We start from the raw sequence: 56579 nt of genomic DNA, 5'->3' as shown, positions 1-56579 counted from the left end.
GCTCGACCCGTCGCACGGCGGCATCAACCTCGGTTTCCCTCAGAACTGAGCGGGCCGCGAGATGCCACTTAGGAGCGACTTCTACGGCGTGTCCTGCTCACAAGTGGCATCTCGCGGGGCCCCCGCACGCCGACCATCGCAAGGTCGAGCGCAACCGGCGAATCGCGTGTCAGCGATTCGTCGTGGACGGACGTGCGTCGCTCTGTGGGGCGTCCCCCTCTCGCTCGGCCGACCGCGGCCGATCGACGACGGAGGAGGAGACCGGCGCCGAGAAGCACAGCGCCAGCCAGAGCTCCGTGCGCGCGTCCACGTCGTCCAGGTCGACGCCCAGCGCCCGCTCGATCGCGGTGACGCGGTTCCGCAGCGTGTGCCGGTGCACGCCGAGCTCGCGGGCCGCCGGCTCCCACGCGCCGTTGCAGCGGAGCCAGACGCGGGCGCTCTCGAGCAGCACCCCGCCCTCGGGGGTGAGCAGCGGCGCGAGCAGCCGCCGGGCGAGGGGCTCCGCACCGGCCGCGGTGAGCAGGCCGCGCATCCCCCGCGCCGACACGTCCTCGAAGCGGAGCAGCGGATGCTCCGCCGTCGCCCGATCGGCCGCGCGCCGGGCCTCCACGAGCCCCCGGTCCAGCTCCGACCACGCGACCGGCGCCGACGCGCCGGCCTGCGCGCCGTGCCGCTCCAGCACGCCCGTGATCAGCTCCAGGTCGTCCGCGCCCGTGATCACCACGAGCGCCCCGTCGCGCTCGGCGAAGAACAGCCGCGACCCGTTCTCCTCCGCGAACACCTCCAGCTCGTCGAGCAGCGAGTCGCCGCGCACCGGCTCGCTCAGCACACTCACCCGGACCGGCTCGGCAGGCAGCGTCCCCCACAGCTGCCGGGCGGTGCGCGCCGCGACGTCGAAGGCCCCTGCGGCCAGCAGCTCGAGCAGCCCCGAGCGCAGCTGCCGCCGCGAGGTGTCGAGGGCGCGCCGCTGCTCCAGCGCGATGCTCGCGAGTCCGATCACGCTCGCGACCAGGTCGTTGCCGGCCGGGTCGAGCGGAGTGCCGGTGCCGACCGCGAGCACGCCGCGCAGGTGATCGCGCTGCCCGAGGGTCTGCAGCGTCACGCCGCCGCCGACGTCCAGGCGCAGCCCGGCGCGGCTGCCCCGCGCGAGCGCGTGCCGCACCGCCGCGGCGACCGAGCGCTCCGCACCCGCCGGCACGTCGAGCCGCGTCGGCAGGTGCACCCGCTGCCCGACCGCGTCGTAGAGCGCGACCCAGCAGTCCAGCTGGCGCTCGAGCTCGGAGAGGATCGCGGCGAGGCCGTCGGGCCGCAGCGCCGCCCGCGCGACCCGGCGCTGCGCCTCCAGCGACCACTCCAGCCGCTCGCGCTGCTCCCGCGAGATGACGTCCGCGACGAAGCGGATGATCCCCATGAACGGGGTCAGCTCGGCGACCTCGAGCAGCGGCAGCCCCTGCCGGGCGCAGGCCGCGACGAGCGGCGCGGGCACCTCGTCGTGCACGATGCCCGTCGCGAAGCCCAGGGCCCGGATGCCGCGGCCGCGCAGGCGCGCCACGTACGCCTCCGAGAAGTCGGCCCCCTGCGTGCCCGGGCTCTGCTCGAAGTGCACGCCGTCGGTGAGCAGCAGCTGCCCCGATTCGAGCCACGGCGTCGGGTCGACGAGATCGGAGGAGTGCGCCCAGACCAGCGGGGCGTCGAGCGCCGCCTCGTCGTGCACGCCTGCGAGGACGTGGAGGCGGAACGCCGGCTCGGCGAGCAGGTCGCGGACGGTCGCGGGCACGGGCGGCTCCCTCGGAATTCGACGTTCTGTCCATCGTAGGGCGGAGGCTTCGACAAAGCGGGCCGCCCGCGACTCGGCGCCGCGCGGCACGATGGAGGCATGACGCTCTCGGACACGACACCCTCGGACACGACTCCCACCGGCAGCACCAACGCCTCTGTCACCGCCGCCGACCGCTCGCGGGTCTTCCACTCCTGGTCCGCGCAGGGCGCGCTGAACCCGCTGCCGATCGCCGGCGGCCTCGGCGCCGAGGTCTGGGACGTCGACGGCACCCGCTACCTCGACTTCTCCAGCCAGCTCGTCAACGTCAACATCGGCTACCAGCACCCCAAGGTCGTCGCCGCGATCCAGGCGCAGGCCGCCGTCCTCACCACCGTCGGCCCGGCCTTCGCGAACGAGACCCGGGCCGAGGCGGCGCGCCTGATCACCGAGCGCGCGCCCGAGGGCTTCGAGAAGGTCTTCTTCACCAACGGCGGCGCGGACGCCAACGAGAACGCGATCCGGATGGCGCGGCTCTACACCGGTCGCGACAAGATCGTCTCCTTCTACCGCTCGTACCACGGCAACACCGGCGCCGCGATCGTCTCGACCGGCGACTGGCGCCGCATCCCCAACGAGTACGCCCGCGGGCACGTCCACGCCTTCGGACCCTACCTCTACCGCTCCGAGTTCTGGGCGGAGACGCCCGAGCAGGAGTGCGAGCGCGCGCTGCACCACCTCGAGCGCGTCGTCCAGGCCGAGGGCCCGGAGTCGATCGCGGCGCTGCTGCTCGAGACGATCCCCGGCACGGCCGGCATCCTGACGCCGCCTCCCGGCTACCTCGCCGGCGTGCGGGCGCTCGCCGACCGCTACGGCATCCTGCTCATCCTCGACGAGGTGATGGCCGGCTTCGGCCGCACCGGCGAGTGGTTCGCCTTCGACGCCTTCGACGTCCGACCCGACCTGATCACCTTCGCCAAGGGCGTCAACTCGGGCTACGTGCCGATCGGAGGCGTCGTCATCGACGACCCGATCGCTCACCACTTCGACGAGCGCGTCTTCCCGGGAGGGCTCACCTACTCCGGTCACCCGCTCGCCGCGGCGAGCGTCGTCGCGACCCTCGAGGCCATGGCGGAGGAGGGCATCGTCGACAACGCGAAGACCATCGGCTCCGAGCATCTCGCCCCCGGCCTGGCCGCCCTCGAGGCGAAGCACGACCTGATCGGCGAGGTCCGCGGCTCCGGCGTCTTCTGGGCGCTCGAGCTCGTGAGCGACCGCGCCACCCGCGAGCCGCTGCCCGCCGCCGCCGTCGGCCGCCTGAAGGCCGACCTGCTGTCCCGCGGCCTGCTGCCCTTCACGGCCGACAACCGCATCCACGTCGTCCCGCCCGCCGTGGTCACCCCCGCCGAGGTCGCCCGCGGCCTCGCGATCCTCGACGACGCCCTGACGGCCTTCAGCGGCTGACCCGCCGGGTCTCGAGACGCCGCTCCGGGGCTACTCGACCAGCATGCTTCTGCCCCGACCATCGGCCGGCGGTCCTCCGAACCACCCGGCCACGCACAAGCCGTATCCGGGAATCCGCGTGCCAGCGGACTCCCGTCGGCGTACGCGAGACGCTCTGCGGAACGCGCGCGGCACTCCGCCGACCGCGAGACGCCGCCCCGCGGCGTCCTAGGAAGCGGAGTGTAGCGCGAACGCAGTGATGAACCCGAGGACGGCGTACAGCCCCGTCAGCACGTCGTCCCGGTCGAACGCCTCCGGGATCATCGTGTTCGAGATCATCGCGAGGATCGCGCCGGCCGCGACCGTCGTCACGAACGCCACGACCGCTCCCGGTGCGCTCGCGAAGACGAGGAAGCCGACGAGCGCGGCGATCGCGGAGAGCGCGGCGATGCCACCCCAGACGGTGAAGACGTAGCGGGCGGAACGGCCGTCGGCCTTCATGCCGACGGTCGAGGACAGGCCCTCGGGCAGGTTCGAGATCGCCACCGCCGCCACGATCGGCACGCTGATCGCCGCTCCCGCACCGCCCTGTGCCACGGAGAGGCCGAGCACGATCGACTCGGGGATCCCGTCGATCAGGGCGCCCGCGGCGATCGCGGTGCCGCCGCCGGCGGAGCCCGAGCCCTTCGCGCTCTTGCGGTTCCCGGCCCCGGCGCGGGTGAGCAGCGCGTCCGCCCCGACGAAGACCACGGCGCCGGCGAGCGTGCCGAGGACGGTCGGCAGGAGTCCGCCGTCGTCGGCCGCCTCCTGCACCAGCTCGTAGGCGAGCGCCGAGATGAGCACCCCGGCGCCGAACGCCGAGATCGCGGCGGTCAGCTTGGGCGGGACGCGGACGAACCAGGCGAGCGCCGCTCCGACGAGGAGGGTCGCTCCGCCGATGGCGCCGCTGAGCAGCGCGAGGGACCAGGGAGGCACGGCGCCCAGCCTGTCAGGCGGACGCGGGCCGCGGAGCGGGGTTGACGGAGCTCGGACTCGCGCGGCTGAGCGCGCTCATGCTGGTCGAGTAGCCCCGCAGAGGCGTCTCGAGACCCACCGTCGCCGGCACGGCGGGTCTGCGGGCTCGTCCTTCGACACAGCCTCCTCAGCAGCGCTCCGAGACGTACCCCTCGTCCTTCGGCGTCAGCAGGTCGCGGTCGCGCAGCAGCACGCCGATGCCGTCGCCGCGTGCGCACGCCCGCGCGAAGACCGCGTCCGCGTCGTCGACGTCCGTGTACTCCACCTCGTAGACCCGCTCGCCGTAGACGTCCCTGTAGGCGTCGCACTCCGCGAACACCTCGCACTCCTCCGTGATCGCGAAGTCGAAGCCGAGGCCGCGCATCTCCTCCGCGCGCTCGGCTGCGTTCTTCTGCCCGATCGCGAGCCCGGCCCGGTGCGCGGCCTCGACGAGGCCGCGGGCGAACGCCGCGGTGTCGTCGTCGGTGAGCAGCCCCTGGGAGCGGGTGGCGGAGTCGAGGTTGTCGGCCTCGACGGCGTCGAAGCCGCTCTCGGCGCAGCCCTCCAACCACGGCCCGACCACCTCGAGCAGGGCGTCCCGCTTGGCCTCCGTCGACACGTCGAGCAGCGTCTCGTCCGGCCAGTCCGGATCCGTGATCGGCTCCCCGTCGGCGTCCCGCAGCAGCAGGTCGGGGCGCGACTCCCACTCCGCCTCCTCGCCGGGCTGCGTCTGGAAGGCGTTGACGTAGCAGACCGAGTACACGCCGGGCGCGGGCTCGGCCTCACGATCGCGGACGACGAGCTCGACGCCGTCGGCCGGCGGGTAGCTCCCGCCGAGCTGGTAGTCGAAGCCCGCGCCGGCCGGGGGAGGGGCCGACTGTCCGACGGTTGCTGCGCATCCGGCGAGGAGGAGGGCCGTCGCGGCCAGGCAGCACAATAAACTGGCCGAATGGCGGAGTTCAGCGCGAGTGTCTTTCAGAACGAGTTCCTCTCGGACGGCGCGACGGATGTGCACGCGATCGTGACGGTGACCGCCTCCGGCACCGGCGCGGCCGGCAGCGACGGAGCGGCCGCCGAGATCATCATCGTCGACTGCTCGGGGTCGATGACCGGCGAGAACATGACCGCGGCCAAGCGCGCCGCCGCCGTGGCGGTCGACCAGATCCTCGACGGCACCTTCTTCGCCGTCGTCGCCGGCTCCGAGCGCGCCGACCGCGCCTTCCCGTACCCCAACGCCTCCGTGTCGATGGTGCGGATGGAGCCGGGGGCCCGCGCGGCCGCGAAGGAGGCCATCGGCTACCTCCAGGCCGACGGCGGCACCGCGATGGGCACCTGGCTGACCCTCGCCCGACAGCTCTTCTCCAGCGTCCCCGAGGCGAAGCAGCGGCACGCGATCCTGCTCACCGACGGCAAGAACGAGCACGAGTCGCGGATGCAGCTCGACGCGGCGATCCGCGCGGCCGGCGGCGTCTTCCAGTGCGACGTCCGCGGCGTCGGCTCGCGCTGGGTCGTCGAGGAGGCGCGCACCATCGCCAGCGCGCTGCTCGGCACCGTGGGCCTCATCGCGAACCCGGCCGACATGGCCGCCGACTTCGAGCAGCTGATCCAGGCGTCGATGGGCCGGGGTGTCGCCGACGGCGAGCTGCGTGTGTGGACCCCGCAGGGCTCGCAGCTGCTCTTCGTCCGCCAGGTCGCCCCGAACCTGGAGGACCTGAGCTCGCGCCGCACCTCGGTGAACCCGCTGACCGGCTCCTACCCGACCGGCGCCTGGGGCGACGAGTCGCGGGAGTACCACGTGGCCGTCCGGGTCGCCTCGAAGCCGGTCGGCGCCGAGCAGCTCGCCGCCCGGGTGCAGCTCAGCGTGCGCGACGAGGTCGTCGCCTCCGCGCTGGTGAAGGCCCGCTGGACCGACGACTCCGCGCTCACGGCGCGGATCGATCCGGCGGTCGCGCACTACACCGGCCAGACCGAGCTCGCCTCGGCGATCCAGGACGGCCTCGCCGCGAAGGCCGTCGGTGACGACGCCACCGCGACGGTGAAGCTCGGCCGCGCCGTGCAGCTCGCCGCCGCCACCGGCAACGACGAGGCGACCGCGAAGCTGCGCAAGGTCGTCGAGATCGACAATCCCAACGAGGGGACGGTCCGGCTGAAGCGCGGCGTCGCCCGCCTGGACGAGATGGCGCTCGACACCGCCTCGACGAAGACCACGCGGGTGCGCAAGTGAGCTACCGCTGCCCGGAGGGGCACACCTCCCAGTCCGGCGACTACTGCGACGTCTGCGGTGCGCCGATCGCGCCGGCCGCGCCGTCCGCCCCCGCGCCCCGCGCCACCGACCCGACCACGGCGATCCCGACCGGTCCCGCCGTCTGCCCGAACTGCTCGTACCCCAACGAGGCCGGCGCGCTGTTCTGTGAGAACTGCGGCTACGACTTCACCACCGGCTCGCTGCCCGAGGCCGACCCGTTCACCGAGTCGGGGGCCGTCCGCGCGCCCGGCGAGGTCGGCGGCTCCGCCACGCCGGCCGGCGATCCCGCGGCTCACCTGGGCGAGGCGCCCGCTCCGGCCGCTCCCGGTGCGCCGCCCGCGCTCGTTCCGGAGGAGGAGGCCGGCTTCGACGTGCCCGTCGCCACCGCGCCGCCGGCCGCGCCGCCCACCGAGGTGATCCGCGAGGTCACCGGGAGCACGCCGACGGCCGCGCCCGCCGCCCCCGCGGCCCCGGAGGAGGACGACCCCTGGATCGCCGAGGTCTGGGTCGACCCCGACTGGTACGCCGAGCAGCGAGCCGAGGACCCGATGCCCTCCGCCGGCCCGCCGACGATCGTCGTGCTCCGCGAGCGCTCGGTGCTCGTCGGCCGGCCCTCCGCCTCGCGCGGCATCTCGCCGCAGATCGACTGCGGCACCGACTCCGGCGTCTCCCGCCGCCACTGCCAGCTCAACACCGACGGCTACCGCTGGTGGGTCGAGGACCTGCAGTCCGCGAACGGCACCTACCTCGCCGCGGCCGGCGCCCCGCTGCCGCAGACCCCGGTCCCCACCGGCCAGCGCCGCGAGATCGAGGAGGGCGACCGCGTCTACGTCGGCGCCTGGACCCGCATCGTCCTCCGCCAGGCCTTGCCGGGCGAGGCCTGACTCCCGCCGACCGACGCCGCCGAGGAGCCCGCGGAGCGGGCGTATCGAGATCCGCCGTCACCGAGAGCGGAGCCGCCGGGCTCGCGTGCCGGACTGGGCGGGTCTCGATACGCCACTGCGCGGCCACTCGACCGGGATGGGTCACCGGGCGCGCAGCGCGAGCGCCGGGTCCTGGCGGCTCGCTGTCCACGCGGGGATCGTCGACGCGGCGAGTCCTGTCAGGAGTCCGACGCCGAGTCCCGCCGCCGGCAGCCAGGACTCGAGGATCGGAGTCCAGCCCTGGAGCCCGGCGATGACGAGCGTCGCGGCACTCCCGACGGCCACGCCCACCGCTCCGCCGAGCAGGCCGATGAGGAGGCCCTCGGCGAGGAAGAGGCGTCCGACCGCGGTCCTGCTGGCGCCGACGGCCCGGCGCAGTGCGATCTCGTGCGCCCTGGCCTGCACGGAGAGGTGCAGGGTCGTCGCGGCGCTGATGGTGGCGAGGACGAGCAGGATGAGGGAGATCAGTGCGATCAGGGCGCCGAGGTCGCTGCCGATGCCCGTCCGGAGATCGCGGAGGTCGGCGACGGTCTCGACGCCGAACCGTCCGGGGTTCGCGGGATCGAGCCGAAGGGGGACCGCCTCCGCGACGGCGGCGGGATACCCGGGCTCGGTGCGGATCAGGAGCGCCGTCGTGACATCGGCTGAGCCCTGCAGGACATCGGAGGAGACGATCACCGAGTCGGCGAGGTCGGCCTGCCGAGGCCCGGCGTCGAGGACGCCGACGACGTCGACCGTGCGGCCGTTCACCCAGAGCCGGCAGCCGGGTCCCGGAGGAGGGAGCTCGAGCGTCGCCGCCGCGTCATGGCCGACGATCGCGATCCCCTGCAGCGACCGGTCATCGAGGAGTCCGAAGGTGTCCGGACCCACGGGCGATGCGCCTGTGAGCCGCAGGTAGTCCGAGGAGGCGGACATCAGCCTCAGCGGCGATCCCCTCTCCGGCTCGGTCGGCGAGAGGCGCTGGATCGAGGCGGCGCCTCCCGACGCCACGGAGGCGGAGCCGACTCCGGCGACTCGCGGCAGAGACGACGCCGAAGCGATCCACTCGGAGAGGCGACGGTCGTCGTCGCGCAGGAGATCCGTGCCGCCGGGGACCGAGACGCGCACCTCGTCGAGGGCGGCCGCGCTCAGCCGGTCCGCGACGCTGCCGGAGGCGCTCTCGCTGACCCCGATGGAGGCGACCAGACCGCCGATGCCCAGCGCGAACGCGAGCAGCAGGAACAGGGTGCGCGCCAGCCGGGTGGTGACGACGTCGACGGCGTCGCCGAGGTCGTCGGCGAGCGCCGTGACCCAGCGGTGAGGACTCCTGCGCGATGGTTCCGCCTCCTCGGCATCCGCCTCCGCGGCGGCCCGGTGCACTGGCGCTCGGGGAGGGAGGGCCGTCGACGGGTCGACAGTGCCGTCGACGATGCGGATCGTGCGATCCGCGGCCGCCGCGATCGTCTCGTCGTGGGTGATCAGGACGACGGTGACTCCGCCGGCGTGGAGATCGCGAAGGTAGTCGAGCACCGCCGTCCCGTTGGCCCGGTCGAGATTGCCGGTCGGCTCGTCGGCGAGGATGATCCGCGGCCGGGTGGCGATGGCGCGAGCGAGGGCGAGACGCTGCTGCTCACCGCCGGAGAGGACCCGCCCGGCGGCGTGTGCCCTGGCCTCCACGCCGAGCCGGGCGAGGGCGTCCAGCGCCCGCGTGCCGCGCTCCGCGAGCGGGACGCGCTGCGTGCGGAGTCCGAGCGCCGCGTTGTGCAGCGCGGAGACGTCGCCGAGGACGAACGACTGCTGGAACACGAATCCGAAGACCCGGGACCGGAGGCGGTCGCGCTCGCGCTCGCGCAGGGAGGCGACCTCCGTCCCGAAGACGCGGTAGCTGCCCGCCGTCGGAGTGTCGAGCAGGCCGAGGACGTTCAGCAGCGTGCTCTTGCCTGAGCCGGACGGACCGACGATCGCGACGAACTCCCCCTGCTGCACGGTGATGCCGATGTCCCGGATGCCGGTCGCGGGGTCGGCGCCGAAGGTCCGGGTGATCCCGGTCAGCTCGAGGGCGGCGCGCACGGGAGGAGTGCCGACGGTCACTGCAGGATCACTTCGCTCCCGGGCGGGAGGACGTCGCCGGCGATCGCGGTCCAGCCGTTCCCCGAGTAGTCGACGGTGACGGGCACGCGCCGGGGCTCCGGCCGCTCCGGACCGGCGTCCGCCTCGGCGTCGTCCGGCACGAGGACGAAGGTCCCGTCGGCGTCCTGCCGGAGGGCGACCGTCGGCACCGCGAGGGACTCCTCGTGCTCGGCCTCCGGAAGGACGGTGACGCTCAGCCCCGGCGAGAGTCCGGCGAAGGCGGGATCGGCCGAGGTGACCGTGACGTCCCGGCCCGGTGCCTTGCCGTCCGAGGCCTCGACGAACTCCCCGATCGCCGTGATCGTGCCCGCGAGCTGCCGGGTGTCGGCCTGGATGCTCACCTCCTGCCCGTCGGTCAGCGTCGCAGCGTTCACGGCGTCGGCCCGGAACGAGACGGTGTTCGGCGAGGTGCGGACCCGGACCAGCGGGACCTCAGCCGTGACCGTCGCGCCGAGCGGGAGGGCGCTGGTGACCGTCGCCTCAGCCGCCGCTAGCGCGACGAAGCTCGCGGAGGGGATGAGCAGGCCCGGGGGCCGGACGACGCGGGGCTGCTGTACCTCGGGCGTTGGGGAGGAACTGGGCTCCGACGGGTCAGGATCGGTCGGCGACGGTTCCACCGGCTCGGGGGCGGCGGCGGTCGGCGCGGGGAAGCCGTTGTCGACGAAGAGCTCCGTCACTGCGGCGGTGGTCCGCCAGTCCACCCAGCCCGTCACCTCGATGTCCGCCCCAGTCTCGCGGAGCGCGCGCTGGAGGGAGGAGACGTCGTCGCCCTCGTCCTCGGTTCGCAGATCGCGGTAGAGCGCCAGCGGGCCTGGCACGGCGAAGACGGGTCGTCCCGAGACGGCGCCGACGAGACTCCCCGGTCGGACCAGGTCGCCGACCTCGACGGTGCGCCTGGTGACGACGGCCGGGACTCCCGAGGGGATCGTGCTGAGCGCCTGCTCGCTCCCGGCGACGACGCTGCCGGCGAACGCCGTGCGAGAGTCGACGACCCGTCGCTCCACAGGCGCGGTGACCTGGATCGACTGCTGCGCCTGCTCTCCGGGTCCGTGGTCCGGCGCCTGCACCAGGAGCCCGGTCAGGAAGGAGGCCGTGATCGAGCCGAGCAGGACCAGGGCCGCGACGACCGCCCGCAAAGGGTGCTCTATGCGCCGGAGCCGCATGGTGCTCGGCTCTGCACCCCCGCCGTCAACCATGCGCGGCGATGTACGCGCGCGCGGCCTCGAGGAGTTGCTGCTTGCGCTCCTTCTCCTCGTTCAACGCCGCCTGGTTCGCGTCGATCAGCGGCTGCTGGTACGCGGCTTCGAGGTCGGCGAGCGTCTGCGTCAGTCGGCTCTCGGTGTTGCACCGGGCCTCGATCGAGGCGAGCCGGATCCCTTCTTCGCTGCTCCCCGCTCCTTCGTTCCCCAGCAGCGCGTAGGACTGCTCCGTCAGGTAGTACTCGCCTGTCTGGGCGGTGAGTCCGGCGTCTTTCAGACACTGCTCCCAGGGCTCGCGGGCGCGATGCCAGCGTTCGTCCTTCCGAGCCTTCGTCAGCGCCTCGCTCTCCAGGCGGGAGGCGAGACTGTTCAGGTACTCGTCCTGCGGCGGGTTGACGGTAGCCATCGCCGTCCTCACAGATTCGTCGTCTTCGTAGCAGGCGTCCCGCGCCGCGGACCATTGCATCCCGCCGACCGCGCGTGCCTGCTCCAGCGCGACGTCCAGTGGGGAGTCGGCGGAGCCGAAGCCGTAGCGTGCCGCGCGCTTCTCGTCCCACATCCCGAAGGTCCGGTCGTCGAGGTCGGTCGTCGGGTCGGCCGGAGTGCGAGCGACGGAGGAGGTGAAGCCCTTCTTCTTCATGCACTCTCCGACCACGGCTTCCGCCGCCGTATCGAAGACCTGCTCGTCGGCGTGCCGCCCGTAGAAGGCGTACTCGTTCAGCGGCATGACGATCTCCCCGCTGACCGGGTCTAGGTAGGCGTGCGCCGAGTCATCGGGTTCGACTCCACCGGCAGTGCAGCCACTCAGAACTGCTAGAGAGGCGAAGGCGCCCAGGGCGCCCCGGAGGATCCGTCCGCCGGGGCGCCGTCGTCGACCGTCCACTAGTTGTAGCTCTGGATCCGGTCGTTCCAGGTCTCCAGCCAGTTCAGGCCTGACGTGAGACTCGACAGGGCTGACACATCTCCCTGCAGACGGATCGAACGCCCGACCATTCCGCGGTTCTCGTAGAAGGTCTTCCGGTTCGGCGTCTTCAACGACGACGCCTTTCGATTGATCGAACCGAGACCGTCCTTCTCCACCCATGTCGCCTGGTAGGCGTATCCGCGGAAGTCGGCGTCCTCGTAGATCGGGAAGGCCGACGCGATCGGCGCCGCTCCGAGGGCGAGTGCTGCGGTCACCGCTCCTGAGGCGAGAAGCGCCCCGTACCTGTTCTTCATGGTCCATCTCCATCGATCGGACTATCACCGCATGGTGACCGAGCCGTCCTGGCCCGACGAGAAGAGACGGTAGATGAGCGTTAGTCGACTTGCAAGGGAGTGTCGTCCGCTGCTCGCTCGGCGGCGCTCGACGCGCCTTCAGGCGCTGATCGACGCAGCGAGGGCCCTCCGGTGCGAGTGCTGGAGCGGAGTCTCGATACGCCGCTGCGCGGCTACTCGACTAGCGGGTGGGGTGCGCGGCCGCCGCTGTTGCTGCAGCCCCTGCATGCTGATCGAGTAGCCCGCGGAGCGGGCGTATCGAGATCCCCACCGGCAGGACGCTGAGTCGGCAGACCCGTCCTGCTGGTGACGGGGGGTCTCGATAGGCCCCTGCGGGGCTACTCGACCTGCAGGAGGCGCGGCCGCTCGACGAGCGGGCTGTCGGCTCAGCGGCCGGCGAGGAGTCCGAGCATCCAGGAGAGGGCGGCGACGGCGCCGACGCCGACGACGCTCGAGCCGATGATGACGGCGCGGCGCAGGCGCACGCGGCTGCCGTCAGGAGCAGAGGCGGCCTCGCCGGCAGAGCACGCGGTCATCCCCGCGCGCAGGCGGTGCGCGACCTGGTCGGCCGTGGGCCGCTTCGCCGGGTCGCGCTCGGTCATCGAGGTGAGCAGCGCGCGCCAGGGCGCGGGCAGCGTCGCCGGGACGACGGGGGAGCGGTTGAGGCGCGCGATCGCGGCCTCGAGGACGGTGCCGGAGTACTCGCGGTGCCCGGTGATCGCCTCGAGCAGCACGAGGCCGAGCGAGAAGACGTCGCTGGCGCCGCTGATCGGCTCGCCGGCGACCTGCTCGGGGCTGACGAAGCTGGCGGTGCCGATCACGATGCCGTCGCTGGTGAGGCGCGAGCCGTCCATGAAGTGGGCGACGCCGAAGTCGGTGAGCTTGGCGGTGCGGGTGTAGCCGCTGGAGGCGACCTCGCTGACCAGGATGTTCGCGGGCTTCACATCGCGGTGGACGACGCCGCGCTCGTGCAGGTAGGCGAGCGCCTCGGCCAGCTGCGTGCCGATCGCGGCGACCTCGTCCGGCGCCATCGGGCCCGGCTCGAGCCGCGCCTCAAGGGTCGGATCGGCGACCAGCTCCATCACGACGTAGCGGCGCACCTCGCCGCCGAAGTTGTGCAGGCCGGCGTCGAAGAGGTTGACGATCCCGGGGTGCGCGAAGGAGCTGAGCATCCGCACCTCGCGCTCCTGGCGGGCGACGTCCTCGGGGTTCGAGGCCTCGGCGCGGAAGACCTTCACGGCCACCTCGCGCTGCACGGTCTCGTCGCGGGCGCGGTACACCGAGCCCATCCCGCCCGAGCCGATGCGCTCGATCAGGTAGTAGCGACCGGCGACCCGCTGCTGGGCGGCATTGGCGGCGATGGTGCTCACGACGACCCCGCCTTCTGCTGGAGCGACGTGCCCCGCGGCGCTCCGGACGAGCGCCTGGGTAGACGGTACCGCGGTGCCGCGACGACGGGGAGCGCAATAGCCGGGATTGACATACGGCCGTGATAGAAGCAGTCGATCCGACCCCGAGCGACTGGGCTCAGCGCAGTCCGCTTCGGGAGAAGCCCTGCACGAAGTAGCGCTGGAAGATCAGGAACAGCACGACCATCGGCAGCACGTTCACCAGCGCGAAGGCCATCGTTCCGCCGTAGTCGCTGCCGAACTGCCCCTGCAGGTAGAGCAGCCCGATCGGGAGGGTGAAGAGGACGTTCTCCTTGAGGGCGATCAGCGGCCAGGCGAAGTCGTTCCAGGAGCCGAGGAGCGACATGAAGAACAGCACCGCGATCAGCGGCTTCGAGAGCGGGAGCACGATCCGGGTGAAGACGCGGAAGTGGCCGGCCCCGTCGATCCGGGCCGCCTCGATCAGGTCCCGCGGGATCGCGAGGATGAACTGCCGCGCCAGGAAGAGACCGAAGGCCGAGGCCGCGGTCGGCAGGATGACGGCCCAGTAGCTGCCGTAGAGGCCGAGATCGGTGACGAGCCGGAAGAGCGACACCATGATCACCTGCACCGGGAGCGTCAGCGTCGACAGGGCCAGCAGGAAGAGCACGCCGGAGCCGCGGAAGCGCAGCTGCGCGAAGGCGTAGCCGCCGAGCAGGTTGATCGCCACGGTGATCAGCGCGGTGGTGAGGCTGATCGCGAGCGAGTTGCCGAACCAGGTCGCGACCGGGAACGAGTCGAAGACGCGCTCGAAGTTGGCCAGCGTGAACTCGCGCGGCCACAGCCGCAGCGTGCCGCCGAGCAGCTCGGCGCGCGAGGAGAACGCGACGACGAGCATCCAGTAGAGCGGGAAGAGGATGACGAGCGAGACGAGGATCGCGAGGACGAGCCGGAGCGCGGTCGTCGAGCGGGAGACGCGGTTCATTCGACGAGGTCCCTCGAGCGGTTCGTGCGCCACTGCACGGCGGTGAAGATCATCGTCAGGATCAGCAGGACGATGCCGATCGCCGCCGCGTAGCCCTGATCGCGGGTGACGAAGCCGGTGTCGTAGGCGTAGGTCACCAGCACCGAGGTGGAGTTCTGCGGCCCGCCGCCGGTGAGGACGAAGACGATGTCGAAGACCTGGAACGAGTAGATGACGTTGAGGATGAGCAGGAAGAACGTCGACGGGCCGACCAGCGGCACCGTCACGTGCCGGAACTGCTGCCAGCCGTTCGCGCCGTCCAGCCGCGCCGCCTCGTAGAGCGCGGGGTTCACGCCCTGCAGCCCGGCCAGGTAGATCAGCATGTTGAAGCCGGTCCGCCACCAGAGCGTCACCAGGATCACGGAGGCGAACGCCGCCGCGCCGCCGGACTGCCAGGCGATGCGCGGCAGTCCGATCGTCTGCAGCAGGCCGTCGAGCACGCCGCTGTTCTCGTCGAAGATCAGCACGCCCATCAGCGCGGTCGCGACGCCCGAGACGGCCATCGGCAGGATCAGGATCGAGCGGAAGACGGGCCGGGCCGGCAGCACCGAGTTCAGCAGCACCGCGGCGCCCAGGCCGAGCGCCATCGAGAGCGGCGTGACGATCAGCGTGAACAGCGCGGTGTTGAGGGTCGAGCGCCAGAACAGCGGGTCGCTCAGCAGCCGGGCGTAGTTGTCCAGGCCGATGAAGACGCCGTCGCCGAAGCCGTTGGTGCGCTGGAAGCTGAGCAGGAACGCGCCGACCAGCGGCACGAAGACGAACAGCGCCAGCATCAGCAGGTTGGGCGCGAGGAACCCGTAGGCCGCGACGGTCTCGCGGGCGGCGGGCGCCCGGGAGGTGCGGCGCGGTCGCGCCGTCACCTCCTCGGGCGCGGGGAGGGTGCGGGTCACCGGATCCTGCCGCTCACTGCACGGCGGTGGCGATGCCGGAGCTGAGCTTCGCGATCGTGTCCTCGGTGCTCTGGCCGCCGACGAACGCCTGCTCGAGCTGCTCCTTCAGCACCGCGATGATCGCGGCCATGTCCGGTGAGGCGACCTGCGCCGCGTCCTCCGCCTGCACGGTGCCCGCCTGGCCGAGGAAGACCTCGGCGAGCTCGGGGCGCACCTCGAACTCGATGCCCGACTCGGTCAGGTCGCGGCGGGTGGGCAGGAGCGAGGCGCCGGCGCAGAAGTCGCGCATCGACTCCTCCTCGGTCACGAAGGCGAGGAACGCCGCCGCGAGCTCGGGGTTCGCGGTCGCCTTGGTCGCGACGAGGGCGTTGCCGCCGAAGTCGCCGCCGCCGCGCACGTTCCGCGGGGAGTAGGTGGCGCCCCACTCGAAGTCGAGGGTCGACTCCGCGTCGGGGATGAGGAACGCGCCGCCGAAGGTCATCGCGGTGGTCTGCGAGTACCAGAGGTCGCTCGCGTAGGTCGTCGCCTGGATCGAGCTGCTCGGCGGCACGAGGCCGTCGGTGAAGAAGCTGCGGCTGAAGTCGATCGCCGCGCGGCCGGCGTCCGAGTCGATGGCCGGCGCGGAGAGGTCCTCGGTGAGGAAGCGGCCGTCGGCCTGGAAGAGCAGGCTCAGCCAGCGGGTGACGCCGTTGCCCTGCCAGTTGTAGGCGAAGGGGTAGCGCTCGGCGGGGAGCGAGGCGCGCAGCGTCCGGCCGACCTCGGTGAACTCCTCCCAGGTCCACGCCTCCTCCGGCGAGGCCGGGAAATCGGTGATGCCCGCGGTGGCGAGCGCCTCGGTGTTGTAGAGGATCAGGGAGGTGTCGGTGTGGTGCGGCACGCCGAACGGGCTGCCGCCGCTCTGCACCGCGGCCCAGGCCGGGTCGGTGAAGCGCTCGGCCACGTCGGCCTCGAGGTGCGGAGTGAGGTCGAGCAGCTGGTCGCGACCGGCGTAGCTGCCGAAGGTGTAGTACGGCACGCGGAAGACGTCCGGCGGGTTGCCCGCCTGCAGCTGCGCGTCGATGTTGGTGAACATCTGCTCGTACGGCACCGAGTTCAGCGCGACGGTCGAGCCGGGGTTCGCCTCCTGGAACCGGTCGATCGCGCGCTGGAAGCCCGCGAGTTCGGCGTCCGTGCCCCAGGTGGTGAAGGTCAGCGTGCCGCTGTCGGCGCTCGCCGCGGGGCGGGCCGGCGCGAAGCCGCAGCCGGCCAGCACTGGGACCGAGGCGGCGACGCCCAGGGCGCTGAGGAAGCGACGCCGATCCAGCGTCACCCGATCGAAGGCGCTCCTGCCCAGCGACGTCGTGTCCAGAGCCATCATGGCCTCCCCTCGGGGGCCACCGGCGGGCCCTCCGAGGGGAGGCTAGCTGCGGGCATCGGCGTGCGCCGCTACTGGACGGATCCGCGCTCCTGTGAGAGAAGCGGTGCTCAGCTCCGGCGGCCGAGCATCCCCTCGAACGAGCCGTCGAGCGCCCACGGGTCCGCGGGAGCGCGCGAGGTGCGCGCCGCCTCGGTCGCGAGCTCGCGGCCCGCCCGCTCGATCCGCGAGGGCAGCGCACGGCCGTCCTCGGTCGCTCCGCCCCAGTCCTCGGTCGCGGCGAAGACCGTCGTCGACAGGGGAGCGGCGTGCAGGTAGCTGAAGAGCGGGCGCATCGCGTAGTCGACCGCGAGCGAGTGGCGGGGCGAGCCGCCGGTCGCCGCGAGCAGCACGGGCAGCCCGCGCAGCGCCTCGGTGTCCAGCACGTCGACGAACGACTTGAAGAGCCCGCTGTAGCTGGTGGTGAAGATCGGCGTCACGGCGATCAGGCCGTCGGCGCCGGCCACCGCGTCGAGCGCGGTCTGCAGCGCGGGGCTCGCGAAGCCGGTCAGGAGGTTGTTCGTCACGTCGTGCGCGAGGTCGCGCAGCTCGACGACGCTGCGCTCGACGGTGAAGCCCTGCTCGGTGAGCGAGGCCTCGGCCGCGTCGGCCAGGCGGTCGGCGAGCAGGCGGGTGGAGGACGGCGTGCTGAGGCCGGCCGAGAGGACGGTGATCCTGCGGGTGTCCATGGGCGGGGCCTCCTAGGCGCTGACGGGGACGGGCTGCTCGGCGCGGGCGGCGACGAGCGAGGAGTGGGTGGGCGCGTCCGGCACGTGCGCCGGGCGGCCCTCGGCGAAGCCGGCGCGCAGTGCGGGCAGGATCTCGCCGAGCATGTCCATCTGCTCGAGGACGGTCTTCAGCGGCAGGCCGGCGTGGTCCATCAGGAACAGCTGGCGCTGGTAGTCGCCGACGTACTCGCGGAAGCCGAGGGTGCGGTCGATGATCTCCTGCGGCGAGCCGACGGTGAGCGGGGTCTGCTCGGTGAAGTCCTCGAGGGAGGGGCCGTGGCCGTAGACCGGGGCGTTGTCGAAGTAGGGGCGGAACTGCGAGACCGCGTCCTGCGAGTTCTTGGCCAGGAAGATCTGGCCCCCGAGCCCGACGATCGCCTGGTCGGCGCTGCCGTGGCCGTAGTGCTCGAAGCGCGAGCGGTAGAGCTGCACCATCTTCGCGGTGTGCGAGGCGGGCCAGAAGATGTGGTTCGCGAAGAAGCCGTCTCCGTAGTACGCGGCCTGCTCGGCGATCTGCGGTGAGCGGATCGAGCCGTGCCAGACGAACGGCGCGACGCCGTCGAGCGGGCGCGGGGTCGACTGGAAGCCCTGGAGCGGCGTGCGGAACTGGCCCTCCCAGTCGACGAACTCCTCGGTCCACAGACGGTGCAGCAGGTCGTAGTTCTCGATGGTGAGCTCGATGCCGCGGCGGATGTCCTTGCCGAACCAGGGGTAGACCGGGCCGGTGTTGCCGCGGCCGAGCATCAGGTCGACGCGGCCGCCGGCGAGGTGCTGGAGCATCGCGTAGTCCTCGGCCAGCTTCACCGGGTCGTTCGTGGTGATCAGGGCCATCGCGGTGCTGAGCTGGAGGCGCTCGGTCTTCGCGGCGATGTAGGCGAGAGTCGTCGTGGGGGAGGAGGACCAGAACGGCGGGTTGTGGTGCTCGCCGAGCGCGAACACGTCGAGGCCGATCTCCTCCGCCTTCAGGGCGATCGCGAGGGTGGCCGCGATCTTCTCGGACTCGGTCGGGGTGCGGCCGGTCGTGGGGTCGGTGGTGATGTCGCTGACCGTGAAGATGCCGAACTGCATCGGGCGCTCCTTCTCTCCGTGGCCCCGTCCTGGCGAGACCTGATCCATGCATTTGCATGTACATCCTCATCCAACCACGGAGAAGCCACGTTATTCCCGGACCCGTCGGAGGGAGTCCGCTCGCCCTCCGATCGCCCGAAACATCCCCGCAATCTGCCCCGCACTAGAGTCGTGCCATGGGTGACCTCTTCGACGGATACGGGTCCCAGAAGGTCGAGCGGCCCCGCACGGGCGCCTCACCCTGGGACGAGATGTTCGCCGATGTCGCGGCGACGAGCGGCCCCGCCGGCGTCCGCGACTCCTACCGCGACATCTACTCCTCGCTCGCGCGGATGACGCAGGAGGAGCTGCGCGGTCGCACCGATGCGCTCGCCTCCTCCTACCTCGCGCAGGGCGTGACCTTCGACTTCGCGGGCGAGGAGCGGCCCTTCCCGCTCGACGCCGTCCCGCGCGTGATCGAGAGCGCCGAGTGGAACGAGGTGCAGAGCGGCATCAAGCAGCGCGTCCGCGCGCTCGAGGCCTTCCTCGCCGACGTCTACGGCCCGCAGAACGCGGTGAAGGACGGCGTGATCCCCGCCGCCCTGCTCTCCAGCTCCAGCCACTTCCACCGCCAGGCCGCCGGGATCGAGCCGGCCAACGGCGTGCGGATCCAGGTGTCCGGCATCGACCTGATCCGCGACGAGGTCGGCGACTGGCGGGTGCTCGAGGACAACGTCCGCGTGCCCTCCGGCGTCTCCTACGTCATCTCGAACCGCCGCGTGATGGCGCAGACGCTGCCCGAGCTGTTCGTCTCGATGCGCGTGCGCCCGGTCGGCGACTACCCCAACCGCCTGCTCCAGGCCCTGCGCGCCTCCGCCCCCGAGGGTGTCGACGACCCCACCGTCGTCGTGCTCACCCCCGGCGTCTACAACTCGGCCTACTTCGAGCACACCCTGCTCGCGCGGCTGATGGGCGTGGAGCTCGTCGAGGGGCGCGACCTCTTCTGCACCGGCGGCAAGGTGTTCATGCGCACCACCTCCGGCCCCACCCGCGTCGATGTGATCTACCGCCGCGTCGACGACGAGTTCCTCGACCCGCTGCAGTTCCGCGCCGACTCGATGCTGGGCTCGCCGGGTCTCATGCTCGCGGCCCGCCTGGGCAACGTCACGATCGCGAACGCGGTCGGCAACGGCGTCGCCGACGACAAGCTCGTCTACACCTACCTGCCCGACCTGATCCGCTACTACCTCTCGGAGGAGCCGGTGATCAAGAACGTCGACACCTGGCGCCTGGAGGATCCCGGTGCGCTCGAGGAGGTGCTCGACCGCCTCGACGAGCTCGTCGTGAAGCCGGTCGACGGCTCCGGCGGCAAGGGCCTCGTCGTCGGGCCGGCCGCCTCCGCGAAGGAGCTGGCCGAGCTGCGCTCGCGGCTCCAGGCCGACCCGCGCGGCTGGATCGCCCAGCCGGTGGTGCAGCTCTCGACGATCCCGACCCTGGTCGACGACGGGATGCGGCCGCGGCACGCGGACCTCCGTCCCTTCGCGGTCAACGACGGCAAGGACATCTGGGTCCTGCCCGGCGGTCTCACCCGGGTCGCGCTGCCCGAGGGCCAGCTCGTCGTCAACTCGTCGCAGGGCGGCGGCTCGAAGGACACCTGGGTCGTCGGACTCGAGGGCCAGCAGACCGCCGAGCCGGACGCCCACGACATCTCGGGCCTCGTCGAGGACCAGGCCGCGGTGACGACGTCGATCCCGATCGTCTACCCGCTCAACCACACGCCCGACCAGTCGCCGCAGGACGCGGCCAACCACGACCAGGACCAGCAGCAGCAGCAGACGCTCGCCGCGGGGGAGGACGCCTGATGCTCTCCCGGATCGCCGAGTCGCTGTTCTGGATCGGCCGCTACATCGAGCGGTCGGACGGCACCGCCCGCATCCTCGACGTCCACCTGCAGCTCCTGCTCGAGGACCCGTGGATCGACGAGGACACCGCCTGCCGCTCCCTGCTGTCGGTGATGGGCTCCACTGCCCCGGACGACATGAAGGAGGTCACTCGCGCCGACGTGCTGACCATCCTCGCGATCGACCGCACGAACCCCGCCTCGATCGCCTACTCGCTCGGCGCCGCCCGCGAGAACGCCCGCCGTGCCCGCGAGATCGTCTCGACCGAGCTGTGGGAGTGCCTGAACACCACGCGCACCCGGATGCCCCGCCGCGTCACGGGGGAGCGGGTGTCGGAGTTCTTCGGCTGGGTGCGCGAGCGCTCGGCGCTCGCCGTGGGCATCATCGAGTCGGCCACCTCGCGCGACGAGGCCTGGCAGTTCTTCACCCTCGGCCGCTCGATCGAGCGCGCCGACATGACCGCCCGGCTGCTGGCGACCCGGTCGCTGACCGAGGCGAGCGGTCCGTCCTGGACGACGATCCTGCGCTCCTGCGGGGCGTACGAGGCGTACCTCCGCACCTACCGCGGCGTGCCGAGCGCGCGCAACGCGGCGGAGTTCCTGCTGCTCGACCGGCTCTTCCCGCGCTCGATCCTCTTCTCGGTCTCGCGCGCCGAGATGTGCATGCGCGACATCGAGCCGCGCACCGGCCGCGTCGGCCACACCGGCGACGCCCAGCGGGTGCTCGGCCAGATCCGCAGCGAGCTGGAGTACCGGCCGATCGCCGAGATCCTCGAGGACCTGCCCCGGCACATGGACAGCGTGCAGGAGGCGACCTCGTCGGCCTCCGAGGCGATCCGGCAGCGCTACTTCCCCACCAATGTCATGCCGAGCTGGATCGGGGAGGCGCTGTGAGCAGGCTGCGCATCACGCACACGACGGGGTTCACCTACCGGGGCGATGTCGTCGCGTCCTACAACGAGGCGAGGATGCTCCCCGCCTCCTCGGACGGGCAGCTCGTGCTCTCGTCCAACCTGGTCATCCGCCCGGTCACCTCGGCGCACACCTACACCGACTACTGGGGCACCCGGGTCTCGTCCTTCGACGTGCTCGACCCGCACCAGGAGCTCTCGCTCACCGCGACCTCGCTCGTCGAGATCCGGCCCAAGGCGCACCCCGACCACCCCGTCGGCTGGGAGCAGCTCGACGACCAGGTCCAGACGCTGACCGAGTACGTCGAGCAGCTCAAGCAGACCAACCGCACCGCCCCGCCCGAGGACCTCGTCGAGCTGGCCCGCCGGCTGGCCGACGCTGCGGAGGGCCCGTGCGACGCGGCCCTGTCGATCGCCGAGACGATCGGTCGTGAGATGACCTACCGCCAGGGCGTCACGGGTGTGCACTCGACGGCGACCGAGTCGTGGACCGCCCGCGAGGGCGTCTGCCAGGACATCACCCACATCGTCCTGGGCGCGCTGCGCTCGACCGGCATCCCCGCGCGCTACGTCTCCGGCTACCTGCACCCCAAGCCGAACGCCGCGATCGGCGAGACGGTCGTGGGGGAGTCGCACGCCTGGGTCGAGTGGTTCTGCGGCGGCGCCTGGCGCGGCTACGACCCGACCAACCTGATCGACATCGGCGACCGCCACGTGATCGTCGGCCGCGGCCGCGACTACAACGACATCGCCCCGCTCCGCGGCGTCTACGCCGGGCCGCACTCCTCGAAGCTCTTCGTCCGGGTGGAGATCACGCGCGAGGCGTGAGGGCGGGGGTCGTCACGAGGGCGACCTCCTCCTGGGCGGCGGGCTCGCCGGCGCGGGCGCGGCGGCGGGTGCGCAGGTACCAGCCGAGGCCGACGCCGGCGGCGAGCGCGCCCGAGGCGGCGCCGACCAGCATCGCCCAGCGCGGGCCGTAGGCGTTGGCGACCCAGCCGATCAGCGGAGCGCCGATCGGGGTGCCGCCCATGAAGATCGCCATGTAGAGCGCCATGACGCGGCCGCGCATCTCCGGGGTGGTGGAGAGCTGCACGTAGCCGTTCGCCGAGGTCATCAGCGTCTGCGCGGCGATGCCGACGAAGGGCAGCAGGATCGCGAACGCCCAGACGGTCGGCATCAGGCCGGCGAGGGCGAGCGCGACGCCGAAGGCCGCGGCGGCGCCGACGATCAGGCGCAGCCGGGGGCGGTCGCGACGGGCCGAGAGCAGGGCGCCGACGACCGAGCCGACGGCGATGGCGGAGGAGAGCAGGCCGAACTCGCTGGCGCCCATGTCGAACTCGACCGTCGCCATCGTCGAGGCGAAGATCGGGAAGTTGAGGCCGAAGGTGCCGATCAGGAAGACGATCGAGAGCACGACCACGATGTCCGGCCGGCGCGAGACGTAGCGGAAGCCCTCGAGCAGGGCGCCGGGGCCGCGGGTCGCCCGGGGAGCCGAGCGCAGCTGCTCGCGGTGCAGGAAGCGCAGCGAGACCAGCACGGCGACGAAGCTCGCCGCGTTGAGGAGGAAGACCCAGCCCGAGCCGACCGCGGCGATCAGCACGCCCGCGAGGGCCGGGCCGATCATCCGCGCGGAGTTGAAGGAGGCGGAGTTCAGCGAGACGGCGTTGGAGAGGTCGCGCTCCTCGACGAGGGCGGAGACGAAGGTCTGCCGCACGGGGGCATCGATCGCGGCCGCGAAGCCCAGGAGCAGCGCGAAGACGTAGACCATCCAGAGCTGCACGATCCCCGTCACCACGATCAGCCCGAGCCCGAGGCCGAGCACGGCCATCGCGGCCTGCGTGGCCATCAGGAGCTTCCGGCGGTCGAAGCGGTCGGCGATGAAGCCGGAGAAGGGGACCAGCAGCAGCTGCGGGCCGAACTGCAGCGCCATCGTCACGCCGAGCGCGGTCGCGTCGTGGTCGGTCAGATCGTTGATGACGATCCAGTCCTGGGCGGTGCGCTGCATCCAGGTGCCGATGTTCGAGACCATCGCGCCGGCGAACCAGATCCTGTAGTTCGGCACGGCGAGCGAGCGGAACATCGCGCTCATCGGTCGGCCACCTCGCGCAGCAGGGCGGCGGCGTCGTGCAGCAGCCGGCGCTGAGCGGGGTCGAGCTCGCGGAGGCGGGCGATGAGCCAGGCGTCACGGCTGCGCCGCACGTCGAGGACCAGCTCGGAGCCGCGGGCCGTCGCGCGGATGCGGGTGACGCGGCCGTCGCTCGGATCGGCGAGGCGCTCGACGAGTCCGTCGTCGGCGAGGCAGCCGACGGTGCGGGTCATCGAGGGCGGACGGACTCGCTCCGCCTCGGCCAGCTCGCCGAGGGTGCGCGGGCCCTCGCGGTGCAGCAGCGCCAGGACGCCGAACTGCGCGTCGCTCAGCTCGTGCTCCGCCTTCTCCTGGCGCAGGCGGCGGCCGAGCCGGCCGACGGCGATGCGCGTCTCGCCGGCGAGGGCGGGGAGGTCGGTGTCGGGCGAAGTCACATAGTTAGCCTAACAAAAGAATTGAGCGGATGCATGCTGGCGACCAGCTCGCGCAGCCGGCGTATCGAGACCTCGGGGCCGATCCCCCCCCCGTTGTGGCCACGCCGTCCGCGACTGCTAGGCGGGCCGGTCGGCGCTCAGTACGGTCGGGGGAAGACCAGGCCGGGGACATCTCGCGTACGGTGACCTGGTCCGATCGGCCGCCCGACCCGGAAGGGCGGCTCCCGCGCCCCCGGCCTGGCCTCCGCCTCCCGTCGTTCCGCGACGGCAGCGGGACCCGGGTCAGGCCCGACGGGCCGTGCGCACCGCGCCGACGCTCGCGACCACGACGAGGGCGATGCCGACCGCCTCGATCGCGGTCAGCCGCTGGCCCAGGACGAGGAAGCCCGAGAGCGCCGCCGCGCCGGGCGCCAGCGCCATCAGGATCGAGAAGGTCGACGAGCGCAGCCGCCGCAGCGCCAGCAGCTCGAGGGCGTAGGGCAGCGCCGAGGACAGCACGGCGACCGCGAGCCCGAGCAGCAGCACCGGCGGCAGCACCAGCGCGGGGCCCGCCGTGGCGATGCCGAACGGCAGCGAGACGATCGCTCCGGCCGTCAGTGCGAGCGCCAGCCCGTCGAGCCGCGGGAAGCGCCCGCCGGTGCGCCCGGCGAAGACGATGTAGGTGGCCCAGAGCGCGGCGGCGCCGAGGGCGAAGGCGACGCCGACGGGATCGAGCGAGGAGAAGCCGCCCTGGGAGAGCACGACGACACCGCCGAGGGCGAGGGCGGCCCAGAGCAGGCTGACGAGACTCCGGCCGGCGATCACCGAGAGCACCAGCGGCCCGAGCACCTCGAGCGTCACCGCCGCTCCCTGCGGAATGCGGGCGATGGCCTCGTAGTAGCAGGCGTTCATGCCGCCGAGGGCGAGACCGTAGGCGCCGACGGTGGCCCAGTCGGAGCGCGAGTAGCCGCGGACCCGCGGCCGGCAGACGACGAGCAGCACCAGCGCCGAGAAGACCAGGCGGAGCGTCACCGTCCCGATCGGGCCGGCGGCGGGGAAGAGCAGGACGGCGAAGGACGCGCCGAGCTGGACGCTCGCGATCGAGCCGAGCACGAGTCCGATCGACCCCGCGCTCACCCGGACGGGCGGGACGGCGTTCAGCTCGAGCGCCGCTGCTTCTGCACGGGAGGGACGTTGTAGCCGAGCAGGCCGACGCCGGTCTCGTCCCAGAGCAGGGTCGTCAGCGAGACGTTGTCGACCGAGGGGAAGGTGTGGCGGTAGGTCTCGGGGTTGATGCCGAGGTAGGCGCAGAGCAGCAGCCGGATCAGGGTGCCGTGCGCGACGACGAGCACCCGGCCGTCGGGGTGCTCGCGGTGGATCCGCGCCAGCGCCGTGTTGGCGCGCGCGACGGCGTCGAGGCCCGACTCGCCGCCGGGCATCGGCTGGATCGCGGGAGCGGCCACCCAGGCGCGGTACTCGTCCGGGAAGCGCTTCTCCATCTCGGCGTTGGTCAGCCCCTCGCCCTGGCCGAAGTCGACCTCGACGAGGGCCGGATCGAGCTGCACCTCGAGGTGGGCGGCCCGGGCGGCGGGCACTGCGGTGCGCACGGCGCGGACGAGGGTGGAGGAGTACACGGCGTCGAGCTCGGCGTCGACGGCCCAGGAGGCGAGCGTCGCCGCCTGGTCCTGGCCGAGCGGGGTCAGCGCGATGTCGGAGGAGCCCGCGTAGCGGTTCTCGGCGTGCCAGACGGTCTCTCCGTGCCGGGCGAGGATCAGGGTCGTCACCGGACGAGCCTATCGAGGCCGCCGCTGGGAACCCGACCGGTCATGCCGCGCGCACGTCGTAGTGGGCGTCGACCAGGACCGGGAGGTGGTCGGAGACTCCCTGCGGCAGGGTCGAGACCCGCTCGATCCGGACCGAGTCGCTGATCGCGAAGTCGAAGTGACCGCTGAAGTAGCGGTAGCGCGCGTAGGTCGGGGAATCGCTCCGCGACACCAGGTAGCCGTTCTGCGTCATCTTGCGGTCGAGTCCGCGGAAGAACCAGGGGTAGTTGTAGTCGCCGACCATCAGCGACGGCGTCTCCGGGGCGTACTCGCGGAGGCGGTCGAGTGCCTCGCCGATCTGCTTGCGGCGCAGCGCGTTGCCGGCCGAGAGCGGGGCGGCGTGGAAGGAGGAGACGGCGATCGATCCGCCCTCGCGGTCCTCGAGCCGGACGGCGAGCAGACGCTCGTGAGCGGGGGACATCACGCGGTCGTGCATCGACTTGCTGAGCTCGAACGCGGCGCTGCCGAGCAGCTCGAAACGGGCGTGCGAGTAGTAGACGGCGAGGCCGAGGCGGTTGCGCGCGGTCACCGAGGCGAGCCGCAGATCGCCGAGCTCCTGCGGGAGCTTCGTGGTGTCGCACTCCTGCAGGCAGAGGACGTCGACGTCGTGACGGGCGGCGAGGGGGGCGATCTCGCCGTGCGCCCGGTGCTCCCGGAGGTTGTAGGAGATCACCCGGAGGGCGCGTTCGTTCGGCTGCATTGCGCCAGTGTAGGGCCGTCGGCGGGGGCCTCCGGCGACGTTCCGGCGAACACGGAGGGACGGCGGAGGGCCCCCGCGCCTCCCGGCCGGCGCAGTGCCGGTGAGGAGGTGCGAGGGCCCCGGGAGGGTCGCGCTCAGTGCCCGGCAGTGCCGGACGCGTCGGTGCCGTCGGCGGTCTCCGCGTCGGTGCCGTGGACGCCGTCGGTGGGTCCCCAGTCGGGCAGGGGCGGGTTCTGCTCCTCGCCCGCGGCGTCGACGCCGTCGGGTCCGTCGGGGGACGGGCTGCCCACCTCGTCGAGTCCCGCGGGGGTGCCGGTGCCGGTCGTGCCGGTCGTCTCCTCGGGGTCGACGGGAGTGGTTTCGATGTCGTTCTCGGAGCTGCTCATGGGGCAACGCTAGGACTCCGCCGAGCGGCCCGGAAGCCCCTTGCATCTCATCGAGAAGCCGCTCCTCGTCGGCCGTCGTCCCACTGACGGGGGACGGGCTCCGCGTGCTCGCGTCGGACCGGGCGTCTCGCGACGATCGAGCCGGACCACCCGTCACTGTCGCCGGGGTGGCGCCGCACCCCGCGCTCCTCGACCGGAAGGCCACACCGTGACCCACGACTCCTCGCCCCGCCCCGATTCCGACCGCCAGGTCACCCGCCGCTCCGTCACCGCCGCCGCCGCGTGGACCGTGCCGGTCGTCGCCGTCGCCGTCGCCACCCCGTCCGCTGCGGCGTCGATCGTCGATCTCGGCGCGTACGCGCTCCGCGGCACCTGCGGCACCCTCGGTCTGCTCGGCCCCGGCTTCCTGCTGCAGGCGGGCCCCACGGAGCCGCTGCCGACCGGCACGACGATCATCATCACCGGTTCCGGGGTCGCCAACATCGGCGTCTTCTCGGTCTCGGGCGGCACGGCCACCGTGACCGTGCTGAGCAACACGTCCCGTCAGATCACCCTGACGGCCCCGCTGCCGGCGGGAGCGACCATCGCCGTCCGCACGACGCTCTCGATCAGCGTCGCCTTCCAGCTGAACGCCGTCTCGACGCTGCCCTCCGGCTACACCGGGACCGGCTCGAAGACGGCGGCGAACGTGTCGAGCACGCTCATCCTCTGCTCCGCGAACTGACGCGCGGAACGGCGAAGGCCCTCCTCCTCCTTCTCGGAGGGGAGGGCCTTCGCCGTTCGTGCGGTGTGGAGCGCCGGCTCAGCGCCCGTAGGCGCCGGCGGCGGGGCAGTCGAACGGGTCGCCGCCGGCCGAGAGGCCCACGCGGTTGAGGTAGCGGACGACGATGCCGTACGACTCGAGCAGCGAGGTCTCGGTGTAGGGGATCTGGTGCGTCGCGCAGTACTCCTTGGCGATGACCTGGGCCTCGCGCAGGGCGGGGCGGGGCATGTTCGGGAAGAGGTGGTGCTCGACCTGGTAGTTCAGGCCGCCCATGAAGTAGTCGTTGAACCAGTTGCCGCGGATGCTGCGCGAGGTGAGGACCTGGCGGCGCAGGAAGTCGACGCGCGCCTCCTTCGGCAGGATCGGCATGCCCTTGTGGTTCGGGGCGAACGACGCGCCCATGTAGAGGCCGAAGACGGCCATCTGCACGCCGACGAAGGCGAAGGCCATGCCGAGCGGCAGCGCCCAGAAGACGACGGCGAGGTACAGGCCGACGCGGGCGACGAGCATCGAGATCTCGACCCAGCGCTTGTCGACCTTGCCCTTACCGAACACGGTGCGGAAGCCGTGCAGGTGCAGGTTGATGCCCTCGAGCAGCAGGAGCGGGAAGAACGCGTAGCCCTGACGGCGGGTCAGCCAGGCGTACGCGCCGCGCGAGCGCGCCGCGTCCTCCGGCGTGAACGACACGACGTCGCGGACGATGTCCGGGTCCTTGCCGAGCACGTTCGGATTGGCGTGGTGGCGGCTGTGCTTGTTCATCCACCAGGAGTAGCTGATGCCGACGACGAGGTTCGCGAGCGTCCGGCCTGCGACGTCGTTGGCCTTGCCGGACTCGAACACCTGGCGGTGCGAGGCCTCGTGCGCGAGGAAGGCGAACTGGGTGAGGACGATGCCCAGCGCGGCGGCGAGCAGCAGCTGGAACCAGGAGTCCCCCAGCAGGACGAAGCCGGTGACGATGCCGCCGAGGGCGAGCGTCAGCACGGAGAAGAGGATGTAGTAGAAGCCGCGGCGGCGGCGGAGCAGCCCCGCGTCGCGCACGGTGCTCAGGAGACCGGAGTACTCGGTCGTCGGGTTCGTGTTGCCCTCGCCGCGGGGGCGGGTGCGGACGACACGGGGGGAGGCCTGGACCCGGGGGGAGGCCTCGACCCGGGGGGCGGTGGGGACGTTTCCGTCGGACAGTGCGGTGGGGGTGCTCATCGGCGCCTCGCTCGTTCGGGGTGGCCGTCCTCGTCGACGGCCGCTCGGTGAGCGATCCCCGGGAGGTCCGGGTCCGCTCATGGTGTTCACCGCGCCGGTAGGGGCCGGACGAGGCTGCGGCCAACCGGGTTCCGGGGCGACCGAGGTCAACACTATGGGGTGCCGTGCGGCCCCGCATCAGGGCGATTGCCAGTCTTCGAGAGGCATGCCGGAGGGGGTATGCGATGAGGAGAACTCCGGGCCGATCAGGGGATCGTCGGCCCGGAGCCTCCTCAGCGGTCAGGAGCCGATCGAGTCCTGGGGGCGACCCGTCTTGAGCGCGGCCAGGCGGGCCTCGACCTCGGTCATCTCGCCGAGGTCCTCGAGGGACTCGAACTGCGCGTCGAGGCTCGACGAGGCGAGCTCCTCGGCGCCTCGGACGCGGGCCTCCTCGCGGCGGATCTTCTGCTCGAAGCGGCTCACCTCGCTGGTCGGATCCATGATGTCGATGCTCTTGATCGCGTCCTGGACCTGCGACTGGGCCTCGACGGTCTTCGAGCGGGCGATCAGCTCGTCGCGCTTGGACGAGAGCTGGTTCAGCTTCTCGCGCATCTGGTTCAGGCCCGACTTGAGCTTGTCGACGACCTCGGTCTGCGAGGCGATGGTCGGCTCGGCGTCCTTCGCCTCCTTCTCGGACTGGATCTGACGGGTCAGGGCGACCTTGGCGAGCGCGTCGAACTTGTCGGCGTCGCCGGCGTTGCCGGTGGCGCGCAGCTCGTCGGCCTTGCGGCTCGCGGCGAGGGCCTTGCCGCCCCACTCGTCCGCGTTCTGCACGTCCTCGCGGTAGTCGTCCTCGAGCAGGCGCAGGTTGCCGATGGTCTGCGCGATGGCGGCCTCGGCGTCGCGGATGCTGTCGGTGTAGTCGCGGACCATCTGATCGAGCATCTTCTGCGGGTCCTCGGCCTGATCGAGGAGCGCGTTGATGTTGGCCTTCGCGAGCTGCGCGATGCGACCGAAGATCGACTGCTTCTGAGCCATGGTGTCTCTCCTTGGGTGAGGGGCTTGCGGGCGGGGGCCGAGCGGATGCGGGCCCGGGGTCTGTGAGCGGGGGTCGTCGGATCGAGCGGGTGGTCCGGAGCGGGTCAGAAGCGTCCGCCGCCGCCGCGACGGCCTCCGCCGCCACCGCCGCCGAAGCCGCCCCCGGAGGAGCGACGGGAGCCTCCGCCGCCGAAGCCACCACCCCCGAAACCGCCGCCCCCGAAGCCGCCGGAGCGGTAGCCGGAGCGTCGGCCGCCGCCGCCGCCGAGGAGCGACTCGACGAGGATGCCGCCGAGGAAGGCGCCGGTGGTGTTGCCGCCGTAGCCGCCGCCGAGACCGGGGGCGGAGTAGGCGCTCGCGTCGGAGCGGGCGGCCTGGAGCGCCTGCTGCGCGAGGGCGGAGGCGCGCTGCGCGGAGGCGAGCGCCTCGGCCGGATCGGTGGCCGCGATCTGCGCGGCGTACTCCGCCGAGCGGGCGGCCTCGGCGACCCGGGTGCGCGCCTGCGAGCCGACGGCCCCGCGACGGGCGGCGATGAAGTCCTCCGCGGCGGAGACGCGGCTGCGGGCGGCGCCGATCTCGGCGGCGAGTGCGGCCTGTCGGCGCTCGCGCTGCGCCTGGGCGTCGCGGTAGCCGCCGACCGCCGCGTCGATGGTCGCATCGGCCGCGGTCAGGCGCTCCAGCAGTGCGAGCGGGTCCCGCGGGCCCGCGGCGGCGTCGCGCTCGACGGCGTCGAGAGCGGCTTCCGTCGTAGCGACCGCGGACTGCACGTTCGCGACGAGGGGCGCGCTCGCGGCGTCGGCGGAGTCGCCGGCCGCGACGATCGCGCGGCCCTGGGCGGCGTCGGCGCGGATCTCGGCGACCCGGCCGGCGAGGGTGCGCTCCGCCTCCTGCAGGTCGGTGGCGCGGGTCGCGACGGCGTCCAGGAGGCCCGAGGCCTGCTCGGCCGCCTGCTGGCCCGCGCGCAGCAGCACGGCCGCGCGGCCCGAGTCGCCGGCGGTGAGCGCCGTCCGCGCCTCGGCGACCTGGTCGTCGGCGAAACGGAGGCGGTCCTCCGCCTGGTCGGCGTCGTCCTCCACATCGTCGATCGCCGTCGGGGCGTAGCGGGTGGAGAGGTCGGCGAGCAGGGCGCGGGTGGGGGAGAGGCGGGCCCGGACCTCCGCGGCGCGCGCGGTGAGGCGGGCGGCCACCTCCGGGGCGTTCTTCTCGAGGGCGCGGAGCTCCTCGAAGGCCTCCGCCTTCTCGTCCAGCACCTGCTCGGCGTCGGCGCAGAGCTGGAGGATCCGGCCGTAGCCGTCGCGGCGCTCCTGATCGGTCTCCGGCTCCGCGTCGTCGAGCCGCTGCTGCAGGGCGAAGGCCTCGCCGAGGAGGCGCTTCGCGGTGACGAGCGCCTCGCGGAAGGGGCCGGTCGCGTCCGAGCCGAACTGCGCCTCCGCGAAGCCGACCTCCTGCTCGCTGGTGCGCACGGCGTCGTCGGCGTGCACGAGGGCGGAGCCGGAGCGGGTCGCGAGCTCGTCGATCGACGCCTCGACCGCCTCTGCTGCCTTCCGGCGGCGCGCGCGGCGGACGAGCAGCCAGACGATCACGCCCACGACGAGCAGTGCGGCCAGCACGGCGAGGACGACCAGGAGGCCGGAGCCGAGCGACTCGCCCGCGCTCGGCGCGTCGAGGCGGGTGCCGATGCCCTGGGCTGCCGCGACGGCGGCGCCCGCCCAGTCGCCGTCGACCAGCTGCGGCTCGATGTCGTCCGTCTCCAGCGCGGAGACCTGGCCGGCGTCGAGGGCGAAGCCGTTGTCGACGGACACCTGGTACTGCCGGGACTCGATCGCCACGGCGAGGAGCACGTCGTTCGTGCCGAGTCCGTTGAGCTCCGCGGTCGCGTCGGACCAGCGCTCGTCGCCGGTGGTGCCGGTGAAGGTGTCGACGTAGGCGACGAAGAGCTGGACGCTGTGCTCCTGGTAGAGCTGGGCGGAGGCCGCCTCGATGTCGCCGATCTCCGCGGAGCTGAGGACTCCGGCCGAGTCGAGGACGACGGAGGAGCCGAGGGTCGCGGGCGGCTCAGCGGCTGCGGTGGCGGCCGGCACGAGCGCGAGAGCGGCGCCGGCGAGCAGGGCGAGGAGCGCTGCGATCGGCGATCGGCGGGCGCCCCGGCGGGCCGCGGCCCTCGTCGGGGATGAATCGTTCGGCATCGCGCACTCCCTCGTCGTTCGCCTCCCGAGTGTAGACAGCCCGGGTGTCACCCGAGCGAGGGCTGTCCGTGAGGAGGAGAGCGGGGGAGTGCGTGACGGAGCGTCCGTGCTGATCGAATAGCCCGCGCAGCGGGCGCATCGAGATCCACCGGCGCCAGCAGGCGGGTCTGCAGGCCACCCTGCTGAGGACGGCGGGTCTCGATACGCCGCTCCGCGGCTGCTCGACCGGCAGGACTCGCGCGATCACTCGATTCGAGCGGGGGCCGTTCGTGTCGGCGGCTCCGACCGCCGCCTCGTCGAGCAGGTGACCCTATCGGCCGCGCAGGTCCGGGTCGGGCGAGACGGAGAACGTCCAGGGCAGGTCGCGGAACTCGCCGTTCTCGAGTACCGCGAGCAGAGCGAGACGCATCCTCTCGACGGTCTCGTCATCGGCCAGGATGCCGATCGTGAACTCGGTGAGCTCTGCAGACATCTGCTCGTCTCCTTCATCCGGCGCAGGGAACAGCAGGACTGTAGGCCGGGCGACGAGCGGCCGTCCCGGATGGCGTGAGGTGCTGTCGCGTCGTGCTCCTCTGCATGCTGATCGAGTAGCCCGCGCAGCGGGCGTATCGAGATCCGCCGGTGTCAGCGGGCCGGTCTGCAGGCTTCTCTGCTGACGGCGTCGGGTCTCGATACGCCGCTCCGCGGCTACTCGACCAGCATGTTCCGCGCGACGCTCCTCTCGACCTGAGGGCGATGTGGCCGCCCGGCGCACCGTGAGTGGGAGAACGCCGGGAAGCGGAATGCGCGCGGGGCGGGCGCCGTTGCCTCCGGGGTGCGTCCCGGGAACGGTGACGCGCCCTCCCCCCGCTCTCCGATCGAAAGGCGATCCGTGGATCCCTTCTCCCCCCTCACCGCCGGCGACCTCGAGCTGCCGAACCGCCTCGTGATGGCGCCGATGACGCGCCTGCGCGCCGACGAGCAGGGCGTCCCCGGCGCCCTCATCGCCGAGCACTACGCCCAGCGCGCCTCCCTCGGCCTGATCATCAGCGAGGGCGTCTTCCCGAGCGCCGAGTCGAAGGCGTACCCGGGCCAGCCCGGCATCGTCACCGCCGAGCAGGCCGAGGGCTGGAAGGGCGTCGCGGACGCCGTGCACGCCGCCGGCGGCCGCATCGTCATGCAGGTCATGAACGGCGGGCGCGTCACGCACACCGACGTCACCGGCACCGACCGCATCGTCGCGCCGAGCGCCGTCGCGATCGACGGCGAGGTCCGCGTCCCGAGCGGGGAGAAGAAGCCGTTCCCGGTCCCGCACGCGCTGACCACCGAGGAGCTCGCCATCGTTCGCGACGAGTTCGTCGCCGGTGCCCGCCGCGCCGTCGACGCCGGCTTCGACGGCGTCGAGGTGCACGGGGCCAACGGCTACCTGCTGCACGAGTTCCTCTCGCCGGTCTCGAACGTCCGCACCGACGCCTACGGCGGAAGCCCCGCCGCCCGCGCCGCGTTCGTGGTCGAGGTCACCCGCGCGGTCGCCGAGGAGATCGGTGCCGGCCGCGTCGGCATCCGCCTCTCGCCCGCGCACAACATCCAGGACGTCGTCGAGACCGACGAAGCCGACGTGCGCGCCACCTACGAGGCGGTCGTCGACGGCCTCGCGCCGCTGGGCCTCGCCTACCTCAGCGTCCTGCACGCCGAGCCCGCCGGCGAGCTGGTCCAGGACCTGCGCACCCGCTTCGGCGGCGTCTTCGTCGCGAACAGCGGCTTCGGCAGCCCGACCTCCCGCGAGGAGGCGACCGCGCTGATCAGCGACGGCCACGCCGACGCCGTCGCGGTGGGCCGTCCGGTCATGGCCAACCCCGACCTCGTCGAGCGCTGGCAGGGCGGCCACCCCGAGAACGAGCTCGTCCAGGAGACCGTCTACGGCGGCGGCGCTGAGGGCTACACCGACTACGAGCGCCTCTCGGCGTAGTCACCCGCCGCTCGCCCGGCACGATCGGAAGGCCCGCTCCCTCACCGGGGAGCGGGCCTTCCTGCGTTCTCGTCGCCGGCGCGAGTCGCGCCCAGCGCGGGGTTCGCCTGGACGGGCCGCGTTTCGCGACAGCACTCGAAGGAACCATACGCAGATGGTATTCCTTTTCGAGCGGGAGCTTTCTCCCGTGGTGGGGGAGGACTCGAACCCGCCGGCTGCTGACCAGGATCGGGCAAAGATGTCATTCCGTTCACCGCTCAAGAAGACCGTCCTCGCCGCGATCATCGCCGTGGCAGTCCCCGTCGGTGCAGGCACACCTGCGGAAGCGGCGCCGTCGGTCTGCAACCGTCAACTTCCGAGGACGTCGACGGAATCCGATGGCGTCCCCGGAACGAACTTCTGGAAGCTCCTCCAGTGCTACGCCGCCGATGGCGGCTACAGCGGCCCGATCGATGGAGACCTCGGGCGCAACAGCTGGGTCGGCGTGGAGAGGCATCTCAAAGGCCAGCTCTTCTACTCCTCCGGGTCCTTCCCCGGCGTCCTGGATCAGGAGACGACCCGGGGGCTCGAGCGTTTCGGCGGTCACTACGGCAGCGGCCGCGCGACGGTCAACGGCTCGCTCGGCCCGGAGGACTACCGGGACATCGCTCAGGCACTCAACAACAAGTACGGAGCATGAGGCAGAAGTACCCGGACGGCTGGGCCTTCGTTCGAGTTCCGGCTTCTGACGCAGATGCGGTCGAGTGGCGGTCGCGCGGAAGCGCACGGAAGCGACGGAGTCGCCGCCTGTGAGGCGCTCGAGTGCGGTGCCGGTCCGGCACGGCCGGCTGCGCCGAAGGTCCGCGGCGCGGGATGTGGTGAGGGTCGCGGTCTCCGTGGTCGCCGTGCTCGTCGTGGGCTGCGGGTCCGTGGGCGCCATCGCGGCGGCGAGCATCGGCCGCACCGTCGCGGAGAACGCCGTCGATCTCGACGTCGGAGCGGCACTGTCCGCGTCGGCGACGCCGCGTCCGATCGGCGAGATGGAGGGCGGCTTCAACCTGCTCGTCGTCGGGGCGGACAACGATGCGGCGCAGGGCGACGAGTACGGCGGCAGGGACGCGACGCTGAACGACGTCAACATCCTCCTGCACGTCGCGCGCGACCACCGGAGCGCGGTGGTCGTCTCGCTGCCCCGCGACCTCCTCGTCGACCGGCCGGTGTGCACCGACCCGGAGACGGGGGTCGTCACGGCGGGGGAGGGCGACGTGCCGCTGAACTCCACGTTCTCGGCCGGCGGGCTCGCCTGCGTCAACCGCTCGGTGGAGCAGCTGACCGGACTGGACATCCCCTACGCCGGCTGGATCTCCTTCCAGGGTGTCATCGAGATGAGCGACGCGGTGGGCGGCGTCGACATCTGCTTGACGGGAGCCGTGCGGGACACGGATTCGGGGCTCGATCTCCCCGCCGGGACGAGCACGGTCTCCGGTGCGACAGCGCTCGCGTTCCTGCGGACGCGGCATGGCGTCGGGGACGGCAGCGACCTGGCGCGGATCTCGTCGCAGCAGCAGTTCCTGTCCTCGCTGATGAGGAAGGTGAAGTCGTCCGGCACGCTCTCGGACGCCGGCGCCCTGTACGGACTGGCGCATGCGGCGTCGCACGCGATGCACCTGTCGACGTCGATGACCGAGCCCCGGACATTGATCGGGCTCGCCCTCACGCTGAAGGACGTGGAACTCGATCGGCTGGTCTTCGTGCAGTACCCGGGCAGCACCGGCGACCCCGAGTTCCCCGGGAAGGTCGTGCCGGACCCGTCGCTCGGCCCTGACCTGATGGCGAAGGTGCGCGACGACGTCCCCTTCACCCCCGCGGCGCCGCAGGGAGTCGAGGGGGCGGAGGGCGGCGCCGAAGAATCGCCCGCGGTGCCGGAAGCAGCCCCGCCCGTCGCGACCGGCGCCGTCGCGCCGGACGCCGATCCGCTCCCTGGCGTCACCGGTCAGAAGGCGTCGGACCGCACGTGCGCTGTACCGGCGGAGTGAACTTCGTCATCGGCTCGGCACGCAGGAAGGCCCGCGCCCTGGAGGGGAGCGGGCCTTCCTGCGTTCTGCGTCCGATCAGTCGAGGTCGAGGCCGCCCTTGAGCTCCTGCTCGACCTGCTCGACGGTCTGCGGGTCGCCGTGCTCGACATCGGACTCGTCGGCGGCGTCGCCGCGGCGGCCCTCGCCGACGGCGCGGATCGAGGCCAGCTCGTCGGCGAGCGCCGGGTCCTCGGTGCGGCCGGCGGCGCCGTCGTCGGTGCTCACGACTCGATCTCTCCCGCGGAGACGGCCTCGGCGTACTTGCGGAGGTCCGGGCCGGGCTCGAAGTCGATGAACTGATCTTTCAGTCGTGCGTTCAGCTCGGCGAAGACGTCCTCCCAGGGCTCGCCCTTCTTGGTCTTCGCGAGGTCGAGCACCGCCTCGCGGAGGACCCTGTCCGAGTCCTCGAGGATCTTGTCGCGGGCTTCGTCGTTCCAGCGGATGTCCTGTGCTTCCATGCCTCGACCGTAGGTGGGCGGCCCGCCCCGGCGCAGGGACTTGCGGACCGCGCGAGCGAGGCGTAGGCGCGCTGCCGGTCCGTCGGCAACGGTCGTCCCGCCCGTGTGGCGAGAGCCGTTCGCGACGGATCGACGGCGCGGGTCAGGACAGGTGCGGGACGACGTCGCGCTCGAAGAGCTCGAGGCCGGAGCGGTCGTAGGCGGCGTCCGGGAAGTACGTGATCGCGTAGTCCATGCCGCGCTCGCGCATGTCGCCGAGGCGGTCGACGATCTGCGCGGGGGTGCCGACCGCGAGCGCGTCGGGGCTGCGGTACTCGGCGACGAACGCCGAGGCCGCCTCGGCGCCGAGCGCGGGGGTGACGCGGTCCTCCAGGCGCTGCAGGCCCTTCTCGACCTCCGCCTCCGTCTCGGCGATCATCACGTTGTAGTTGGAGCTGCGGGTGATCGCCGCGTAGTCGGTGCCGAGCCGCTCGCAGTGCCCGCGGAGGACGGCGCTCTTGTGGTCGAACGCCTCCGGCGCGCCCGCGAAGTTGGTGTACTGCGCGTACTGCGCCGCGATGCGCAGCGTCACCTTCTCGCCGCCGCCGGCCACCCACAGCGGGATGCCGCCGTCCTGCAGGGGGAGCGGGCGGTTCACCGCGCCGTCCACCTGGTAGTAGCGCCCGTCGAGCGTGGAGACGCCCTCGGTCCAGGCCTGGCGCATGATCTGCACGCCCTCGTCGAGGCGGCCGAGGCGCTCGGCGATCGGCGGGAAGCCGTAGCCGTAGGCGCGCCACTCGTGCTCGTACCAGCCGCCGCCGATGCCCATCTCGACCCGGCCGCCGGAGACGATGTCGACGGTGGTGGCGATCTTGGCGAGGTGCGCGGGGTCGCGGTAGCTCATGCAGGTGCACATCTGGCCGAGCCGCACCCGCGAGGTGGCGGCGGCGAACGCGGCCATCAGCGTCCACGCCTCGTGGGTGGCCTCCTCCGTCACCACCGGGACGGTGTGGAAGTGGTCGTAGACCCACACCGACTCCCAGGGGCCGGCGTCGGCGTGCTGGGCGAGGTCGCGCATGGTGCGCCACTGGTCGGCGGGATCGATGCCGACGAGGTCGTGGCGCCAGCCCTGGGGGATGAAGAGTCCGAATCGCATGCCGCCGACCCTAGGGTGGCGCGGCGCCCGGGTCGAGGGGGTGGCGGCGGCCGCGTACGCTTCCGAGCGATGCTGACGTTCACCGAGGACCTCGCCCTCCCCGTCGTCCTGCTGATGATCCTGGCCGCGTTCGCCGCCGGCTGGATCGACGCGGTGGTCGGCGGCGGCGGCCTGCTCCAGCTCCCCGCCCTGCTGCTCGTGCCGGGCATCTCGCCCGTGCAGGCGCTCGCGACCAACAAGCTCGCCTCGATCTTCGGGACGACGACGAGCGCGATCACCTACTACCGCAGGGCGAGGCCGGATCTGCGGACGGCCCTGCCGATGGCGGCGGTGGCGCTGGCCGGCAGCTACGGGGGAGCGAATCTGGCGGGGCTGCTGCCCGCCTCCGTCTTCAAGCCGATCATCGTCGTCGCGCTGATCGTGGTGGCCGTGGTGACGATCGCGCGGCCCGCGATGGGCAGCGTCACGGCGCTCAAGCACGCGGGGCGCCGGCACCTGGTGACGGCCGGGGTGCTCGGGCTCGTCATCGGCTTCTACGACGGGCTGATCGGGCCGGGGACCGGGACGTTCCTGATCATCGCGCTGATCACGGCGCTGGGCTACGACTTCCTGCTCGCGAGCGCGAAGGCGAAGATCGTCAACGTCGCGACGAACCTCGGTGCACTGCTGTACTTCGTGCCGGGCGGCCACGTGATCTGGCTGCTGGGGCTCTTCATGGGTCTCGCGAACGTGGCGGGCGCCTACCTCGGCTCGCGGATGGCGGTCGCGAAGGGGAGCCGGTTCATCAGGATCGCGTTCCTCGTGGTCGTCGGGGCGCTGATCGTGAAGCTCGGCTTCGACGTCTGGACGGAGAACCTGGCGCCGCTGCTGGGCTGACGCCAGGTCCCCGGATCAGCCGAAGGGGATCGCCCCGACCAGGACGCCGACCGCGAGCATCACCAGCGACACGATCACCGCGCGCCAGAGCACCTTGCGGTGGTGGTCGCCCAGGTTGACCGCGGCGAGCGAGACCAGCAGCAGGATCGCCGGGACCAGCGGGCTCTGCAGGTGCACGGGCTGGCCGGTGATCGAGGCGCGGGCCATCTCGACCGGGTCGATGCCGTACTGCGCGGCGCTCTCGGAGAGCACCGGGAGGATGCCGTAGTAGAACGCGTCGTTCGACATGAAGAAGGTCATCGGGATGCTCAGCACGCCGGTGATCACGGCGAGGAACGGTCCGAGCGCGGGCGGGATGACGTCGACGACCCACTCGGCCATCGCGTCGACCATGCCGGTGCCGTTCAGGACGCCGATCAGCACGCCGGCGGCGAGGACCATCGAGACGACGCCGACGATGCTCGGCGCGTGCTTGACGATCTCGGACGCCTGGTCCTTCATCTTCGGGAAGTTGATCAGCAGCGCGACCGCGGAGCCGACCATGAAGACGTAGGGGAGCGGCAGGATGTCCGCGACGAGCAGCGTCATCACGGCCAGGGTCAGCACGAGGTTGACCCAGATCAGCTTCGGGCGGAGCGTCTCGCGCTCGGGGTCGAGCATCGTGTCGGCCATCGCGGTGTCGGCGTCGTCGGCCTGGACGCGGGCGGCGACGGCGACCTGGGCGCCGCGCAGCGACTCCGGGCCGCGGAGGAAGGAGAAGCGCTCGCGGGCGACGGTGCGGATGCCGCCGGTGAGGGCGGCGAGGCCGCCGGTGCGGGCTCCGGAGCGGGACGACGAGCCGCGGCCGGCGCCGACGAGCTCCTGCTCGAGCATCGGCTCGGCCAGGGCGAGCGAGCCGAGGCGGCGGCGCTCGCCGAGTCCGAGGAACCAGGCGAAGACCAGCGTGACGGCGAGGCCGACGGCGAGCGAGGGCAGCATCGGCACGAAGATCTCGCTCGGCGAGACCTGCAGCGCCGCGGCGGCGCGCACCGTGGGGCCGCCCCAGGGCACGATGTTGAGCGTGCCGTTGGCGAGGCCGGCGACGCAGGTGAGGACGACGGGGTTCATCCCGAGGCGGAGGTAGATCGGCAGCATCGCGGCGGTGGTCACGATGAAGGTGGTCGAGCCGTCACCGTCGAGCGAGACCGCGCCGGCGAGCAGCGCGGTGCCGAGGACGACCTTGGCCGGGTCGTCGCCGAGCGCGCGGACGATGAAGCGGATCAGCGGGTCGAAGAGGCCGACGTCGATCATGATGCCGAAGTACATGATCGCGAACATCAGCAGGGCGGCCGTGGGGGCGAGGCTGCCGATCGCCTCGAGCACCATGTCGCCGATGCCGAGACCGGCGCCGGCGAAGAGCCCGAAGATCGTCGGGACGACGATCAGGGCGACCATGGGCGTGAGCCGCTTGGTCATGATCAGGGCCATGAAGGCCAGGATCATCGTGAATCCGAGTACTACCAACACTGCTGACTCCTTCGTCGTGGTGCGTCCGGGATCCCGCGGCGGGCTCTCCAGGTCGTGGACACACTAGGCAGCCCGGGCCGCCCGGCCCGGGTATCGCTCATTAGCGCGCGATCTGCGCATAGTGTGGGTTCTGCGCATTCTGCGCATCAGGATCATCACGACCGGCTCGGTCACCACGACGGCGAGGAGGCCCCGATGCGCTTCGCGACCCACGTGCTCGTGCTGCAGCTCGCCACCGTCGCGGCGGCCGTCCTGGTCTGCGCGGGGCTGGTGACCGCTCTGAGCGTGCAGCAGCTGCAGGGCGAGGCGGAGGAGACGGCGCTCGCCATCGCCCGCACCGTCGCCGAGGACTCCGACGTGCGCGACGCCGTCGCCGCCTCCTCCGCCGACCCGGCCGTGCCCTCCCGCGCGGAGCTCGAGGGCGGGACGCTCGAGACCGCCGCCGAGGCCATCGAGGAGCGCACCGGCGCGCTCTTCGTCGTGATCACCGACGACCGCGGCATCCGGCTCGCCCACCCCGACCCCGAGCGACTCGGCGAGGTGGTCTCGACGAGTGCGGAGGAGGCGCTCGCCGGCCGGGAGTCGGTGTCCTGGGGCACCGGCACGCTCGGCGAGTCCGCGCGGGCGAAAGTGCCGGTCTACGGACCGGACGGCGCGCGCGTGGTCGGCGAGGTGAGCATCGGCTTCGCCCGCTCCAGCGTCTTCGACGACCTGCCGATCGCGCTGCTGGGCGTGCTCGCGGCGGCGCTCGCCGGGCTCGTGCTCGCGGCCGTCGCCTCGGTCTTCATCCGGCGCCGGCTGCTGCGGCTGACGCTCGGCCTCGCGCCGGAGGAGCTCACCGCGCTGGTGCAGGACCAGGCCGCGGTGCTCGACGGGGTCGACGAGGGGGTGCTCGCCCTCGACCGCGACGGGCGGGTCGGCGTCTGCAACGCGCGCGCCGCCGCGATCCTCGGCTCCGAGGATCCGACCGGTCGCGCCCTGCACGGCCGCGCGCTCGCCGACCTCGGGCTGCCGCAGCCGCTCGCCGACGCGATCGCCGCGGCCCTCGCCTCGACGGAGCCCTCCCGCGGGAACGGCGAGGAGGGCTTCGTCGTGCGCTCCCGCATCGTCTACGTGGACATCCGGCGGGTGACCCGGGGCGACCGCGATCTCGGCGTCGTGGTGGTGCTGCGCGATCGGACGGCGCTCGCCGCGCTCAGCCGGCGCCTCGACGCCGTCGGCGCGATGACCAACGCGCTGCGGGTGCAGCGGCACGAGTTCGCCAACCGTCTGCACGTGGTGGCCGGTCTGCTCGATGCGGGCCGGACGGGGTCGGCGCGCGAGTACCTCGACGAGGTGCTGACCCGCGGGCCGCTGAAGTACCCGGTGCAGCACGCCGACCGGCTGCAGGAGCCCTACCTCCAGGCGCTGGTCGGCGCGAAGGGGATCGAGGCGGCCGAGCGCGGCGTCCTGCTGACCCTCGGCGAGGAGACGCTGGTGCGCGGGACGGTGATCGAGCCGGAGGACGTCGCGACAGTGGTCGGCAACCTCGTCGACAACGCGGTGCGCGCGGCCGTCGAGGGGAGCCGCGACGTGCGCTTCGTCGAGGTCGAGCTGCTCGACGACGGCGACGCGCTCTTCGTGACGGTGGCGGACTCCGGCGACGGCGTCGCGGATCCGGAGTCGCTCTTCGCCCGCGGGCCGGGCGCGGTGGACGAGGACGACGACCGCGTGCACGGCCGCGGCTTCGGGCTGCCGCTCTGCCGCGAGGTCGCGGCGCGGCGCGGCGGCGAGGTGTGGCTGGCGGACGCCGGTGGCGAGTCCTCCGGGGCGGTGCTCTGCGCGCGGCTGCCGGGCGCGGTGCTGCCGCCGGAGGACGAGCTGCGCGACGAGTCGCGGCTCGAGGAGGAGGACTGATGACCCCGGATCAGCAGGAGCGCACCGTGCTCGTCGTCGACGACGACTTCCGGGTGGCGCAGCTGCACGCCGACCTCGTCGACACCCGGCAGGGCCTGCGGGCGCTGCCGCCGGTGCACACCGCCCGGGCCGCTCGCGCCGCGGTGCTCGAGCACGCGCCGGACCTGCTGCTGCTCGACGTGCACCTGCCGGACCAGAGCGGGATCACGCTGCTGCGGGAGCTGGAGACGGACGCGTTCGTGGTGAGCGCCGCCTCGGACGGGGCGACGGTGCGCAAGGCCCTGCACGCGGGGGCGCTGGGCTACCTGATCAAGCCGTTCGACGCGCGGCTGCTCGGCGAGCGCCTCGACGCCTACGTGCGCTTCCGCAACGTGCTGCGCGAGGACCGGGTCGCGGATCAGGAGGCGGTGGAGCGGGCGCTGCGCATCCTGCACTCGGGCGACGCGGCGGCCACCCAGCCGTCCCGCTCGGCGACGGAGCAGCTGGTGCTGGCGCGGCTGTCCGAGTCGGGCGCCGAGCTCTCGGCCCTCGAGGTCGCGGAGCGGGCAGGCATCTCGCGCGCGACGGCCCAGCGCTACCTCTCGGGCCTCGCGGGCCGCGGCCTGGTCGAGATGACCCTGAGCTACGGCACCACCGGACGCCCGGAACACCGGTACCGAGCGAAGTAGCCCCACAACGAAGGCTGGGACGCACGATCCGGGTGATTCCTCCCCGGATCGGCGTCCCGGCCTTCGTTGTGCGGGTCAGTGTCCCGTTTCGACGTCCGCTCCGGCCTGTGCGGCCACGCGCTTGCGCTCCGCGGCCTCGGCGGCCATGCGGCGGCCCTTCGGGCTGACCAGCGAGGCGATGACCGTGACGGCCAGGACTCCGATGATCACGGTGAGCGAGAGGCCGGTGCCGATCTCGAAGACCTCGACGTGCTCGCCGCCGTTGATGAACGGCAGGTTGTTCTCGTGCAGCGCGTGCAGGATCAGCTTCACGCCGATGAAGGCGAGGATCGCGGCGAGGCCGTAGCTGAGGTAGACGAGGCGGTCGAGCAGTCCGTCGATCAGGAAGTACAGCTGGCGCAGACCGAGCAGCGAGAACGCCGTGGCGGTGAAGACCAGGAAGACGTCGCTGGTGAGGCCGAAGATCGCGGGGACGCTGTCGAGCGCGAACAGGATGTCCGTGCCGCCGATCGCCGCCATCACCAGGATCATCGGCGTGAGGACCTTCTTGCCGTCGATGTGCGTGTAGAACTTGTCGCCGTCGTACTGGTCGCTCGTCTTGAAGATGCGCTTGGCGAGGCGGACCATCACGTTGTCGCCGGCGTGCTCGTCGCCGGGCTTCACCAGGTTGAACGCGGTCAGCAGCAGGATCAGGCCGAAGAGGTAGAAGATCCAGGCGAAGGAGTTGATCAGCGCGGCGCCGAGGAAGATGAAGCCGGTGCGGGCGATCAGCGCGAAGACGATGCCGAAGAGCAGCACCTTCTGCTGGTCGGCGCGGGGCACCTTGAAGCTCGCCATGATGATGAGGAAGACGAAGAGGTTGTCGACCGACAGCGCCTTCTCGGTGATGTAGCCCGCGAAGTACTCGGAGCCGGGGGTCGGTCCGCCGAAGACCAGGACGCCGACGCCGAAGAGCACGGCGATGCCGACGTAGAGGGCCGACCAGAGCGCAGACTCCTTGAGGGTCGGCTCGTGCGCCTTGCGCACGTGGAAGAAGAAGTCGAAGAGCAGGAGCAGGACGATGAAGACGATCGTCAGGGTCCAGATCAGGGGCGACACGGTCATGTGGGGGCTGGCCTCGCTCGAGATGGGGGATGGGGACGGACGTGGGGGCTCCGCACGGCGCTAGAACGCTAGCGATCAGGCGGGCGGGCAGGACCGTTGTCCGACGGATCGTGAGTATCTTCTCAGTTCTTCCGCTCGTCTTCGCGCTCAGCGGCCGGAGGGCCACACTGGTCCCATGCCCGGCACCGCGGTCGACAGGACCTTCCAGGACGCCTACGGCGTGACGATCCACTGGCGCTGGTGGTCGCACCCGCGCCCGAAGGCGATCGTGCAGATCGCGCACGGCGTGGGCGAGCACTCCGGCCGCTACGTCGAGCTCGCCGAGGCGCTCGTCGCCGCGGGCTACGCGGTCGCCGCCGACGATCACCGCGGGCACGGGCGCACCGGCCTCGAGCAGCACGGCGGCGACGTCGCCGAGCTCGGGCGGCTCGGCCCGGGCGGTCTGCGTGCGGCGGAGGAGGCGATCAACCGGCTGACCCGCGAGCTGGGGGCCGAGAACTGCGGCGTCCCGATCGTCCTGCTCGGCCACTCCTGGGGCTCGCTGATGGCGCAGCGGATCGTCGACCACCGCTCCGCCGACTACGCCGCCCTGATCCTCAGCGGCACGGCGTACCGCCTCCCCGGGTACATGAACGCCGGCGATCTGGCCCGCCGGCACCGGGTGCCCGGCGGGCTCGGGCTCGAGTGGCTCTCGCGCGACCCGGCGGTCTGGCAGCTCTTCCACGACGACCCGCTCACCTTCACCACCCCGCTCGCGAAGCGGATCGGGCTGCGCGAGACGCTGCGGCTCGTGGGCCGGCCGGCCCGGCGGCCCGAGCACCCGCTGCCGCTGCTGCTCGTCGTCGGTGCGGACGACAGCCTCGGCGGCGAGCGCTCGGTGCGGGCGCTGGCCCAGGCGTACCGCCGCCGGGCCGGCTACACGGACGTCAGCGTGCGGGTGTACCCGGAGGCGCGGCACGAGCTGTTCCAGGAGCTCAACCGCGTCGAGGTCACGGCCGACCTGGTCGGCTGGCTCGACGAGCGGTTCCCCGCACCAGGGGAGGACGTCGCTCCTCCGGCCTAGGCTGGCGTCATGCATGGCGAGTACAAGGTCCCCGGTGGAAAGCTCGTGGTCGTCGACCTCGACGTCGTCGACGGGAGGTTCGCCGGCTTCCGGCTCGCGGGCGACTTCTTCCTCGAGCCCGACACGGCGCTCGACGACATCGACCGCGCCGTGGTGGGGCTGCCGGCCGAGAGCGACGCGAAGACGATCGCCGCGGTGATCCGCCAGGCGCTCCCCGCCGATGCGGTGCTGCTCGGCTTCACCCCCGAGGCCGTCGCGGTCGCGATCCGGCGCTCGCTGCAGAAGGCGACCAGCTGGCGCGACTACGACTGGCGCATCGTGCACGCGAAGGCGGTCTCGCCGTCGATGCACCTCGCGCTCGACGAGGTGCTCACCGCGGCCGTCGGCGAGGGGCGCCGCGAGCCGACGCTGCGGATCTGGGAGTGGGACCAGCCCGCCGTGGTCATCGGCAGCTTCCAGTCGCTGCGCAACGAGGTCGACCTCGAGAACGCGGAGAAGTACGGCGTCGAGGTCGTCCGCCGCATCTCGGGCGGCGGCGCGATGTTCATGGAGGCGGGCAGCGTCGTCACCTACTCGCTCTACGTCCCCGGCGATCTCGTGCAGGGCCTCACCTTCGCCGACTCCTACGCCTTCCTCGACGAGTGGGCCGTCAGCGCGCTGCAGTCGCTCGGCATCGACGCGGTCTACCAGCCGCTCAACGACATCACCTCGCCCTCCGGCAAGATCGGCGGAGCGGCGCAGAAGCGGCTCGGCTCCGGCGCCGTCCTGCACCACGTGACCATGAGCTACGACATCGACGCCGAGAAGATGGTGCAGGTGCTGCGGATCGGGCGCGAGAAGCTCTCCGACAAGGGCATCGCCTCCGCGGTGAAGCGCGTCGACCCGCTGCGCAGCCAGACCGGGCTCAGCCGTGCCGAGATCATCGAGCGGATGAAGGCGACCTTCGTCCAGCTGCACGGCGGGACCGCGGGCGATCTGACGGCCGAGGAGTACGCGGAGGCCGAGGAGCTCGTGGCGTCGAAGTACTCGACGCCGGAGTGGCTGCGCCGGGTGCCGTGAGGCGGGGCGCCCTCCGGGGCGCCGGCTCCGCTCGGCTCAGCTCGCGAGCAGCTCCTGGTAGTCCGGGTGGTCGGCGATGAAGTCGGCGACGAACGGGCAGAGCGGGACGACGTGCGCGCCGCGGTCGTGCGCGTCGTCCAGGGCGGCCTCGACCAGGCGGTCGCCGAGGCCCTCGTGCCGGTGCTCGGGAGCGATCTCGGTGTGCAGGAAGACCACGTCCGCGCCGCGGACCGCGTAGTCGGCGAGGCCGACGTTCTCGCCGTCGACCCACAGCGTGTACTGGGACCGGTCCTCGTCGTGGCGCACCTCGGAGATCATCGCGTCACTCTACGCCGGGGCCCGCGGCGGCCCGGGCAGCCGCCCGTCGAGGCGTGTCGGAGGGGTCGGTGCCGTGTCCGAGCGGCCCGCGCCCCCGTGACACCATTGCGGAGTGCCCAGGACGATCCAGATCGCGGACGGCGTCCCGGAGACCCGGAGCGCGGTGATCCATGCCGAGAACCTCGAGGTCCTGCCGCTGCTCGCGGACGGGTCCTTCACCGTCGTGTACCTCGATCCGCCGTTCAACACCGGCCGCGCGCAGGTGCGGACGTCGACCACCTCCGTCCGCTCGGCGACCGGCACCATCTCCGGCTTCAAGGGCCGCAGCTACGAGCGGATCCGCGGCGACCTCCTCCGCTACGACGACCGCTTCGACGACTACTGGTCCTTCCTCGAGCCGCGCCTCGCCGAGGCCTGGCGCCTGCTCGCCGACGACGGCACCCTCTATCTGCACCTCGACTACCGCGAGGCGCACTACGCGAAGGTGCTGCTGGACGCTCTGTTCGGCCGCGAGTGCTTCCTCAACGAGATCATCTGGGCCTACGACTACGGCGCCAAGGCCACCAAGCGCTGGCCGACCAAGCACGACACGATCCTCGTCTACGTGAAGGACCCGCGCGGCTACCACTTCGACTCCGCCGCCGTGGACCGCGAGCCGTACATGGCACCCGGCCTCGTCACCCCTGAGAAGGCCGAGCGCGGCAAGCGCCCCACCGACGTCTGGTGGCACACCATCGTCTCGCCCACCGGCCGCGAGAAGACCGGCTACCCCACCCAGAAGCCCGAGGGCGTGCTCCGCCGCATCGTCCAGGCCTCCAGCCGCGAGGGCGACGCCGTGCTCGACTTCTTCGCCGGCTCCGGCACCACCGGCGCCGTCGCCCACGCCCTCGGCCGCCGCTTCGTCCTCGTCGACGAGCACGCCGACGCCATCGCGGTGATGCGCCGCCGCTTCGCCGCCCACGACCCGGAGCCGCTGTACCTCTGACGCCACTCCCTCCATGTGGCCCGGCCCCGCGGTGCCCCCGTCCCACTCCTCAAAAGTTGCGGTAGTCGCGCGCCACTACCGCAACTCTTGGATAATCGGTGGCGCGTTCGAGGGGCGGGGCTCCTCCACAGGGGGGTCGTGAGGGGCGGAGGCTGTGGAGAACGAGGTCGGGCTCGAGGAGCAGGTCATCATCGGGGGATGAGCGAAGCAGTCGGGCCCCTCGGAGCATTCACCCGCGGTGCCGCGATCAAGGCCGGCTGGACGGAGGACCGGGTCCGGAGCCGTGCTCTCGCCCGCCCCTTCCACGGGGTGCGGACGCTCGTCGAGCCGAGGACCCACCTGCAGCGGGCGCAGGCCTCCGTGCCGAGGCTGCGAGCCGGGCACTTCTCCTCGCACCTGACTGCGGCGGTCGTCTTCGGGATCCCCGTGCCGACGCGCGATGCCGAGGACGACCCCGTCCACGTGTCCGTCTTCGATCCGGCTCGGCCGCCTCGATGCCGCGGGGTGATCGGGCACGTGATCTCGGCGACGCGGGTGAGCGTGGTCGAGCGCCTCGGGCTCCCGGTCACCGATGCCGCCTCGACCTGGCTGCTCCTCGGCGCCGAGCTCCCGCACAAGGAGCTGGTCGCGGCGACCGATCATCTCCTGTTCGTCCCGAGGGCCGCTTCGCTCGACCGCCCGTTCGCGACCAGGGAGCAGCTCGCCATCGCGCTCGACGGCTATCACGGGCGCGGGTCACGAGCGCTTCGAGCGGCGCTGGCCGTCGCGTCGGACGCCGCCGCCTCGCGGCCCGAGACCGACCTCCGCCTCGCCATCGTCGAAGCCGGCCTCCCCGCGCCGCGGGCGAACGCCCCGATCCGAGCCGGGGGCCGGCTCATCGCGATCGGCGACCTCGTCTTCGAAGAGTGGAAGGTGCTGGCCGAGTACGACGGGACCCACCACCGCACCGGGCACGCCCAGTTCGCCCGCGACCGGCAGCGCCTGCTGGACCTCCAGCTCGCAGGCTGGATCACCGTCCCCGTCCGCGCCGAGGGCCTCGCCCGGGGACGCGCCCGGACGATCGCCGAGATCCGCGCCGCCCTCCGCGCCCACGGCTGGATCGGCTGACGCGTACCCACCCTCCAAAAGTTGCGGTAGTCGCGTGCGACTACCGCAACTGTTGAGGAATGGAGGAGGGAGGGCGGGCGGGGGCGCGTGGGCAGGGGAGGTGCGCCGCCGGGGCTCAGGAGCTGGCGCGGACGATCAGCTCGGTGGGCATCAGGGTGCGGTGCTCGACGTCGGCGCCCTCGATGCGGGCGGTCAGGAGCTCGGCCATCCGGGCGCCGAGCTCGACGGGGACCTGGCGGACGGTGCTGAGGGCGGGCACGGCGGAGCGGGCGAAGATGTCGTCGTCGAAGCCGACGACGGCGACGTCCTCGGGGACGCGGCGGCCCGCCTCCCGCAGCGCCGCGTAGGCGCCGACGGCCATCTGGTCGTTGGCGGCGAAGAGGCCGTCGATCGAGGGATCGCGCTCGAGGAGCCGGCGCATCGCCGCGGTGCCGCTCTCGGGCGAGAAGTCGCCCCACTCGACGAGGGAGTCGTCGAGACCCGCGTCGGTCAGGGCGCTGCGCCAGCCGATCAGGCGGTCGACGCCGGGCGGCATGTCGGCCGGACCGGCGATGGTCGCGATGCGGCGCCGCCCGCCCGCGATCAGGTGCGCGGTCGCGACGGCGGCCCCGTCGGCGTTGTCGACGTCGACGAAGTAGGAGTCCCGCTCGTCGGGCGAGAGCGGCCGGCCGCCGAAGACGATCGGCAGCGAGTTCGACAGCGCGGCGTAGGAGTGGTCGCCGGAGTGGTGCGAGACGACCAGGGCGCCGTCGACGTTGCCGCCGAGGAGGTAGCGGCGGGTCTTCTCGCCGCTGGTCTCCGAGGCGATCAGCATCGACAGCGTGTAGTCGGTGTCGGCGAGGCGCATGGCGGCGCCCTGCACGATCGCGGCGAAGAACGGGTCGGCGAAGACGCGCGCGGTCGACTCCGGCACGATCAGCGCGATCGACTGCGTGCGCCGGGAGGCGAGCATCCGCGCCGCCCGGTTGGGCACGTAGTCCAGCTCGACGATCGCCTTCTGCACGGCGGCGACGATCTCCGCGGCGACCTGCGGCGCGTTGTTGACCACCCGCGAGACGGTGGCGCGCGAGACGCCGGCCCGGGCGGCCACGGCCTCGAGCGTCGGCGAGCGCCCGCCTCCCCTGATGCCCTCGGACACGGGCTAGTCCAGCGCCTCGGCCGCGGCGCCGCCGATCAGGCGGGAGTAGACGAGTCCGGAGTCCTTGATCAGCCGCTCCTGGCTGGCGTAGTCGACCCGGACGATGCCGAAGCGCTTCTCGTAGCCCCAAGCCCACTCGTAGTTGTCGAGCAGCGACCAGACGAAGTAGCCGCGGACGTCGGCGCCCTGGTCGATCGCGTCCGCGACCTTCTCGACGTGGTCGAGCACGTACTGGGTGCGGTCGACGTCGTGCACGCGGCCGTCCTCGACGACGTCGTCGTACGCGGCCCCGTTCTCGGTGACGTAGAGCGGCGGCAGGTTCTCGTACTCCAGGCCCAGCCGCGTGAGCAGGTAGCGCAGGCCGTCGGGGTGCACCTCCCAGTCCATGGCGGTGCGCGGGAGGCCGCGCGAGGGGAAGGTGATCGACTCCGAGCCGACCCACGGCGAGCCGACCTCGCGCTCGGTCGCCTGCGCGAAGTCCTCGGCGTCGGCCGGCAGCGGATGCCCCGAGACGTTGTCGTCGTGGTAGTGGTTCACGCCGAGGAAGTCGAGCGGCTGCGCGATCGTCGCCAGGTCGCCGTCCTGGATCAGCTCGTCCAGACCCAGGCCCGCGACGTCCTCGAGGAGGTCCTCGGGGTACTCGCCGAGCAGCAGCGGGTCGAGGAAGATGCGGTTCTGCAGTGCGTCGAAGCGGCGCGCGGCGTCGAGGTCGACCCCGTCCTCCGGGTCGTCGGGGACGGCGTTGGAGAGGTTGAGCGTGATGCCGAGGTTCTGCGCGCCGAGCTCGCGCAGGGCCGAGACGGCGAGCCCGTGCGCGAGGTGGGTGTGGTGCACCGCGGCCAGAGCGGCCTGCTGCGAGATCACGCCGGGCGCGTGGATCCCGGCGCCGTAGGAGAGCAGGGTCGAGCAGAACGGCTCGTTGAAGGTGGTCCAGTGCGCCACCCGGTCGCCGAGGCGCGCATGCACCGCCTCCGCGTAGTCCCGGAAGCGCTCGGCGGTGTCGCGGTTCGTCCAGCCGCCCGTCTCCTCGAGGGCCTGCGGCAGGTCCCAGTGGTAGAGCGTCAGCCAGGGCAGGACTCCGGCGCCGAGCAGCTCGTCGACGAGGCGGGAGTAGAAGTCGAGTCCCTCGGTGTTGACGGAGCGGTCGCCGGGCTTCACCCGCGACCAGCTGACCGAGAAGCGGTAGGAGGCGAGGCCGAGGCGCTTCATCAGCGCGACGTCGGCGGGCATCCGGTGGTAGTGGTCGACGGCGACCTCAGGCGTGTCGCCGTTCGCGACGGCGCCGGGGACGCGGGAGAAGGCGTCCCAGATGCTGTCCTCCTTGCCGCCCTCGTGGCCGGCGCCCTCGATCTGCGCGGCGGCGGTGGCGGAGCCCCAGAGGAATCCGGCGGGCCAGTCACGGGCGGCGAGGCGCTCGACCCGGGCGATCTGCTCCGGCAGGGTCGGGGCGGGGGAGGGGGGAACGGTCACTGCGGACTCCTTCGGCGGCTGTCCCGTCATCCTACGACCATCCCGGTGGAGCGCTCTCTCACCGCGCTGGAGGGACGGCATGAGGGGCGGCCGGAGGCACGGTCGGAGATCCGGCCGCGGGAACGCCGACGGCCCGGCACGCCGAGGCGTCCGGGCCGTCAGGGGTCGGAAGGAGCCGACCGGGCGCAGCGATCAGCCGCGCCGGTCGCCGTCCTCCGTGCGCCGGGGCGCGGTGGCGACGGAGTCGGTCCGCACGTCGGGCTCGATGCTGCCGGCGGCGAGGTCGGCGCCCGCGCGGGCAGCCAGCTGCGGGTCGGTGCGGCGCAGCTCGGCCGCGGCGTCCTCGTTCGCGAGGTCGTGCGCCTCCTGCATGGCCGACTTCGCCCGCAGCGGCGGGGTCTTCAGGAACCAGGAGAGCACGAAGGCGAGCAGCACCACGCCGAGCGCCACCTGGAAGACCGTGACCGTCGCGTCGTTGAAGCCGGTGAGGAACGGCGCCGAGAGGGCGTCGTTCGCCGTGTTCAGGAACGAGGTGTCGCCGTCGAGCGCCGAGCCGATCGCGCCCGAGTCCTGCGACTGCAGCAGTTTCAGGATGCCCGCGTTGGCCGGGTCGGCCGCGATCGTCGGGTCGGACGCGGCGGCCTGCAGGTTCGCGGCGATCGTGGGGTTCTTGAAGGCGGCGGCGATGGTCTCCGGGATGCGGCTGAACAGCACCGAGAAGATGACCGCGGTGCCCAGCGTGCCGCCGATCTGGCGGAAGAACGTCGAGGCGCTGGTCGCAACGCCCATGTTCGCCGTGTCGACCGAGTTCTGCGAGGCGAGGGTCAGCGTCTGCATCATCAGGCCCAGGCCGAGGCCGAGCAGCAGCATGCCGCCCATCACGAAGATCACCGGCTTGTCGATCGAGACGAAGGAGAGGTAGAAGAACGCCGCGGACATAAGGAACGTGCCGAGGATGGGGAAGGCGCGGTAGCGGCCGGTGCGGGAGATGATCTGGCCCGAGACGATCGAGGCGATCATCAGGCCGAGGATCATCGGCAGCATCAGGAAGCCGGACTCGGTCGGCGTCGCGCCGTTCACGAGCTGCAGGTAGAGCGGGAGCGCCATCATGCCGCCGAACATGCCGAAGCCGACCAGCACGCCCAGGACGGTCGCCATCGAGAAGGTCGGCGAGCGGAAGAGCTTCAGCGGGATCAGCGCGTCGTCGCCCATCATCCGCTCGGCGGCGATGAAGCCGACGATGCCGAGCACGCCGACGACGTAGCAGACCCACGCGATCGGCGAGCCCCAGCCCCACTCGCGGCCCTGCTCGGCGACGAGCAGGAGCGGCACGGCGGCGACGATCACGAGCGCCGCACCCCACCAGTCGATCCGCACGGAGCGGCGGGCGGCGGGCTTGGGCAGGTGCAGGAAGCGGACCACGATGAACAGCGCCACGGCGCCGATCGGCAGGTTGATCAGGAAGACCCAGCGCCAGCCGGTGATGAAGAGGATCTCGGGGGTGCCGGCGAGGAGGCCGCCGATCAGCGGGCCGACGACGCTGGAGATGCCGAAGACGGCGAGGAAGTAGCCCTGGTACTTGGCGCGCTCGCGCGGCGGCAGGATGTCGCCCATCACGGTGAGGGCGAGCGACATCAGTCCGCCGGCGCCGAGGCCCTGCACCGCGCGGAAGCCGGCGAGGCCGAGCATCGAGGTCGCGAAGCCGGCCAGGAGCGAGCCGATCAGGAACAGGACGATCGCGATCAGGTAGAGCGGGCGGCGGCCGAAGATGTCGGAGAGCTTGCCGTAGATCGGCGTCGCGATCGTCGAGACGATCAGGTACGCGGTGGTGACCCAGGCCTGCTGCGAGAGGCCGTCGAGGTCGTCGGCGATCGTGCGCATCGAGGTGCCGACGATCGTCTGGTCGAGCGAGGACAGGAACATCCCCGCCATCAGGCCGAAGATCACGAAGAGGATCTGGCGGTGCGACATGATCGCGCCCGAGGGAGTGGCGGCGGTCGCGGGTGGGCGGGCGGAATCGGTCACGGGGGTCCCCTTGTCTGGCGGACGCCGCCAGGGCACGGCGGACCGCCGCAAACGTTGCGTGCTGCGCAAAGTTACACCGCGTGCGGACTCGACGGCACCGCTTCCGGCGAGCCTGTGGAGGATCTCAGAACGGCCCGCCCGATCCGCGGTTCGAGGAGGGCGATCGGGGCCCCGCGGGGCCGCCGCTCAGCTGTGCGCCGGGACCCCCGCCTCGGCCCAGCCGGCCTCGCGCAGCGCCGCCCGCGCCTCGGCCCGAGCCGAGTACGGCGTCCGCACGCCCTCGATGTCGCGGTAGTTCTGGTGCCCCGGTCCGGCCCAGAGGATCGAGTCGCCCTCCTGCGCCAGCGACACGGCGACGCGGATCGCGCGCTTGGGGTCGTCGACCTCGTGGATCTCGCCGTCCGGCCGCGCCGCGCGGGCCGCTGCCATCAGGGTGCTGCGGATCGACGCCGGGTCCTCGAAGCGCGGGTGGTGATCGGTGATGACGAGCACGTCGCTGCCCGAGACCGCCGCCTCGGCCATCGCCGGCCGCTTCAGGGCGTCGCGGTCGCCGTCGGCGCCGAAGACCATGATCACGCGGCCCGGAGTGACCTCGCGCACCGCCTCGAGCGTGCGGGTGAAGGCGTCGGCGCTGTGGCCGAAGTCCACGTACACCGTGGGGCCGTGCTCGCCCGAGACGCGCTCGGTGCGGCCGGGGAGGGAGACGTCGAGGCCGCCGTCGCGGTGCAGGGCCGCCCGGATCTCGCCGATCGGCCGGCCCGCCTCGATCAGCATCACGATCGCCAGCGCGGCGTTGGCCGCCATGTGCGCGCCGATGATCGGGACGGACGTGGTGATCGCCCGGTTCTCCCGGTTCTCCACGCGGAAGTGGGTGCGGCCGAACTCCTGCTCGAGGATGCTCACCCGCCAGTCGGCGTCGACGTCGGGGAGCGAGGTGATCGTGGTGACGGGGACGCCCGCCTCGTTCACCAGGCGCTGCCCGGCGGGGGAGTCGAGCGAGACGACCGCGCGGCGCGAGCGGTCGGGCTGGAACAGCTGCGCCTTCTCGGCGAAGTAGGTGTCCATGTCGCCGTAGTCGTCGAGGTGGTCGTGGCTCAGGTTCGTGAACGCGGCGACGTCGAAGACGACGCCGTCGACGCGGTGCCGGGTGAGGGCCTGCGCGCTGACCTCGATCGCGGCGGCGCCGACCCCCTCCTCCTGCATGCGCGCGATGAGGGCGTGCAGCTCGGTCGCCTCGGGAGTGGTGAGCCCGCTCGTCACGGAGGTGTCGCCGATGTGGCGCTCCGCGGTGGAGCTCAGGCCGGGCACGACGCCGAGCTGCCGCAGCATCCCCTCGAGCATGTGCACCGTCGAGGTCTTGCCGTTGGTGCCGGTGACGCCGAGGAGCAGGGGCGCGCGCTCGGTCGTCGCGTAGACGACGGCGGCGACGGCGCCGAGGCGGGCCCGCGGGTCGTCGACGACGAGCACGGGCAGGCCGGTGGCGCGCGCGGCGGACTCGCCGGCCGCATCGGTGAGGACGCCGACGGCACCGCGCTCGGCGGCCTCCGCGACGAAGTCGGAGCCGTGGCGGTTGACGCCGGCGAGGGCGACGAAGAGGTCACCCGGCTCGACGTCGGAGGCGGTGAGGGTGATCCCGCTCACCTCGACGGACGGGAGGTCGCCGTCGGGCAGCTCGGCCGCCCGGGCGACGGCGCGGAGGGGGACTGCTCGGACGTGCAAGGGGCGCAGCATGGGGTCCTCTCGTCATCGGGACCGGTGGGCGGCTCCTCCGAGGGGGCGGAGGAGCGCGGTCGCCGAGGCTGTCACTCAAGCTAGGGGGTCTGCTTATGTGAATTCTTTGAGGATATTGGAGAGCTGCGTGGAGGAGCAGTGCTGAACGGATACACCCCTCAGTGCTTGACATCCCTGGACGGGGGCGCGATCGGGGCCCCGCGTAGGCTCGGAGCATGACCTCGGACGAGAACCCGACCCCGGAGGGGCGCCCCCTCCGGCGCCGCGCACTGGTGATCGGGGGAGTCGCCGTGGCCGCCGGAGTCGCTGCTGTCGGCGTGAACGCGGCACTCGGCGCCGGCCGCGCGAGAACTCCCGCCGCGTCCGCGACTCCGAGTGCCGTCCCGGGCGCGTCGGCGAGTGCCTCCGCCACGGCGAGCGCGGTGCCGGTCGAGACCCCGACCGAGACGCCCACGCCGACGCCGACCGCGACGCCCGGGATCGACCTCTCCGCGCACTCGAACGACGACCCGGCCAGCATCTGGGTGGTCGTCAACAAGCTCCGCACCCTGAACCCGGTCGACTACGTCCCCGCCGACCTCGTCTACCCGGACGTGTCCTACGTCAATCGCCAGCCGATGCGCCAGGCGACCGCGGACGCACTCGTGCCGATGTTCGCCGCGGCCTCGAGCGAGGCCGGCCTCTCGCTCGCGGTGCAGAGCGCCTACCGCTCCTACGACACCCAGGTCAGCGTCTACGCCGGCTGGGTGTCCTCGCGCGGCCAGGCCGGAGCGGACGCGACCAGCGCGCGCCCGGGGCACAGCGAGCACCAGACCGGCTGGGCCGTCGACGTCGTCGGCTCCTCGGGGACCTGCGCCCTCGAGATCTGCTGGGGCGACACCCCCGAGGGCCAGTGGGTCGGCGCGAACGCGCACCGCTTCGGCTTCCTCGTCCGCTACAAGCCCGACACCACGCCGATCACCGGCTACGAGTCCGAGCCGTACCACCTCCGCTACATCGGCGTGGAGCTCGCGCAGCACCTGCACGACGCCGGCATTCCGACGCTCGAGCGCCTGTTCGGGCTGCCGGACGCCCCCGACTACGCGCTGGGCGCGGTCTCCTAGCGGCGCCCCCGGTCGGTTGATCGGCGGCTCGAGATCACCCCCTCGCGCCTCCTGGCGCGCCCTGTCGGGCGTCCCACGCCACGCCTTCCGTTCGAACGAGCGCGTCCCTAACCTCTCCTTCAAAGCGAGGCAGGCTCGCTTTCGATCGAAGGAGATCCCACGACATTCCCGCTGCTCGCCTCCTCGAGGCGCTCGTCCGCACTGTCCTTCACGGCCCTCGTGGCCGTCTCCGCACTCCTCGCCCCGGCGGCCATCGCCGCCGAGGATCCGGGCCCGCCGACGCTTGCGTCGGCGACGGTCGCCGAGGCCCTCGAGAACGTCGAGAGGGTCGATCCGACTCTCCTCCACGACGCTGTTCTCGAGGGTGCCGGGACGGCCGCCCTGGGCTCCGGCTCGGTCGTCGTGCCGTCCGATCCGTCCGCCGGTGTCCGGATCGGCGACGGTGCCCGGACCGTGATCGTCGATCTCCCTGCCGCGGAGAGCGCTGGTCCGGCTGCCGCCCTCGCGGACGGGGGAGTCGTGTACCCCGCGGCTCACAGTGCGACCTCCGTCGTGGTCGGCGATCGAGGCGTGCAGATGCTGACGACGATCGCGGATGCTCAGGCTCCGGCCGACTACTCCTACGACGTGACCCTCGCCGAGGGGCAGCGGCTCGAGCTGCTCGGCGACGGAGCGGCGGTCGTCGATGCCGACGGCGGCATCGCGCTGCTCATCGGAGCAGCGTGGGCGATCGACGCGGACGGGGACCGGATCCCGACGCACTACTCGGTGTCCGGTTCGACCCTCACGCAGACGGTCGATCACTCGGCGCCCGGAGTGGCGTACCCGGTCGTAGCCGATCCGGCGTGGCTGGCGCCCTTCGTGTTCAAGTGCCTCATCGGACTCGGAATCAACGGACCGCAGATCGTGTCGATCATGGCGTCGGGCGGGCCGGGATCGATCGGTGGAGGGCTGGCCGTGTCGATCATGGTCTGCCTCAGGGGAAAGTAGGGCCGGAGCGTGTTCCGCCGACGCTCACCTGAGCGCTTATCGCGTGAGCTCCGCTCGATCGATGACGCCATCGAAGCCCATCCCTTCAGGTCCGAGCCGATCACGCGCGCCTTCGCCGTCATCGAGGACGGCGACGGGGACAAGGAGCTGATCAGCGCGCGACTCCGTGAGCAGGGCCTGCCGGAACTT

54 protein-coding genes (2 of these 54 running past the window's edge) are annotated in these 56579 nt (G+C 72.3%); 21 read left to right on the top strand and 33 right to left on the bottom strand.

What is annotated here, in order from left to right; translation table 11 throughout:
- Positions 1 to 49 carry the 3' portion of a CoA-acylating methylmalonate-semialdehyde dehydrogenase gene (locus HRK28_RS05905; RefSeq protein ID WP_302051441.1) on the top strand. Its footprint begins 1469 nt before the window's first position, so the window shows 49 of its 1518 coding nt (coding positions 1470-1518); its start codon lies off the left edge, out of view; its stop codon occupies positions 47 to 49.
- A 120-nt stretch (positions 50 to 169) separates the two neighbouring features.
- Here the strand turns inward: HRK28_RS05905 and HRK28_RS05900 are convergent, their stop codons facing one another.
- A complete protein-coding gene (locus HRK28_RS05900) occupies positions 170 to 1777 on the bottom strand; it encodes a PucR family transcriptional regulator (protein ID WP_173250683.1) in 1608 nt (535 codons plus the stop codon).
- A 99-nt stretch (positions 1778 to 1876) separates the two neighbouring features.
- Between HRK28_RS05900 and HRK28_RS05895 the strand changes: the two genes are divergently transcribed.
- Complete coding sequence (locus tag HRK28_RS05895) at positions 1877 to 3220, top strand: aspartate aminotransferase family protein (protein WP_173250682.1); 1344 nt, start codon at positions 1877 to 1879, stop codon at positions 3218 to 3220.
- A gap of 207 nt (positions 3221 to 3427) precedes the next feature.
- Here the strand turns inward: HRK28_RS05895 and HRK28_RS05890 are convergent, their stop codons facing one another.
- Positions 3428 to 4174, bottom strand: a complete 747-nt coding sequence (locus HRK28_RS05890; RefSeq protein WP_160087421.1) for a ZIP family metal transporter — start codon at positions 4172 to 4174, stop codon at positions 3428 to 3430.
- Positions 4175 to 4340: 166 nt separating this feature from the next.
- Positions 4341 to 5129 carry an endo alpha-1,4 polygalactosaminidase gene (locus HRK28_RS05885; protein WP_217274403.1) on the bottom strand — a complete coding sequence of 263 codons (789 nt, stop codon included), beginning with the start codon at positions 5127 to 5129 and terminating at the stop codon, positions 4341 to 4343.
- 12 nt (positions 5130 to 5141) lie between these two features.
- On the opposite strand from HRK28_RS05885, the gene HRK28_RS05880 reads away from it, so the two are divergent.
- Together HRK28_RS05880 and HRK28_RS20735 are read left to right on the top strand one after the other, a co-directional pair.
- A complete protein-coding gene (locus HRK28_RS05880) occupies positions 5142 to 6416 on the top strand; it encodes a VWA domain-containing protein (RefSeq protein WP_173250681.1) in 1275 nt (424 codons plus the stop codon).
- The gene (locus tag HRK28_RS20735) at positions 6413 to 7321 is read left to right on the top strand and encodes an FHA domain-containing protein (RefSeq protein WP_173250680.1); all 909 of its coding nucleotides are present in this window, start codon (positions 6413 to 6415) and stop codon (positions 7319 to 7321) included. Before HRK28_RS05880 ends, HRK28_RS20735 begins: the two co-directional genes overlap by 4 nt.
- Before the next feature lie 141 nt (positions 7322 to 7462).
- Here the strand turns inward: HRK28_RS20735 and HRK28_RS05870 are convergent, their stop codons facing one another.
- The 10 genes from HRK28_RS05870 to HRK28_RS05825 form a co-directional block, all read right to left on the bottom strand.
- Positions 7463 to 9430: an ATP-binding cassette domain-containing protein gene (locus HRK28_RS05870; protein ID WP_173250679.1), complete on the bottom strand. Its 1968-nt coding sequence runs from the start codon at positions 9428 to 9430 to the stop codon at positions 7463 to 7465.
- On the bottom strand, positions 9427 to 10605 hold the full coding sequence (locus HRK28_RS05865) for a hypothetical protein (RefSeq protein WP_173250678.1): 1179 nt from the start codon (positions 10603 to 10605) through the stop codon (positions 9427 to 9429). Before HRK28_RS05865 ends, HRK28_RS05870 begins: the two co-directional genes overlap by 4 nt.
- Positions 10606 to 10657: 52 nt before the next feature.
- Complete coding sequence (locus tag HRK28_RS05860) at positions 10658 to 11395, bottom strand: hypothetical protein (protein ID WP_173250677.1); 738 nt, start codon at positions 11393 to 11395, stop codon at positions 10658 to 10660.
- A gap of 155 nt (positions 11396 to 11550) precedes the next feature.
- Positions 11551 to 11847 (bottom strand): hypothetical protein, encoded by a 297-nt coding sequence (locus HRK28_RS05855; RefSeq protein WP_217274402.1) that lies wholly within the window; start codon positions 11845 to 11847, stop codon positions 11551 to 11553.
- 464 nt (positions 11848 to 12311) lie between these two features.
- Positions 12312 to 13295 carry a serine/threonine-protein kinase gene (locus tag HRK28_RS05850; RefSeq protein ID WP_173250675.1) on the bottom strand — a complete coding sequence of 328 codons (984 nt, stop codon included), beginning with the start codon at positions 13293 to 13295 and terminating at the stop codon, positions 12312 to 12314.
- A gap of 157 nt (positions 13296 to 13452) precedes the next feature.
- The gene (locus HRK28_RS05845) at positions 13453 to 14277 is read right to left on the bottom strand and encodes a carbohydrate ABC transporter permease (protein WP_160087439.1); all 825 of its coding nucleotides are present in this window, start codon (positions 14275 to 14277) and stop codon (positions 13453 to 13455) included.
- The gene (locus HRK28_RS05840; protein WP_244231774.1) at positions 14274 to 15206 is read right to left on the bottom strand and encodes a carbohydrate ABC transporter permease; all 933 of its coding nucleotides are present in this window, start codon (positions 15204 to 15206) and stop codon (positions 14274 to 14276) included. Before HRK28_RS05840 ends, HRK28_RS05845 begins: the two co-directional genes overlap by 4 nt.
- Before the next feature lie 13 nt (positions 15207 to 15219).
- Positions 15220 to 16563 (bottom strand): sugar ABC transporter substrate-binding protein, encoded by a 1344-nt coding sequence (locus HRK28_RS05835; protein ID WP_244231775.1) that lies wholly within the window; start codon positions 16561 to 16563, stop codon positions 15220 to 15222.
- Positions 16564 to 16670: 107 nt separating this feature from the next.
- A complete protein-coding gene (locus tag HRK28_RS05830) occupies positions 16671 to 17288 on the bottom strand; it encodes an FMN reductase (protein ID WP_160087441.1) in 618 nt (205 codons plus the stop codon).
- Positions 17289 to 17300: 12 nt separating this feature from the next.
- The gene (locus HRK28_RS05825) at positions 17301 to 18395 is read right to left on the bottom strand and encodes an LLM class flavin-dependent oxidoreductase (protein ID WP_160087443.1); all 1095 of its coding nucleotides are present in this window, start codon (positions 18393 to 18395) and stop codon (positions 17301 to 17303) included.
- Positions 18396 to 18571: 176 nt separating this feature from the next.
- Between HRK28_RS05825 and HRK28_RS05820 the strand changes: the two genes are divergently transcribed.
- The 3 genes from HRK28_RS05820 to HRK28_RS05810 are packed head-to-tail and all read left to right on the top strand — an operon-like array spanning position 18572 to position 22013.
- Entirely contained in the window at positions 18572 to 20236 is a 1665-nt protein-coding gene (locus tag HRK28_RS05820; protein ID WP_173250674.1) for a circularly permuted type 2 ATP-grasp protein, read from the top strand.
- Positions 20236 to 21168: an alpha-E domain-containing protein gene (locus HRK28_RS05815; protein WP_123444951.1), complete on the top strand. Its 933-nt coding sequence runs from the start codon at positions 20236 to 20238 to the stop codon at positions 21166 to 21168. The genes HRK28_RS05820 and HRK28_RS05815 overlap by 1 nt, the downstream gene beginning before the upstream one ends.
- Positions 21165 to 22013: a transglutaminase family protein gene (locus HRK28_RS05810; protein ID WP_123444952.1), complete on the top strand. Its 849-nt coding sequence runs from the start codon at positions 21165 to 21167 to the stop codon at positions 22011 to 22013. Before HRK28_RS05815 ends, HRK28_RS05810 begins: the two co-directional genes overlap by 4 nt.
- On the opposite strand, the gene HRK28_RS05805 is transcribed toward HRK28_RS05810, so the two are convergent.
- The 6 genes from HRK28_RS05805 to HRK28_RS05780 form a co-directional block, all read right to left on the bottom strand.
- A complete protein-coding gene (locus tag HRK28_RS05805; protein ID WP_173250673.1) occupies positions 21997 to 23274 on the bottom strand; it encodes an MFS transporter in 1278 nt (425 codons plus the stop codon). The genes HRK28_RS05810 and HRK28_RS05805 overlap by 17 nt on opposite strands.
- Positions 23271 to 23705 carry a MarR family winged helix-turn-helix transcriptional regulator gene (locus HRK28_RS05800; RefSeq protein ID WP_160087449.1) on the bottom strand — a complete coding sequence of 145 codons (435 nt, stop codon included), beginning with the start codon at positions 23703 to 23705 and terminating at the stop codon, positions 23271 to 23273. Before HRK28_RS05800 ends, HRK28_RS05805 begins: the two co-directional genes overlap by 4 nt.
- A gap of 282 nt (positions 23706 to 23987) precedes the next feature.
- Positions 23988 to 24821 (bottom strand): DMT family transporter, encoded by an 834-nt coding sequence (locus HRK28_RS05795; protein ID WP_244231776.1) that lies wholly within the window; start codon positions 24819 to 24821, stop codon positions 23988 to 23990.
- Between the two features lie 20 nt (positions 24822 to 24841).
- Positions 24842 to 25468, bottom strand: coding sequence for a histidine phosphatase family protein (locus tag HRK28_RS05790; RefSeq protein ID WP_160087451.1), 627 nt, complete (start codon positions 25466 to 25468; stop codon positions 24842 to 24844).
- Positions 25469 to 25508: 40 nt separating this feature from the next.
- The gene (locus HRK28_RS05785; RefSeq protein WP_160087453.1) at positions 25509 to 26207 is read right to left on the bottom strand and encodes an endonuclease/exonuclease/phosphatase family protein; all 699 of its coding nucleotides are present in this window, start codon (positions 26205 to 26207) and stop codon (positions 25509 to 25511) included.
- 134 nt (positions 26208 to 26341) lie between these two features.
- Entirely contained in the window at positions 26342 to 26593 is a 252-nt protein-coding gene (locus HRK28_RS05780; protein WP_173250672.1) for a hypothetical protein, read from the bottom strand.
- Positions 26594 to 26801: 208 nt separating this feature from the next.
- Between HRK28_RS05780 and HRK28_RS05775 the strand changes: the two genes are divergently transcribed.
- Positions 26802 to 27317: a hypothetical protein gene (locus tag HRK28_RS05775; RefSeq protein WP_173250671.1), complete on the top strand. Its 516-nt coding sequence runs from the start codon at positions 26802 to 26804 to the stop codon at positions 27315 to 27317.
- Between the two features lie 78 nt (positions 27318 to 27395).
- On the opposite strand, the gene HRK28_RS05770 is transcribed toward HRK28_RS05775, so the two are convergent.
- The 4 genes from HRK28_RS05770 to HRK28_RS05755 form a co-directional block, all read right to left on the bottom strand.
- Positions 27396 to 28553 carry an acyl-CoA desaturase gene (locus tag HRK28_RS05770; RefSeq protein ID WP_160087457.1) on the bottom strand — a complete coding sequence of 386 codons (1158 nt, stop codon included), beginning with the start codon at positions 28551 to 28553 and terminating at the stop codon, positions 27396 to 27398.
- Positions 28554 to 28832: 279 nt separating this feature from the next.
- Positions 28833 to 29570, bottom strand: coding sequence for a PspA/IM30 family protein (locus tag HRK28_RS05765; RefSeq protein ID WP_160087459.1), 738 nt, complete (start codon positions 29568 to 29570; stop codon positions 28833 to 28835).
- 104 nt (positions 29571 to 29674) lie between these two features.
- The gene (locus tag HRK28_RS05760) at positions 29675 to 31756 is read right to left on the bottom strand and encodes a TPM domain-containing protein (protein WP_173250670.1); all 2082 of its coding nucleotides are present in this window, start codon (positions 31754 to 31756) and stop codon (positions 29675 to 29677) included.
- Between the two features lie 310 nt (positions 31757 to 32066).
- Positions 32067 to 32228, bottom strand: a complete 162-nt coding sequence (locus HRK28_RS05755; protein WP_160087463.1) for a hypothetical protein — start codon at positions 32226 to 32228, stop codon at positions 32067 to 32069.
- Positions 32229 to 32627: 399 nt separating this feature from the next.
- Here HRK28_RS05755 and HRK28_RS05750 point away from each other — a divergent pair, with 399 nt between their 5' ends.
- From HRK28_RS05750 to HRK28_RS05740, 3 genes are all read left to right on the top strand, one after another.
- Entirely contained in the window at positions 32628 to 33704 is a 1077-nt protein-coding gene (locus tag HRK28_RS05750) for an alkene reductase (RefSeq protein WP_173250669.1), read from the top strand.
- Between the two features lie 154 nt (positions 33705 to 33858).
- A complete protein-coding gene (locus tag HRK28_RS05745) occupies positions 33859 to 34383 on the top strand; it encodes a hypothetical protein (protein ID WP_123444964.1) in 525 nt (174 codons plus the stop codon).
- 196 nt (positions 34384 to 34579) lie between these two features.
- Positions 34580 to 35719 carry an LCP family protein gene (locus HRK28_RS05740; protein ID WP_217274401.1) on the top strand — a complete coding sequence of 380 codons (1140 nt, stop codon included), beginning with the start codon at positions 34580 to 34582 and terminating at the stop codon, positions 35717 to 35719.
- 75 nt (positions 35720 to 35794) lie between these two features.
- Here HRK28_RS05740 and HRK28_RS05735 read toward each other — a convergent pair whose 3' ends face one another.
- The 3 genes from HRK28_RS05735 to HRK28_RS05725 form a co-directional block, all read right to left on the bottom strand.
- On the bottom strand, positions 35795 to 35983 hold the full coding sequence (locus HRK28_RS05735) for a hypothetical protein (RefSeq protein WP_160087469.1): 189 nt from the start codon (positions 35981 to 35983) through the stop codon (positions 35795 to 35797).
- Positions 35980 to 36216, bottom strand: a complete 237-nt coding sequence (locus HRK28_RS05730; RefSeq protein ID WP_173250667.1) for a hypothetical protein — start codon at positions 36214 to 36216, stop codon at positions 35980 to 35982. Before HRK28_RS05730 ends, HRK28_RS05735 begins: the two co-directional genes overlap by 4 nt.
- Before the next feature lie 142 nt (positions 36217 to 36358).
- The gene (locus tag HRK28_RS05725; protein WP_173250666.1) at positions 36359 to 37351 is read right to left on the bottom strand and encodes an LLM class F420-dependent oxidoreductase; all 993 of its coding nucleotides are present in this window, start codon (positions 37349 to 37351) and stop codon (positions 36359 to 36361) included.
- A 69-nt stretch (positions 37352 to 37420) separates the two neighbouring features.
- Between HRK28_RS05725 and HRK28_RS05720 the strand changes: the two genes are divergently transcribed.
- The gene (locus tag HRK28_RS05720; protein ID WP_160087473.1) at positions 37421 to 38227 is read left to right on the top strand and encodes a TSUP family transporter; all 807 of its coding nucleotides are present in this window, start codon (positions 37421 to 37423) and stop codon (positions 38225 to 38227) included.
- A gap of 15 nt (positions 38228 to 38242) precedes the next feature.
- Here the strand turns inward: HRK28_RS05720 and HRK28_RS05715 are convergent, their stop codons facing one another.
- A complete protein-coding gene (locus HRK28_RS05715) occupies positions 38243 to 39709 on the bottom strand; it encodes a CitMHS family transporter (protein ID WP_160087475.1) in 1467 nt (488 codons plus the stop codon).
- Between the two features lie 219 nt (positions 39710 to 39928).
- Here HRK28_RS05715 and HRK28_RS05710 point away from each other — a divergent pair, with 219 nt between their 5' ends.
- Positions 39929 to 41629: a sensor histidine kinase gene (locus tag HRK28_RS05710; RefSeq protein WP_173250665.1), complete on the top strand. Its 1701-nt coding sequence runs from the start codon at positions 39929 to 39931 to the stop codon at positions 41627 to 41629.
- Complete coding sequence (locus HRK28_RS05705) at positions 41629 to 42297, top strand: response regulator (protein ID WP_173250664.1); 669 nt, start codon at positions 41629 to 41631, stop codon at positions 42295 to 42297. The genes HRK28_RS05710 and HRK28_RS05705 overlap by 1 nt, the downstream gene beginning before the upstream one ends.
- Positions 42298 to 42372: 75 nt before the next feature.
- Here the strand turns inward: HRK28_RS05705 and HRK28_RS05700 are convergent, their stop codons facing one another.
- Complete coding sequence (locus HRK28_RS05700) at positions 42373 to 43401, bottom strand: TerC family protein (protein ID WP_173250663.1); 1029 nt, start codon at positions 43399 to 43401, stop codon at positions 42373 to 42375.
- A 175-nt stretch (positions 43402 to 43576) separates the two neighbouring features.
- Here HRK28_RS05700 and HRK28_RS05695 point away from each other — a divergent pair, with 175 nt between their 5' ends.
- Positions 43577 to 44464: an alpha/beta fold hydrolase gene (locus tag HRK28_RS05695; RefSeq protein WP_160087483.1), complete on the top strand. Its 888-nt coding sequence runs from the start codon at positions 43577 to 43579 to the stop codon at positions 44462 to 44464.
- Between the two features lie 9 nt (positions 44465 to 44473).
- Positions 44474 to 45523, top strand: coding sequence for a biotin/lipoate A/B protein ligase family protein (locus tag HRK28_RS05690; protein WP_173250662.1), 1050 nt, complete (start codon positions 44474 to 44476; stop codon positions 45521 to 45523).
- 36 nt (positions 45524 to 45559) lie between these two features.
- Here the strand turns inward: HRK28_RS05690 and HRK28_RS05685 are convergent, their stop codons facing one another.
- Complete coding sequence (locus HRK28_RS05685) at positions 45560 to 45841, bottom strand: GNAT family N-acetyltransferase (protein WP_160087487.1); 282 nt, start codon at positions 45839 to 45841, stop codon at positions 45560 to 45562.
- A 112-nt stretch (positions 45842 to 45953) separates the two neighbouring features.
- On the opposite strand from HRK28_RS05685, the gene HRK28_RS05680 reads away from it, so the two are divergent.
- Positions 45954 to 46826 (top strand): site-specific DNA-methyltransferase, encoded by an 873-nt coding sequence (locus tag HRK28_RS05680; RefSeq protein ID WP_123444978.1) that lies wholly within the window; start codon positions 45954 to 45956, stop codon positions 46824 to 46826.
- A gap of 198 nt (positions 46827 to 47024) precedes the next feature.
- Positions 47025 to 47933 (top strand): hypothetical protein, encoded by a 909-nt coding sequence (locus tag HRK28_RS05675; protein WP_173250661.1) that lies wholly within the window; start codon positions 47025 to 47027, stop codon positions 47931 to 47933.
- 115 nt (positions 47934 to 48048) lie between these two features.
- Here the strand turns inward: HRK28_RS05675 and HRK28_RS05670 are convergent, their stop codons facing one another.
- The 4 genes from HRK28_RS05670 to HRK28_RS05655 all read right to left on the bottom strand — a co-directional run bounded on the left by HRK28_RS05670 (position 48049) and on the right by HRK28_RS05655 (position 54285).
- Complete coding sequence (locus tag HRK28_RS05670) at positions 48049 to 49071, bottom strand: LacI family DNA-binding transcriptional regulator (RefSeq protein WP_160087493.1); 1023 nt, start codon at positions 49069 to 49071, stop codon at positions 48049 to 48051.
- A gap of 3 nt (positions 49072 to 49074) precedes the next feature.
- The gene (locus HRK28_RS05665; protein ID WP_367948367.1) at positions 49075 to 50499 is read right to left on the bottom strand and encodes a GH1 family beta-glucosidase; all 1425 of its coding nucleotides are present in this window, start codon (positions 50497 to 50499) and stop codon (positions 49075 to 49077) included.
- 234 nt (positions 50500 to 50733) lie between these two features.
- Entirely contained in the window at positions 50734 to 52512 is a 1779-nt protein-coding gene (locus tag HRK28_RS05660) for an MDR family MFS transporter (RefSeq protein WP_173250995.1), read from the bottom strand.
- Positions 52513 to 52752: 240 nt separating this feature from the next.
- The gene (locus HRK28_RS05655; RefSeq protein ID WP_254304499.1) at positions 52753 to 54285 is read right to left on the bottom strand and encodes a Mur ligase family protein; all 1533 of its coding nucleotides are present in this window, start codon (positions 54283 to 54285) and stop codon (positions 52753 to 52755) included.
- Positions 54286 to 54512: 227 nt separating this feature from the next.
- Between HRK28_RS05655 and HRK28_RS05650 the strand changes: the two genes are divergently transcribed.
- The 3 genes from HRK28_RS05650 to HRK28_RS05640 all read left to right on the top strand — a co-directional run.
- Positions 54513 to 55400 (top strand): M15 family metallopeptidase, encoded by an 888-nt coding sequence (locus tag HRK28_RS05650; RefSeq protein ID WP_173250658.1) that lies wholly within the window; start codon positions 54513 to 54515, stop codon positions 55398 to 55400.
- Between the two features lie 219 nt (positions 55401 to 55619).
- On the top strand, positions 55620 to 56390 hold the full coding sequence (locus HRK28_RS05645) for a hypothetical protein (protein ID WP_173250657.1): 771 nt from the start codon (positions 55620 to 55622) through the stop codon (positions 56388 to 56390).
- 9 nt (positions 56391 to 56399) lie between these two features.
- On the top strand, positions 56400 to 56579 hold the 5' portion of the coding sequence (locus HRK28_RS05640; RefSeq protein ID WP_160087503.1) for a hypothetical protein. Its footprint extends 102 nt past the window's final position; the window shows 180 of its 282 coding nt (coding positions 1-180); the start codon lies at positions 56400 to 56402; its stop codon lies beyond the right edge, outside the window.

It is taken from the genome of Rathayibacter sp. VKM Ac-2835 (assembly GCF_013266705.1).
Classification (GTDB): Bacteria; Actinomycetota; Actinomycetes; order Actinomycetales; family Microbacteriaceae; genus Rathayibacter.
Note: the sequence above shows the minus strand (reverse complement) of the source record. Positions and strands in the feature narration are given on the sequence as shown.

Bases quoted from the DNA above. Each gene is read 5' to 3' on its own strand.
- HRK28_RS05895 (WP_173250682.1), top strand. From the start codon at position 1,877: ATGACGCTCTCGGACACGACACCCTCGGACACGACTCCCACCGGCAGC.
- HRK28_RS05880 (WP_173250681.1), top strand. From the start codon at position 5,142: ATGGCGGAGTTCAGCGCGAGTGTCTTTCAGAACGAGTTCCTCTCGGAC.
- HRK28_RS05860 (WP_173250677.1), bottom strand. From the start codon at position 11,395: ATGCCGCTGAACGAGTACGCCTTCTACGGGCGGCACGCCGACGAGCAG.
- HRK28_RS05845 (WP_160087439.1), bottom strand. From the start codon at position 14,277: ATGAACCGCGTCTCCCGCTCGACGACCGCGCTCCGGCTCGTCCTCGCG.
- HRK28_RS05835 (WP_244231775.1), bottom strand. From the start codon at position 16,563: ATGATGGCTCTGGACACGACGTCGCTGGGCAGGAGCGCCTTCGATCGG.
- HRK28_RS05830 (WP_160087441.1), bottom strand. From the start codon at position 17,288: ATGGACACCCGCAGGATCACCGTCCTCTCGGCCGGCCTCAGCACGCCG.
- HRK28_RS05825 (WP_160087443.1), bottom strand. From the start codon at position 18,395: ATGCAGTTCGGCATCTTCACGGTCAGCGACATCACCACCGACCCCACG.
- HRK28_RS05820 (WP_173250674.1), top strand. From the start codon at position 18,572: ATGGGTGACCTCTTCGACGGATACGGGTCCCAGAAGGTCGAGCGGCCC.
- HRK28_RS05815 (WP_123444951.1), top strand. From the start codon at position 20,236: ATGCTCTCCCGGATCGCCGAGTCGCTGTTCTGGATCGGCCGCTACATC.
- HRK28_RS05805 (WP_173250673.1), bottom strand. From the start codon at position 23,274: ATGAGCGCGATGTTCCGCTCGCTCGCCGTGCCGAACTACAGGATCTGG.
- HRK28_RS05785 (WP_160087453.1), bottom strand. From the start codon at position 26,207: ATGCAGCCGAACGAACGCGCCCTCCGGGTGATCTCCTACAACCTCCGG.
- HRK28_RS05780 (WP_173250672.1), bottom strand. From the start codon at position 26,593: ATGAGCAGCTCCGAGAACGACATCGAAACCACTCCCGTCGACCCCGAG.
- HRK28_RS05770 (WP_160087457.1), bottom strand. From the start codon at position 28,553: ATGAGCACCCCCACCGCACTGTCCGACGGAAACGTCCCCACCGCCCCC.
- HRK28_RS05765 (WP_160087459.1), bottom strand. From the start codon at position 29,570: ATGGCTCAGAAGCAGTCGATCTTCGGTCGCATCGCGCAGCTCGCGAAG.
- HRK28_RS05760 (WP_173250670.1), bottom strand. From the start codon at position 31,756: ATGCCGAACGATTCATCCCCGACGAGGGCCGCGGCCCGCCGGGGCGCC.
- HRK28_RS05755 (WP_160087463.1), bottom strand. From the start codon at position 32,228: ATGTCTGCAGAGCTCACCGAGTTCACGATCGGCATCCTGGCCGATGAC.
- HRK28_RS05745 (WP_123444964.1), top strand. From the start codon at position 33,859: ATGGTATTCCTTTTCGAGCGGGAGCTTTCTCCCGTGGTGGGGGAGGAC.
- HRK28_RS05730 (WP_173250667.1), bottom strand. From the start codon at position 36,216: ATGGAAGCACAGGACATCCGCTGGAACGACGAAGCCCGCGACAAGATC.
- HRK28_RS05725 (WP_173250666.1), bottom strand. From the start codon at position 37,351: ATGCGATTCGGACTCTTCATCCCCCAGGGCTGGCGCCACGACCTCGTC.
- HRK28_RS05720 (WP_160087473.1), top strand. From the start codon at position 37,421: ATGCTGACGTTCACCGAGGACCTCGCCCTCCCCGTCGTCCTGCTGATG.
- HRK28_RS05715 (WP_160087475.1), bottom strand. From the start codon at position 39,709: ATGATCCTGGCCTTCATGGCCCTGATCATGACCAAGCGGCTCACGCCC.
- HRK28_RS05710 (WP_173250665.1), top strand. From the start codon at position 39,929: ATGCGCTTCGCGACCCACGTGCTCGTGCTGCAGCTCGCCACCGTCGCG.
- HRK28_RS05705 (WP_173250664.1), top strand. From the start codon at position 41,629: ATGACCCCGGATCAGCAGGAGCGCACCGTGCTCGTCGTCGACGACGAC.
- HRK28_RS05700 (WP_173250663.1), bottom strand. From the start codon at position 43,401: ATGACCGTGTCGCCCCTGATCTGGACCCTGACGATCGTCTTCATCGTC.
- HRK28_RS05695 (WP_160087483.1), top strand. From the start codon at position 43,577: ATGCCCGGCACCGCGGTCGACAGGACCTTCCAGGACGCCTACGGCGTG.
- HRK28_RS05690 (WP_173250662.1), top strand. From the start codon at position 44,474: ATGCATGGCGAGTACAAGGTCCCCGGTGGAAAGCTCGTGGTCGTCGAC.
- HRK28_RS05685 (WP_160087487.1), bottom strand. From the start codon at position 45,841: ATGATCTCCGAGGTGCGCCACGACGAGGACCGGTCCCAGTACACGCTG.
- HRK28_RS05675 (WP_173250661.1), top strand. From the start codon at position 47,025: ATGAGCGAAGCAGTCGGGCCCCTCGGAGCATTCACCCGCGGTGCCGCG.
- HRK28_RS05660 (WP_173250995.1), bottom strand. From the start codon at position 52,512: ATGTCGCACCGCCAGATCCTCTTCGTGATCTTCGGCCTGATGGCGGGG.
- HRK28_RS05650 (WP_173250658.1), top strand. From the start codon at position 54,513: ATGACCTCGGACGAGAACCCGACCCCGGAGGGGCGCCCCCTCCGGCGC.